The sequence below is a fragment of the Mesorhizobium sp. NFR06 genome (assembly GCF_900115245.1).
GTDB lineage: Bacteria > Pseudomonadota > Alphaproteobacteria > Rhizobiales > Rhizobiaceae > Mesorhizobium.
The window spans coordinates 39,316-96,986 of sequence record NZ_FOVT01000019.1 but is presented as its reverse complement, the minus strand read 5'-3'; the positions used below and the strand labels follow the sequence as shown (position 1 = coordinate 96,986).

Annotated in this window: 41 protein-coding genes and 2 pseudogenes (1 of these 43 running past the window's edge); 26 read left to right on the top strand and 17 right to left on the bottom strand. The window is 61.1% G+C overall.

Annotated features, from left to right (window positions below; genetic code table 11):
- The 7 genes in view from F3H96_RS25950 to F3H96_RS25920 are tightly spaced (at most 44 nt apart) and all read left to right on the top strand, a layout consistent with a single transcriptional unit that may run on beyond the window.
- Window positions 1–1,046, top strand: partial view of a CocE/NonD family hydrolase gene (locus tag F3H96_RS25950; RefSeq protein ID WP_149804513.1) — the 3' portion only. 964 nt of this gene lie to the left of the window's left edge; the window shows 1,046 of its 2,010 coding nt (coding positions 965–2,010); the start codon falls outside the window, past its left edge; the stop codon is at window positions 1,044–1,046.
- A gap of 16 nt (window positions 1,047–1,062) precedes the next feature.
- Window positions 1,063–2,013 carry an ABC transporter permease gene (locus tag F3H96_RS25945; RefSeq protein WP_149804512.1) on the top strand — a complete coding sequence of 317 codons (951 nt, stop codon included), beginning with the start codon at window positions 1,063–1,065 and terminating at the stop codon, window positions 2,011–2,013.
- The gene (locus tag F3H96_RS25940) at window positions 1,997–2,884 is read left to right on the top strand and encodes an ABC transporter permease (RefSeq protein ID WP_149804511.1); all 888 of its coding nucleotides are present in this window, start codon (window positions 1,997–1,999) and stop codon (window positions 2,882–2,884) included. The genes F3H96_RS25945 and F3H96_RS25940 overlap by 17 nt, the downstream gene beginning before the upstream one ends.
- A complete protein-coding gene (locus tag F3H96_RS25935) occupies window positions 2,881–3,846 on the top strand; it encodes an ABC transporter ATP-binding protein (protein ID WP_149804510.1) in 966 nt (321 codons plus the stop codon). Before F3H96_RS25940 ends, F3H96_RS25935 begins: the two co-directional genes overlap by 4 nt.
- Entirely contained in the window at window positions 3,843–4,871 is a 1,029-nt protein-coding gene (locus tag F3H96_RS25930; RefSeq protein ID WP_149804509.1) for an ABC transporter ATP-binding protein, read from the top strand. The genes F3H96_RS25935 and F3H96_RS25930 overlap by 4 nt, the downstream gene beginning before the upstream one ends.
- 1 nt (window position 4,872) lies before the next feature.
- Complete coding sequence (locus tag F3H96_RS25925; RefSeq protein ID WP_149804508.1) at window positions 4,873–6,435, top strand: ABC transporter substrate-binding protein; 1,563 nt, start codon at window positions 4,873–4,875, stop codon at window positions 6,433–6,435.
- Between the two features lie 44 nt (window positions 6,436–6,479).
- Window positions 6,480–7,160: a TetR family transcriptional regulator C-terminal domain-containing protein gene (locus F3H96_RS25920; protein ID WP_149804507.1), complete on the top strand. Its 681-nt coding sequence runs from the start codon at window positions 6,480–6,482 to the stop codon at window positions 7,158–7,160.
- Between the two features lie 66 nt (window positions 7,161–7,226).
- Here F3H96_RS25920 and F3H96_RS25915 read toward each other — a convergent pair whose 3' ends face one another.
- Complete coding sequence (locus tag F3H96_RS25915) at window positions 7,227–8,072, bottom strand: LysR family transcriptional regulator (protein WP_149804506.1); 846 nt, start codon at window positions 8,070–8,072, stop codon at window positions 7,227–7,229.
- 173 nt (window positions 8,073–8,245) lie between these two features.
- Here F3H96_RS25915 and F3H96_RS25910 point away from each other — a divergent pair, with 173 nt between their 5' ends.
- The 3 genes and pseudogenes from F3H96_RS25910 to F3H96_RS25900 all read left to right on the top strand — a co-directional run.
- Window positions 8,246–9,331 (top strand): amidohydrolase family protein, encoded by a 1,086-nt coding sequence (locus tag F3H96_RS25910; protein ID WP_149804505.1) that lies wholly within the window; start codon window positions 8,246–8,248, stop codon window positions 9,329–9,331.
- Window positions 9,331–9,708 (top strand): Rieske (2Fe-2S) protein, encoded by a 378-nt coding sequence (locus tag F3H96_RS25905; RefSeq protein ID WP_149804504.1) that lies wholly within the window; start codon window positions 9,331–9,333, stop codon window positions 9,706–9,708. The genes F3H96_RS25910 and F3H96_RS25905 overlap by 1 nt, the downstream gene beginning before the upstream one ends.
- Window positions 9,709–9,728: 20 nt before the next feature.
- A pseudogene (locus tag F3H96_RS25900) lies at window positions 9,729–10,319 on the top strand (HD domain-containing protein); the annotation flags it as partial.
- A 113-nt stretch (window positions 10,320–10,432) separates the two neighbouring features.
- On the opposite strand, the gene F3H96_RS25895 reads toward F3H96_RS25900, so the two are convergent.
- The 4 genes from F3H96_RS25895 to F3H96_RS25880 all read right to left on the bottom strand — a co-directional run bounded on the left by F3H96_RS25895 (window position 10,433) and on the right by F3H96_RS25880 (window position 16,365).
- Window positions 10,433–11,971, bottom strand: a complete 1,539-nt coding sequence (locus tag F3H96_RS25895; RefSeq protein ID WP_149804503.1) for a trimethylamine methyltransferase family protein — start codon at window positions 11,969–11,971, stop codon at window positions 10,433–10,435.
- Window positions 11,887–14,034: an FAD-dependent oxidoreductase gene (locus F3H96_RS25890; protein ID WP_149804502.1), complete on the bottom strand. Its 2,148-nt coding sequence runs from the start codon at window positions 14,032–14,034 to the stop codon at window positions 11,887–11,889. The genes F3H96_RS25895 and F3H96_RS25890 overlap by 85 nt, the downstream gene beginning before the upstream one ends.
- A gap of 243 nt (window positions 14,035–14,277) precedes the next feature.
- The gene (locus F3H96_RS25885) at window positions 14,278–14,943 is read right to left on the bottom strand and encodes a hypothetical protein (protein WP_149804501.1); all 666 of its coding nucleotides are present in this window, start codon (window positions 14,941–14,943) and stop codon (window positions 14,278–14,280) included.
- Window positions 14,944–14,967: 24 nt separating this feature from the next.
- Complete coding sequence (locus tag F3H96_RS25880) at window positions 14,968–16,365, bottom strand: selenium-binding protein SBP56-related protein (protein WP_149804500.1); 1,398 nt, start codon at window positions 16,363–16,365, stop codon at window positions 14,968–14,970.
- Window positions 16,366–16,604: 239 nt separating this feature from the next.
- Here F3H96_RS25880 and F3H96_RS30725 point away from each other — a divergent pair, with 239 nt between their 5' ends.
- Window positions 16,605–16,892, top strand: a complete 288-nt coding sequence (locus F3H96_RS30725; protein WP_188131535.1) for a hypothetical protein — start codon at window positions 16,605–16,607, stop codon at window positions 16,890–16,892.
- A 151-nt stretch (window positions 16,893–17,043) separates the two neighbouring features.
- Here F3H96_RS30725 and F3H96_RS31335 read toward each other — a convergent pair whose 3' ends face one another.
- Entirely contained in the window at window positions 17,044–17,493 is a 450-nt protein-coding gene (locus F3H96_RS31335; protein ID WP_244620157.1) for an ATP-binding protein, read from the bottom strand.
- Window positions 17,494–18,276: 783 nt separating this feature from the next.
- On the opposite strand from F3H96_RS31335, the gene F3H96_RS25865 reads away from it, so the two are divergent.
- The 7 genes from F3H96_RS25865 to F3H96_RS25835 all read left to right on the top strand — a co-directional run bounded on the left by F3H96_RS25865 (window position 18,277) and on the right by F3H96_RS25835 (window position 24,621).
- Window positions 18,277–19,044 carry an alpha/beta hydrolase gene (locus F3H96_RS25865; protein ID WP_210248173.1) on the top strand — a complete coding sequence of 256 codons (768 nt, stop codon included), beginning with the start codon at window positions 18,277–18,279 and terminating at the stop codon, window positions 19,042–19,044.
- Between the two features lie 70 nt (window positions 19,045–19,114).
- Window positions 19,115–19,873 (top strand): SDR family oxidoreductase, encoded by a 759-nt coding sequence (locus F3H96_RS25860; protein ID WP_149804497.1) that lies wholly within the window; start codon window positions 19,115–19,117, stop codon window positions 19,871–19,873.
- Window positions 19,874–19,938: 65 nt separating this feature from the next.
- On the top strand, window positions 19,939–20,931 hold the full coding sequence (locus tag F3H96_RS25855) for an alpha/beta fold hydrolase (RefSeq protein WP_149804496.1): 993 nt from the start codon (window positions 19,939–19,941) through the stop codon (window positions 20,929–20,931).
- A gap of 103 nt (window positions 20,932–21,034) precedes the next feature.
- The gene (locus F3H96_RS25850) at window positions 21,035–21,448 is read left to right on the top strand and encodes a cupin domain-containing protein (protein ID WP_149804495.1); all 414 of its coding nucleotides are present in this window, start codon (window positions 21,035–21,037) and stop codon (window positions 21,446–21,448) included.
- 637 nt (window positions 21,449–22,085) lie between these two features.
- The gene (locus tag F3H96_RS25845) at window positions 22,086–23,003 is read left to right on the top strand and encodes an MBL fold metallo-hydrolase (protein WP_188131534.1); all 918 of its coding nucleotides are present in this window, start codon (window positions 22,086–22,088) and stop codon (window positions 23,001–23,003) included.
- A gap of 109 nt (window positions 23,004–23,112) precedes the next feature.
- A complete protein-coding gene (locus tag F3H96_RS25840; protein WP_244620156.1) occupies window positions 23,113–23,940 on the top strand; it encodes an SDR family oxidoreductase in 828 nt (275 codons plus the stop codon).
- Between the two features lie 105 nt (window positions 23,941–24,045).
- Window positions 24,046–24,621: an HD domain-containing protein gene (locus tag F3H96_RS25835; RefSeq protein ID WP_244620155.1), complete on the top strand. Its 576-nt coding sequence runs from the start codon at window positions 24,046–24,048 to the stop codon at window positions 24,619–24,621.
- A gap of 192 nt (window positions 24,622–24,813) precedes the next feature.
- Here F3H96_RS25835 and F3H96_RS25830 read toward each other — a convergent pair whose 3' ends face one another.
- The 5 genes from F3H96_RS25830 to F3H96_RS25805 form a co-directional block, all read right to left on the bottom strand.
- A complete protein-coding gene (locus F3H96_RS25830) occupies window positions 24,814–25,497 on the bottom strand; it encodes a response regulator transcription factor (RefSeq protein WP_149804493.1) in 684 nt (227 codons plus the stop codon).
- Window positions 25,487–25,876, bottom strand: a complete 390-nt coding sequence (locus F3H96_RS25825; protein ID WP_149804492.1) for a response regulator — start codon at window positions 25,874–25,876, stop codon at window positions 25,487–25,489. Before F3H96_RS25825 ends, F3H96_RS25830 begins: the two co-directional genes overlap by 11 nt.
- 2 nt (window positions 25,877–25,878) lie before the next feature.
- On the bottom strand, window positions 25,879–26,520 hold the full coding sequence (locus tag F3H96_RS25820) for a response regulator (protein WP_149804491.1): 642 nt from the start codon (window positions 26,518–26,520) through the stop codon (window positions 25,879–25,881).
- On the bottom strand, window positions 26,507–30,313 hold the full coding sequence (locus tag F3H96_RS25815) for a PAS domain-containing protein (protein WP_149804490.1): 3,807 nt from the start codon (window positions 30,311–30,313) through the stop codon (window positions 26,507–26,509). Before F3H96_RS25815 ends, F3H96_RS25820 begins: the two co-directional genes overlap by 14 nt.
- Window positions 30,314–31,153: 840 nt before the next feature.
- On the bottom strand, window positions 31,154–31,717 hold the full coding sequence (locus F3H96_RS25805; protein ID WP_149804531.1) for a class I SAM-dependent methyltransferase: 564 nt from the start codon (window positions 31,715–31,717) through the stop codon (window positions 31,154–31,156).
- Window positions 31,718–32,035: 318 nt separating this feature from the next.
- On the opposite strand from F3H96_RS25805, the pseudogene F3H96_RS25800 reads away from it, so the two are divergent.
- Window positions 32,036–32,448, top strand: a pseudogene (locus F3H96_RS25800) (AhpC/TSA family protein); the annotation flags it as partial.
- 223 nt (window positions 32,449–32,671) lie between these two features.
- Here the strand turns inward: F3H96_RS25800 and F3H96_RS25795 are convergent.
- The 3 genes from F3H96_RS25795 to F3H96_RS25785 all read right to left on the bottom strand — a co-directional run bounded on the left by F3H96_RS25795 (window position 32,672) and on the right by F3H96_RS25785 (window position 36,461).
- On the bottom strand, window positions 32,672–33,472 hold the full coding sequence (locus F3H96_RS25795; RefSeq protein ID WP_149804488.1) for a hypothetical protein: 801 nt from the start codon (window positions 33,470–33,472) through the stop codon (window positions 32,672–32,674).
- 193 nt (window positions 33,473–33,665) lie between these two features.
- Window positions 33,666–34,442, bottom strand: coding sequence for a hypothetical protein (locus F3H96_RS25790; RefSeq protein ID WP_149804487.1), 777 nt, complete (start codon window positions 34,440–34,442; stop codon window positions 33,666–33,668).
- A gap of 21 nt (window positions 34,443–34,463) precedes the next feature.
- Window positions 34,464–36,461, bottom strand: a complete 1,998-nt coding sequence (locus tag F3H96_RS25785; RefSeq protein ID WP_149804486.1) for an adenylate/guanylate cyclase domain-containing protein — start codon at window positions 36,459–36,461, stop codon at window positions 34,464–34,466.
- 179 nt (window positions 36,462–36,640) lie between these two features.
- Here F3H96_RS25785 and F3H96_RS25780 point away from each other — a divergent pair, with 179 nt between their 5' ends.
- The 3 genes from F3H96_RS25780 (at window position 36,641) to F3H96_RS25770 (ending at window position 43,649) form a co-directional block, all read left to right on the top strand.
- Window positions 36,641–38,287 carry a caspase domain-containing protein gene (locus F3H96_RS25780; RefSeq protein WP_149804485.1) on the top strand — a complete coding sequence of 549 codons (1,647 nt, stop codon included), beginning with the start codon at window positions 36,641–36,643 and terminating at the stop codon, window positions 38,285–38,287.
- 1,058 nt (window positions 38,288–39,345) lie between these two features.
- Window positions 39,346–40,449, top strand: coding sequence for an efflux RND transporter periplasmic adaptor subunit (locus tag F3H96_RS25775; RefSeq protein ID WP_188131541.1), 1,104 nt, complete (start codon window positions 39,346–39,348; stop codon window positions 40,447–40,449).
- Complete coding sequence (locus F3H96_RS25770) at window positions 40,446–43,649, top strand: multidrug efflux RND transporter permease subunit (protein WP_149804484.1); 3,204 nt, start codon at window positions 40,446–40,448, stop codon at window positions 43,647–43,649. Before F3H96_RS25775 ends, F3H96_RS25770 begins: the two co-directional genes overlap by 4 nt.
- A 646-nt stretch (window positions 43,650–44,295) precedes the next feature.
- Here the strand turns inward: F3H96_RS25770 and F3H96_RS25765 are convergent.
- The gene (locus F3H96_RS25765; protein WP_244620153.1) at window positions 44,296–45,237 is read right to left on the bottom strand and encodes a hypothetical protein; all 942 of its coding nucleotides are present in this window, start codon (window positions 45,235–45,237) and stop codon (window positions 44,296–44,298) included.
- 37 nt (window positions 45,238–45,274) lie between these two features.
- Between F3H96_RS25765 and F3H96_RS25760 the strand changes: the two genes are divergently transcribed.
- Both F3H96_RS25760 and F3H96_RS25755 read left to right on the top strand, forming a co-directional pair.
- Window positions 45,275–46,480 (top strand): FkbM family methyltransferase, encoded by a 1,206-nt coding sequence (locus tag F3H96_RS25760; protein ID WP_149804483.1) that lies wholly within the window; start codon window positions 45,275–45,277, stop codon window positions 46,478–46,480.
- A 107-nt stretch (window positions 46,481–46,587) separates the two neighbouring features.
- Window positions 46,588–47,316, top strand: a complete 729-nt coding sequence (locus tag F3H96_RS25755) for a glycosyltransferase family 25 protein (RefSeq protein ID WP_149804482.1) — start codon at window positions 46,588–46,590, stop codon at window positions 47,314–47,316.
- Window positions 47,317–47,383: 67 nt separating this feature from the next.
- Here the strand turns inward: F3H96_RS25755 and F3H96_RS25750 are convergent, their stop codons facing one another.
- Together F3H96_RS25750 and F3H96_RS25745 are read right to left on the bottom strand one after the other, a co-directional pair.
- Window positions 47,384–50,737: an FkbM family methyltransferase gene (locus F3H96_RS25750; RefSeq protein WP_188131533.1), complete on the bottom strand. Its 3,354-nt coding sequence runs from the start codon at window positions 50,735–50,737 to the stop codon at window positions 47,384–47,386.
- 14 nt (window positions 50,738–50,751) lie between these two features.
- Window positions 50,752–54,549, bottom strand: a complete 3,798-nt coding sequence (locus F3H96_RS25745) for a glycosyltransferase (protein WP_149804480.1) — start codon at window positions 54,547–54,549, stop codon at window positions 50,752–50,754.
- Between the two features lie 1,153 nt (window positions 54,550–55,702).
- Here F3H96_RS25745 and F3H96_RS25740 point away from each other — a divergent pair.
- Both F3H96_RS25740 and F3H96_RS30720 read left to right on the top strand, forming a co-directional pair.
- Entirely contained in the window at window positions 55,703–56,017 is a 315-nt protein-coding gene (locus tag F3H96_RS25740; RefSeq protein WP_149804479.1) for a hypothetical protein, read from the top strand.
- Between the two features lie 91 nt (window positions 56,018–56,108).
- Window positions 56,109–57,671, top strand: a 1,563-nt coding sequence (locus F3H96_RS30720) for a DUF4347 domain-containing protein (RefSeq protein WP_188131540.1), incomplete at its 3' end; no start/stop codon positions are given.

The following is a 57,671-nucleotide window of genomic DNA, read 5'->3' as shown; positions in this document are numbered from 1 at the left end:
ATCTGCCTGATCATGCCGGCAGCTGGGCCGCCGAGGATCAGTGGCCGTCGCCCCGCATCGAGCGCCGCGCTCTGTATCTGAACGCCGCCGGGCTGGGCAACGAGCCGGAACCGGGCGCCCTGCTTTCGGTATGCTCCCCCGCCACCGCCGGCCGCGACTGCGGCCGCTGGGGCGGCTATGGCGGCTCCTGTCCCGATATGCCCATCGACCAGCGCCGCGAGGACGGCATGGCGCTGTGCTTCGACACTTTGCCACTCGACGATGACCTGGCCTTCCTTGGCGCACCAGAGCTCGATCTGCTCGTCACCGTCGACCAGCCGCATGTCAATCTCGCCGCACGGCTCTGCGATGTTTATTCGGATGGCACTTCGGCCCTGATGACCTATGGCGTGCTCAATCTCAGCCACCGCGACAGTCATGAACATCCCACGCCGTGTCCGGTCGGAACGCCTTTCCATGTACGGCTGAGGCTTAACGATTTCGCCCGCACTGTACCCAAGGGACACCGCATCCGGCTGGCGCTGGCCAACCAGCACTGGCCGATCCTGTGGCCGCAGCCGAAACTGTCGACGCTATCGGTCGCGAGCGGCGACAGCACGGTAATGCTTCCGGTTCGCCCTTCTTCGCCGCGCGACCGCGACGTCCGCTTCGGGCCCGCCGAAACCGCGCCGCCGATCCCCACCACGATCTTGAACGAGGGCTTCGACAGCCGCATCGTCACCGACGACGTCGGCTCAGGCGCGCAGACCATCGCGCTGACCTCCGACCATGGAAGCCGGCACTATGACGATCGCGCCATCACCGTCTCCTCGGCCAACAGCGACACGATGAGCATTCACGCCGCCGACCCGCTGTCGGCGAAACTCGTCACCGAATATCGCTGGGCGATTGCCAGTGGCGATGCCGACACCGAAGCGACGGCGGTGACCGAACTGACATCGGATGAAACCCATTTCAATCTGAGTTGGCGTCTGGAGGCCCGGGAACGGGGCACGCTTGTCCACAGCGCCTCGGCAACCCGGCGCATCAGGCGCGATTTCGCCTGAGGAGAGAGGCAGACCAATGCTTGCATATGCGGTGAAGCGCATCGGTCTCGGCCTCCTGATCCTCATCCTCGTCATGGTCGCCATGTATGCGGCCGTCTTCCTGGTTCCGGGCGATCCGGCGACCGTGGCACTCGGTCCGCGCGCCACGCCGGAACTGAAGCGGCTGCTGATCGAGCGCATGGGGCTCGACCAGCCAGTCTGGTGGCAGATCGTCGAATTCTTCCGCAATGCTCTGACCGGCAATCTCGGTTACGACGTCTGGTCGAACCGGCCCGTTTCCACTTTGGTCCTGGAGGCGCTGCCGAACACGCTCATCCTCGGCCTGACCGCGCTTGCCGTCGCGCTCCTGATCGGCGTGCCGCTCGGCTGCCTGTCGGTGATGCGGCGCGGCACGGCGGCCGATGCCGTCATCGGCGTGCTCTCGGTCGGTGTCATCGCCGTGCCGTCCTTCGTCGTCGCCATCTATTCGCTGCTGGTCTTTGCCGTCACGCTGCGCTGGCTGCCGGCCATCGGAGCCGGCGAGGCGGGCGACTTCATCAGCCAGGTCAAGGCGCTGGTCATGCCGGCCGCGGCGATCGCGCTCGGCTGGATCGGCTACATCGCCCGCATGGTGCGCGCCTCGATGATGGAGGTGATGGGCGAGCCGCACATCCGCACCGCGCGCTCCTTCGGCCTGCCGGAGTGGAAGATCGTCTCCAAATACGCCCTGCGCATCGCCATCATCCCGACCATCTCGCTGGTCGCCGTCGGCCTGGGCAGCATCCTGTCCAGCGCCGTCTTCGTCGAGGCGGTGTTTGCTCGACCCGGCATCGGCAAGCTGATCACCGACGCCGTCAACACGCGCAACTATCCGGTGGTCATGGGCACGGTGCTGATCATGACCGCCATCTACGTCTCCATCACCATAGCCGCCGATCTGTTGATCGCGCGGCTTGATCCAAGGGTGCGCGATGTCTTCCGTGGCTGAGGCGTCTTTACCCACGCATGATCGACAACGGCTTGTCCTGCTGCGTGCGCTGCTTGCTGATCCGTTCACCCGCGTGGCGCTGATCCTGGTCGCTGGCTTCCTCGTCACCGCGATCTTCGCGCCGTTGCTGGCACCCTATTCGCCGGTCAAGATCGACGTGCTGCACAAGCTGCAGCCGCCATCGGCAGACCACTGGTTCGGCACCGATCATCTCGGCCGCGATCTTCTGTCGCGCGTCATCTACGGCGCGCGCACGGCGCTCACCATCGCCATGGTGTCGGTGGCCATCGCCGGCGTCATCGGGTTGTTGCTCGGGCTGATCGCCGGCTACGGTCCGCGCTGGCTCGACGCCATTCTGGTGCTGAGCTTCGACAGCCTCAACTCGCTGCCGATGATCATGTTCGCGCTCGCCATCATCACCGTGCTCGGCGCCGGAACCGGCACGCTGATCATCGTCATCGCGGCGACCTCCTTTCCGAGCTATGCCAGGCTGATCCGGGCCCAGACGCTGGCGCTGAAGAACAGCGACTACATCCTTGCCGAGCGCCTGCTCGACGCGAGTGCTTCGCGCATCATCTTCATCCATCTTCTGCCCAACGTCGTCGGCCCGCTGATCATCCTTTTGTCGATGGACATCCCGGTCGTCATCATGGTCGAGGCTGGCCTGAGTTTCCTTGGCTTTGGCGTGCGTCCGCCGACGCCGTCCTGGGGTTCGATACTCTATGACGGCTACACCTCGATCCGCTCCGCGCCCTTTATGGTCATCTTCGGTGGCCTGCCGCTGGTGCTGGCCACGCTCGGCTTCACCTTCCTTGGCGAGGGTCTGCGCGACTATCTCGATCCGCGCCTGCAACTGCGGAGGCCGGCATGACAGGTTCGCTAGCGGCCAGCGATCTCAGCGTCCGCTATGAGACGCCGCATGGCACCGTGCACGCCCTGCGCCATGTCGACATCGAGGCGCATCCCGGCGAGGTGATCGGCATTGTCGGCGAGAGCGGCTGTGGCAAGTCCACGCTCGTCACCGCACTGGCCAATCTTCTACCGGCCAACGCCCGCATCGACGGATCGATCCGCTACGACGGGGTCGATCTGGCGAAGCTCGACGCCCACTGCCAGCGCCTGCTGCGCGGCGACGAGATCGCGTTGGTCGGCCAGGACCCGATGACGGCGTTCAACCCGGTGCTGACCATCGGCGACCAGCTCGTCGACTTCCAGCACCACCGCAAGGATCTTGGCCGGGCGCAGAAGCGGGCGCGCATTGCCGCCATGCTTGGCCGCGTCGGCATCGCCGATGCCGAACGGCGGATGCAGAGCTACCCGCATGAACTGTCCGGCGGTATGCGCCAGCGCGTCGCCATCGCAGCCGCCTTGCTGACCGATCCGGGCCTGCTCATCGCCGACGAACCGACGACGGCGCTCGATGTCACCACGGAGGCGCAGATCATCCATCTGCTGCGCGAACTCCGACGCGAATACAGCGGCATCATCATAGTCATCTCTCACCATCTCGGCGTCATCGCGGAGCTCTGCGACCGGGTCTATGTCATGTATGCCGGCGAGGTGGTCGAGGGCGGCGAAGTCGACGCGATCTTCCACGATGCGCGCCATCCCTATACCCAAGCGCTGCTCGCCTGCGATCCCGCCCGCTTCCATGAAAGGCTGGACAGGCTGCCGACCATTCCTGGCTCGCTGCCGAGCCTGACCCAGCCGCCGCAGGGATGTGTTTATGCCCCGCGCTGCGACCGCGCCTTCGCGCCATGCACGACGATCGCGCCGCCGCTGGTGAAACTCGCGACCGCCCACGTCGCGCGCTGCCATGCGGTGATGCCATGAGTCCGCTGCTTGCCGTCGAAGATCTGTCGGTCAGCTTCGTTCGCGGCGGCTTGCTCGACCGCTTGATCAATCCGTTTCCTCTGCCGAGCGTCAACATCATAGACGGCGTGACGCTGTCGCTGATGCCAGGGGAGACGCTCGGGCTGGTGGGCGAATCCGGTTCCGGCAAGACGACGCTGGCTCGAACCATCCTCGGACTGATGCGCGCGGCTGCCGGCCGTATCGTCTTCGAAGGCAGCGATATCGCAACGGCGGCCGATTTCCGCGCCATGCGCCGGCGCTCGGCGATGGTGTTCCAGGATCCCGTGGCGTCGCTTAGCCCGCGTCTGCGCGTCGGCACGCTGCTCACCGAACCGCTAATCATTCAAGGGCTGCCGATGTCGGACCGCCGCGCAGCAGCCCGGACACTGCTGGCACAGGTCGGTCTGCCCTCGTCCTTCGTCGACCGCTTTCCGCATGAGCTGTCGGGCGGACAGGCACGCCGCGTCGGCGTTGCGCGTGCCCTCGCGATGAAGCCGCATCTCCTGCTTGCCGACGAACCGACCGCCGGGCTCGATGTGTCTGTACAGGGCGACGTGCTGAACCTCATCGGCGAGCTCAAGCGCGAGCTCGGCTTCGCTGCCATGATCGTCACCCACAATCTGGCAATGATCCGCCACGTCAGCGACCGGCTCGCCATCATGTATCTCGGCCGGCTGGTCGAGACCGGGCCGACGCAAGCTGTGTTTTCCGCGCCGATGCATCCCTACACCGCGACACTGATCCAGTCCGAGCCGATACCCGATCCGCGCCGACGCAGCCAGAACCCGGCCGTCAGCGGCGAGATTCCGAGCGTATTTCGCCGGCCCTCGGGCTGCGAGTTCCACACGCGCTGCCCAGTCGCGCAGGGTCGCTGCAGGATCGAGCGACCGGCCTATAAGCCGATGGGCGCCGGCCGGATGGTGCGCTGCCATTTCCCGCTGACATCAGGCGGGCAAGAGCGGGAAGCCTTCTCACGCGTTTCCGCAAACCAAAGGGGAAACTGACATGACGCAATGGACCATGGACAGACGCGCATTCCTGAAAACGGCCGGGGTTCTGGGAGCCGGCCTTGCGATGACGCCAGGCTTTGCCTGGTCGGCCGCCGGCGACATGCTGCGCATCCGCATGGAAGGCGACCTTCAGTGCCTCGACCCCGCCTTCATGAACGGTGGCATTGAGGATGTCATGATGCGCGGCATCTATGTCTCGCTGAACCATTTCGGCGATATCAGGCAAGGGTCGCCCTGGCAGTTGTGGGGCGCGGAAAAGCTCGAGCAGAAGGACGCCAAGACCATTTCTTTCACCTTGATCGACGGGCTGAAATGGTCCGGCGGCTTCGGCCCGGTCACCGCGGACGACGTCAAGTTCTCGTTCGAGCGCATCGCCGACAAGAGCCTTTCATCTCCGTGGGCCTACCAGTTCGAGAAGCTCGATCGTGTCGAGGTTGTCGATGCCAGGTCCGGCATCATCCACCTGAAGGAACCCTTCCAGCCGATCTTCGTCACCAGCTTGCCCTATTACGGCGGCCACATCATCAGCCGCGCCGGCACCGAGAAAGCGGGCGGTAAGTTCACCACCCAGCCGCCGGCGACATGCGGGCCCTATCTCTTCAGTGACTGGCAGCAGAAGCAGAAGGTGACGCTGATCGCCAACCCGGACTGGCGGGGACCAAAGCCGGATTTCGGCAAGGTCGAAATCTATGTCGTCACCGACGACCAGGCGGCCCAGCTCGCTTACGAAGCGGACGCCTTCGACTACACCAAGATCGCCATATCGGCGACCAAGGCCGTCAAGGCGAAGCCGCCCGCGGGCACAAACCTGATCGAAGCCCAGTCGACCCGTTACGTCTGGCTGACCATCAACATGCTGAGCCCGCGCCTCAAGGACCTGAAAGTCCGCCAGGCCGTGCAGTATGGCGTTGACGTCGGCCAGATCCTGACCGGCGTCTACGACGATCTCACTAAGCGCTCCACCGGCGTCGTCCAGCCCGGCACCAAATTCGCGCGCGCCAGCAATCTGATCGCGGCACCCGACTATGAGAAATCGGCCGCGCTGCTTGCCGACGCCGGCGTCAGCGACCTGTCGCTGACCCTGACTGTGATGAACGACTCCATCCGCAGCGCGACAGCTCAGATCATCCAGGCCAGTCTTGCGCAGGCCGGCATCAAGGTCGAGATCCAGCCCTACGATGAAGCCGCCTTCTGGGGTGTCGGCGACAAGACGCAAGGCGATGGCTACAAGAACATCGACCTGGCGCTGATGGACTTCGCCGGCGGCATCGATCCATCAGAGAACCTGGTCTGGTTCCGTCCCGAGCAGATCGGCGCCTACAACTGGTCCGGCTTCGACAGTCCCGAATTCGAGACGAGCTACCAGCAACTGGTGGCGGAAAGCGACGAGGCCAAGCGTATCGCCTTGTCCAACCGCATGGAGGACCTGATGGAGCAGTCCGGCGGATTCGTCTTCATTTGCCACCAGCCGCTGGTGGCCATCCACAAGGCTGACTTCGAGCCGGTCATCTATCCCGACGGCCATCCCAATCCGGTGCTGTTCAGGAAGAAGGCCTGAACGCTGCCGTGGACAGCAAGGGCACAATCGATTAGCTGGGCTCCATGACGGAAGCCCAGCCGGAAGGCGCAAAAAGAAAAGGCGGTGCAAAGAAGGCTCCGCCGCGCTTCAGCCGCGAACAGGCGGACGTACGCCGCTCCATGCTGATCGAGGCTGCGGCGCGCTGCCTATCGGTCGGCGGCATCGGCGCCTTCACCATCGACAGAATCTGCAAGGAGGCCGGCGTCTCGCGCGGCCTCATCAACCATCACTTCGAAAGCCTCGATGGATTGCTGGTCGAGGTCTACAAATCCTCGCTCTACGCCAGCGTCAACAACCAGATCGCCGAAGCCAAACGCCGCCGCGCCGAGACATCCGACTGGCCCCCTGAGGCCGCGCTGGCTGCCCTGGTGCAGTCCAACTTCGCGCCGGAGTACTTCAGCCGCGAGAACCTGCTGATCTGGCTGTCCTTGTGGGGTGAGATCGCTGTCAACCCGCGGCTCAAGGAGGCGCATCGCGAGCTCTACGACGCCTACCGCGCGGAACTTGCCGAGGATATCGCGGCGGTTGCCGTGCAGCGCGACAAGCAGGTCGACGCTCCCGCGCTGGCGCGCAATTTCATCGCCCTGGTCGACGGGCTGTGGCTCGAATGGTGCCTCGATGAAAGCGTGGTGACGCCGCAGGCGGCGGAGGCGGCGGGGTTCGAGATGCTCGAAGCGCAGGTCGGACCGCTGCGGGACAGTTGAATGCGAGGGCAGCGCTGCTTCGCACCTTGCCGAGTAAGGCTGCCTTTCTTGCTTCTTGGACAGCGGCTATGCGGTCATCTGCTTGAGCGCCTTGAGCAGGCGAACATGGGTGTGGGAATGATGGTGCCTGACATGAACGGCCGAATAGATGGGATGTGAAATCTTCGGCGCATCGGCGACGAACTCCGCCACACCCTCCTGCCGCAATCTGGTCGCCACCGTCTCGGTGACGAAAGCGGTCCCGCCCCGGCTCCGCAGCAGATAGGCGACAGCGCCGCCATTTCCGGTCGAGACCGGGGTGTTCTCAAGCTCCGGCAGCATCTGCCTGTGGGCCCGGTTGAAGAAGGCCGAGTAGTTGGCCCGGATATAGTCGGCCGGCGTGACCGCGCCGAAGCTAAGGCCGCGCGTCGATACCATGACGAAATTCTCCTCGGCGATCTGCTCGTAATGCATGTCCGGCAGGTGCTGCGGCGAATAGAGCACCGCCAGATCGAGACTGCCGGTGGTGAGATCGAGGATCATCTGGTTGGAGTAGTCGATCTCGACGTAGATCGCCAGTTTGGGCATCGTCGCCCGCACCCATTCCAGCCATCCTTCCAGCACGCGTTCGTAAAGCTCGAACTGGATGCCGATGCGGATCAGCCGGTCGAACTGGCCGACCGCCTGGATTTCGCGGCGAGCGTCGAGCCAGCGCAGCCTGACCGCGCGCGCATGCTCCTCGAACCTCAGGCCGGCGACGGTCGGCTCCGTGCCGCTCTTGCCGCGGATGAAGAGCTGCTTGTCCAGCAGTGTCTCGAGCGTGCGGATGCGGCTCGAAACGGTTGACTGGGTGATGCCAAGGCGCTCCGCCGTCCTGTTGAAGTTGCGGGTTTCGATCAGGTCCAGGAACGTGTCCAAGAGTTCGATCTGCATGTCGGCCATCCAGCGCCAGCAATTCTCTCATGGTTAACGCTTCTCGGGCCGGTCCGACAACGGGTAATCGGATTCTTCGATTAACGTCCCGCCGCTGGCTGCGTTGCCGGCCCTGCCTTGGAAGCGCACGTTTGCCGTAACTTTCATCCCACCCAATGGCAGGCAAGACATCCATGTTCATCGTCGACACCGACGTTCACAATTACTGGTCCAGCGCCGAGGTGCTGCTGCCCTATCTCGAACCCTACTGGCGCGATTTCCTGGTGCGCGGCGAGAAGCCCGGGCCGAGGGGAAGCTTCCCGCATGGTCACCGTCCGTGGCTGCACCCGGAAGGGTTCTCGCGGCACGACATCCGCCCGGAGAGCGAGGACGACAATTACCTGATCATGAAGGAGAAGCACCTCGATCTCTATGACATCGATGTGGCGATCCTCACCGCGGACGAGCCGTTGGAAGCCTCGACGCTGGCCAACTACCACTACGCCAACGCGCTGGTGAAAGCCTACAACGACTACATGATCGACTGGTGGCTGCCGAAGGATAGCCGCTTCAAGGGATCGATCATCATTTCGCCGACCGATCCCCATGGCGCCGCGGCCGAGATCCGGCGCCTCGGCAGCCACAAGGACATCGTCCAGGTTCTGGCGAGCCACGGCTCGCAGCGCCCCTATGGCGATCCGTTCTACAATCCGATCCACGAAGCCTGCGCCGACGTCGGACTGCCCTTCGCCATCCATTTCGGCGGCCAGGGCGGCGTCAACCACAACGCGGTCGCCAGCGGCCCGACCGCCTACTATTGGGAGACGCACGCCTTGCTCAGCCAGCCGGCGATGACCCATGTGGTCAGCATGATCTCCAACGGCGTGTTCGAAAAATATCCCGACCTCTATTTCGTCGTCATCGAGTGCGGCGTGTCGTGGGTGCCTTCGCTGATGTGGCGGCTCGATGCCAACTTCAAGGCGCTGCGCAAGGAGACGCCGTGGCTGAAGATGCTGCCGTCGGAATATTGCCGCCGCAACATCCGCTTCAGCACCCAGCCGTTGGAGCAACCCCAGAACGTCAGGCATCTGTGGGAAACGCTGGAGCACATGGACGGCCAGAACACGCTGCTTTTCGCCTCCGACTATCCGCACTGGGACTTCGACGCGCCGACTAACCTGCACATCCCACCGGCATGGCGCGACAAGGTGATGGGGCTGAATGCGCTGGAGGTCTACAAGCGCATCGAGGCTCCGGCGGCGGCCGCGAGGGTCGCCTGATGAGCGCCGCCGCAACCGCTCCGGCGCTGACCTTTGCCTGCAAGGCCGCGGAGGTCGCTGTCGGCAAGCCCAGGATCGTCACCATCGGCCGCATCCGCGTCGGCATATTCCAGCTTGAGGATGGCTATGCCGCGCTGCTCAACATCTGCCCACATCGGGCAGGCCATCTATGCGAGGGGCCGGTGTCGGGCACCAATCGCCAAACGGACAAGACAGAATTCGTCTATGAGCGCGCCGGAGAGCTCATTCGCTGCGCCTGGCACGGATGGGAGTTCGACATCCGGTCCGGCAAATGCCTTGTCGACGAGAAGCTCAGGGCGCGCACCTTTCCCGTTCATGTCGACGGCGACGACATCTATCTCGAAATGCGCCGCTGACCGATTTTGGAGTTTCGACAATGGAAACCGTGAAGTTCACCCAGATGAAGGATGGCGACCGCGAGGACTATGCCTTCCTGACCGAACATGAGACCGAATATGCGGCCGGCACGGCCGACCGGCTGCTGGCGGCGATGATCGAACTCGACAAATCGCTATCGGGCTACAAGGTGACGCGGCTCGGCCATTCGCTGCAGGCCGCCACGCGCGCCTGGAATGCCGGTGCCGACATCGACTGGGTGGTGTCGGCGCTGCTGCATGACATCGGCGACATCTACGCGCCCTACAATCACGACGAATACGCGGCCGCCATCCTGCGTCCCTTCGTGCGCGAGCAATGCGCCTGGGTGGTGGAAAAGCATGGCGATTTCCAGCTGATCTACTATGGCGAGCATGTCGGTGCGAACCCGCACAAGCGGGATGCGTTCAGGGACAACGCCTATTTCGACGACTGCGCCGAGTTCTGCGAGAAATGGGACCAGTCGAGCTTCGATCCGGATTATCCGACACGGCCACTGAACTTCTTCGCGCCGCTGGTGCGGGAAGTGTTCGCCCGCAAGAGCCACGATCCCGCCGTCGTCAGGCCCGGCATGCGCATTGCGATGTCGGATACGCGGCCGCCGCCGAGCGGTCGGGCATGTAGCGACTGGCGACGAGGCTGGGATATTTTCCAGGGGATTGCCCCCGGCCAGTCCCGCCCGCTTGTTCTTCGAAGGTTGCCCCCTCAGTTCAACGGGCAACCGCCTTCGCGTTTCCGCCGTTCCATATAGTCGCGCAGCGCCTCGTCGATGCCGGGATCGATCGGCGGCTGCTCATATTCGGCGACCATGCGCTTCCAGATCACATTGGCGCGTTCGCGCGCGGTGACCTGGCCGCGCTCGATCCAGGTGTCGTAGTTGTCCCAATTCGACACCAGCGGCGAATAGAAGGCGCGTTCGTAACGCTGCATGGTGTGTGCCGCACCGAAGAAATGCCCGGCCGGGCCGACCTCGCGCACCGCCTCCAGCGCCAGCGTGTCGATGTCGACGACCGGCGGGTCGAAATAGGCCGACATCATCTGCAGCATCTCGGCGTCGATGACCAATTTCTCGAACGATGCGGTCAGCCCGCCGCCGAGCCAGCCGGCCGCGTGCAGCACCAGATTGGCGCCGCCCATCAGGCAACCCCACAAGGACATGGCGCTCTCATAGGCGGCCTGCGCATCGACGGAATTGGCGGCGGTGACGTTGCTGGAGCGGAACGGCACGCCGATCAGCCGGCAGAGCTGGCCGGTGATCTGCGCGGCCTGCGTGTATTCGGGCGTGCCGAAGGCCGGCGCGCCGGTCTTCATGTCGACATTGGAGGTGAAGCCGCCATACATCACCGGCACGCCGGGACGAACGATCTGCGTCAGCACGATGCCGGCCAGCGCCTCGGCGTGCTGCTGCGACAACGCGCCGGCAAGTGTAACCGGGCTCATCGCGCCAGCGAGCGTAAAGGGTGTGATGACATTAACCTGGCCGTGCTCGGCCAGCGCGATCAGCCCTTCGACCATCGGCTCGTCGAGCTGCAGCGGTGAATTGGTGTTGATGATGCCGGTGAACACCGGCGTCTCCCGCGCCAGATTTTCGCGCGTCGTGCCGAGCGAAATCGCCACCATCTCCATCGCGTCGATGGCGCGTCCATGACCGAGCGCCTGCGGCTGCCAGTTTTTGTCGAGCAGAGTGATCTCGGCATAGTAGAGGTCGAGGTGGCGGGTGTTCTGGTGCAGGTCGAGCGGCTCGAATGGCCCGCCGCCTTCCTGATGCAGCACGTTGAACGACTGGATGAGCTTCAGGTAGTCGCACATCTCGGCATAGGTGCCGGGGCGGCGGCCGCGATCATTGTCCATGACATAGGCCGGCCCGCCGACCGACGACAGGATGCAGTGCCGCCCGCCGACCTTGACGTTCTTCTCGGGGTTTCGGGCGCGCAGTTCGAATGATGACGGCGCCATGGCGACTCGCTCCATCACCATGGCGCGGTCGAAGCGCACCCGCATCTCGCTCTCATCGACCTCGGCGCCGGCGGCGCGATAGAGCTGGCGCGCCCGCGGCTGCAGCACCCGCATGCCGATCTCCTCGAGGATGGTGAGGCCCATTTCGTGGATCGACTGCACCTGGTCGGCCGAGAGGATCTCGATCGGCGCGTAGGGCCGCGTCAACTGTTGCCAAGGGCGCTGCGCGATGCCGCCGATTTCGCGCTGGGGACGACCGGGTCTGCGACGTGCTGCAATGCGTTCCATGGTTTGGCTCCTGTCGAATAGAACGGTCGCTCGCGCAGCGGCATCGTTGCCTCTGTCGGCTGATCGAGACACCGCGCGAATTTGTGGCCGGAATGCACTGCGTCGGCGATCGAGGACGGAGCGAGGCAGTCGCCGATGCGCGTGATCGAGGGGAAGCTTTCTCCCGAGCCCGTCGTTGCGCAAAGCGCGTCGAACAGTGCCTGATCGGCGATACGCCCGGTCACCAGCACAAGCGTGCCGAACTCGCGCCACGTGACGCGGCCGGTGTAGGCGCAGGCAAATTCGGCGATGCCGTCAGTGGCCGAGGTCAGGCTGTGCGACAAAAGCAGATCGATGCCGACCTCCATCAGCTGCTTCTGCACAAAAAACTGCTCGTCGGTCATCTGTGTCCAGCTCGACACCACCGGCAGCGGTGTCACGATGGTCACTTTGTGGCCGGCAAGACGAAGCTTTTCCGCAAGCGCTCCGCCCATGAAATAATGCTCGTCGTCATAGACAAGTACCGGGCCGATGACCGCGGCGCCGGCGAAAATGTCGTCGGGCGTCAGGATCGACGGGGACGCTGGAAAATCGACTGGCATCTCGATGCTCGCGCCGACGCCGTCACGGCGCCACGAACTGCCGGTCGCCAAGACGACATGGTCCACGCCGAGTGACAACACATCTTCGGCGCCAAGCCGGCTGCCCGGATATATCTCGACCCGCGCTTGCTTGGTGAGCATATGCAGGCGATGGTCGCGCACCCGTGCCCACGCCCCCAGCCCGGGTAGTGTTGCTTCCCGCGAGACGCGACCGCCGAGCGTGTTGGCCGCTTCGGCGAGCATCACCCCATAACCGCGCCGCCCGAGCGTCAAGGCGCATTCGAGCCCGGCCGGGCCAGCACCGACCACCAGCACGCGCGCTTCCGAGCGCTTGGCATCGACCTGTTCGGGATGCCAGCCGCGCCGCCACTCCTCGCCGACCGTCGGGTTCTGGGTGCAGCGCAGTGGGACACTTTCATTGTTGGCCGCGCGGCAGATGTTGCAGCCGATGCATTCGCGGATTTCGTCCTCACGTCCCTCGAACACCTTCTTCGGCAGGAAGGGGTCGGCGATCGACGGCCTAGCGGCGCCAATAAAATCCTGGACGCCGCGCCGGATCTGGTCGGCCATCGTGTCCGGCGAAGTGAAGCGGCCCACGCTGACCACCGGTTTGGTCGTCAGCCGCTTGACGAAGCCGACATAATCTTCTTGAAAACCTTCCGAGCTGAAGCGCGACGATTTTGAATCATTGCCGAGCGAACCGGCAATATTGACGTCCCAGAGGTCGGGTACTTCGGCCAGCATTTCGACGACATCTCGGCCTTCGCCTTCATGGGTGATGCCGTGCGGCCCGTGCAGTTCGTCGACCGCCAGTCGCACCGCCACTGCGCATGAGTCCCCGACGGCCTCTTTGGTGTCCTCGATCATCTCACGCAATAGTCGCACGCGGTTTTCGAGTGTGCCTCCATACTCGTCGGTGCGGCGATTGGTGCGCCGCGACAGGAACTGGAACGGCAGGTAGTCGTGTCCGGCATAGCAATAGACGATGTCGAATCCGGCCCGGCGCGCGCGGATAGCCGCTTGGCGCTGCCAGCGGCGGAAATCGTTGATGTCCTGTCGGTCCATGGCGCGGGCGCCACCGGGCTGGACGAATTTCGCAGGCTGCGCCGAAGGCGCGAGCAACTGCTCTCGCGTCAGCCGGTTATTGGTATGGGCGCCGCCATGCCACAGTTCGACCGCCGCCAGGCTGCCATGCGCGTGGATGGCGTCGGCGGTGCGCGCCAGATCGCGGACATCGTCCTCGTCCCACAACGTCAGGAAGCCGAACGGCGAATCGTCTGAACTAGGATGAATCGAGCAATACTCGGTCGAAACCACGCCCCAGCCGCCCTCGGCCTTGATGCCGCGCAAGGCGGCACCGCTCTGGGGCTTCTGATGGCCCATGCCGGTGGCATGTGGCGTCTGATAGAACCGGTTCGGCGCGGTGACAGGGCCGATCCTGACCGGTTCAAATAGGATTTCGTAACGTGGATTGCAGCGCATTTGGACTTCGCGAATATGCTTGTTGAACGATCGTACAACAAGCATATTCGCAGGATTGGCAGAACGCAATGCCCCTCGGGGGTAGCGCTGGTTTTTCAGCTAATTGGCCACCAAAGCGAAGTATGGCCCCGAGGCGATGTGCAGCGAGAAAAGCCGTGAAAACTGCACCCGGCGCTTACCCAGCGAGCGGCCCTTACCAGGCATTCGCGGAAAGCGAGAGTTGCATTGCCGAATGGGCACATCTCACGGGTCGTATCCGGTACTCGCGATCCCGATTCCGCCGACCAGGACCAGGCTTAGCGCCCACACAATGTCGAGATTGAACCAGCTTTGTGAGATGAACTTGGGCCCGAGCCATCGATAGACGGCAATGGCGATAACGCCACCGCTGACAATCATGGCCGCCGTATGGACGACGGAGACGGCGGTTGCGGTGATCAGGTTGCCGGTCACGAGCGCGGCAGCCGCCTGGTGTCCAACATCGAGGTCGCCTGCCTGACACAGGCCCAGATAAATCGGCACCAGCATCAGCCCGGCGCCATGCGCTGTGGCGGCCGCGAAGGACCACAAGGCCAGTTGCGCCGGCGGGATCCGGGCAAGAACACGCGGGTGGCGCCGGTTGACCAGGAGATAGATCCCGGCGGCGATCACGATCAACCCCGCGGCGATGCGGATCTGTCGTTGCCAGACCATCAGCGTCAGCATCGCGCCGAAGGGCAGCAGGACAGCGATCATTGCTACAAAGTGTCCCGTCGCCAGAAGGCCGAGCGCCCGGAACAAGTCGCCGGCACGTCTGGCAAACAGCCCGGCCGAGACGGCCAACGGCCAGCCCATGCCGGGACTGACACCGTGATAAATGCCACTGGCAATGACGGCCAGCCAGAGGCCGGCCGTCGTCCACTCGTTCATCGCTTCATCGGCCCGGGCAGTCGACTACACCGACGGGTAGCAGAATGAATCCGTCGAGCAATCGCCACCCTCCAGACGAATCTGGTGCGAGCGATAGCCCTTGGGGAACTCGACATAGAAGTCCTTGTCCAGCGTGATCCCGCCGTTCTCGCCGACATCGGCCTTGACCATGGCTGCCGGGATGCCATCGGGATAGAACTGGCCGTCCCAGGTCGAATAGAGCGAGTTGGTCCAGTAGACGCGCTTGCCGTCGCGGCTGATCTCGACCATCTGCGGTCCGCCCCTGTAGTCGCCACCCGGATGCCTGGTCTTGCGCGTGATGCCGCCAATATGGACGGACCCTGCAAGCCTGGGCCTCATCGGATCGCTCACATCATATTGGCGCATCTCGCCAGTGCCCCAGCAGGACACGTAGAGGAAGCGGTCATCGAGCGACAGGTCGATGTCGGTTACCAGCGGCGGGACTGCCTCGAAGCCCTGCAGCAGCGGCGGCAGGTCATCCTTGGCGGCTGCCTCGGGCGGGATGGTCGCCGTCTTTTCGCAATGGAATTTGCCGCCCTCGCGCCACCATGTCCAGATCGATCCCTCGAGGTTTGTCGTGTCGACGACCACTCCGATGAAACCGTATTCCTTGACCGGGTCATGGGCGGGGCGGACTTCCAGCGCCATCTGGTGGTTGGCGCCCAGATCGATGGTCTGCACGTTCCTGCGTTCGCGCAAATTCCAGAAATGCACCCGGTGTCCGTATTTGTTCGACAGGAGGTCTTCAGGCACGATGCCCTGCTCGAACTGGGGCGGAAGGGCCCACTCGCTCGACACCATGTAGTCGCGCGGCAGGTTCCACCAGAAATCATACTGCTTATCCTGCGGCCCGCGATCGATCTCGTAGCGCCCGATGACATCGAACGTCTGGCAATCCATGACAAAGATGCCGGGAGGTCCGTCGGTGCCGTCAGGGCCGCCGCCTCCGAGCGTCGAGACATAGATACCTTCCGGACCGCAGTGGATCGTATGCGGCCTGGAATAGCCCGTCTTGGCGAACACCTCCTCCGGCTCGATGATCTTGTGGATCTTGGCCTTGGTCGGTCCGCCCTTGGTGTCAATGACGTAGATGCGCGAAGATCGCATGCCGGGAATGATCAGGAAGCGGCGCTCGAGAAACGGGTGGCCGTTCAGCGGCGAAAGCGCCGAAGAGCAGGCGTTCCAGCCGAAATGGTGAAACTCGTCGCCCTTGTTCGGCATGATCACGCTATGGACGATCTTGCCGTAGTCCTTCGACTTCGGGTTTACGTCGACGATGGCTAGTCCATCAGGCTGAGAGAAGTCACCACTCAACATCAAAGTGTAGGCAAAGCTTTCGACAGGCGCCTGCATTGCGAGTTTTGCAGTCGCGTGAAAAGTCGGATCTGGCCTTACAGTCATGTCTTCCTCCCTGGGGGATTGAGCAACCCGTCCGACAATCAGGGGCAGACCTGTGATGCGCTTGGATGCCCGCCGAAATCGTCGGGGCGCCTTGTTCTTCGCACGCTATTTCCGTGCGGCTTTCGAAGAATCTCACGGATTCGGGAGGACCGCAATCTGGTTTCAGCGCGTGCCTCCGCGAGCGACAAGCGCGCTGCAGATTTCTTCCTCGAACGCTCCGAGGTTACCTAGGAAGGGAATTGCAAGCCGAAGCCGAGAAGCCTGGTGAATTTCTGGTGGTCGCCCGGCCGCGAGATGATGACGTCTCGACAGGTCGTGCTGCAGTTTGCGGATCTGATTGGGATTGTGCCCTCGGTGGAGCAAAAGCGCGGCCAAACGAGAACCAAATGTCCCACTCTTTGACAGGGTGGAAGGAGGTGGGACGAAAAGGCCAGAAAACGCAGTTAAATCAATGGCGGCAGGAGCCAATGGTGGGCCCGGAGGATGCGTTCAAGTTATTGAATTCATTGATTATTTCGTGGGCTTGAATCAGAAATCTTCCCGCATCGTTCCGTATGGTTCCGCGACCCCGGCGCCACTATTCCGCAGGTGCCGTCTGGCTTGGTTTCCCGAAAATACGTCCTGGAGCCGGATGACCGATCTTGCGACGCAGTTCCGGACCGATCCCTCGATGACGGGCTACCAGACATGGCCCGTCAAAGGTCTGTCGCTTACCAAGGAGCATCGGGACGGCGGCGACCCGGTCTTGACCGGGGTCGGCGATGGGGCAGGTTGATCGTTTTGCCCGGCATCGATTCCCGACGGTGCTGCCGGCAACCGCAAGATCACGATCGTACCCGACCCCAGCGTGCTTTCAATCTCGACATGCCCGCCATGTGCCTCGGCGAAATGCTTTACCATTGGCAAGCCGACACCGCCCAGGCCTTTGCCTTTCGTGGTGAAAAATGGCTCGAAGGCACGGGCCACCGTCTCCTGCGTCATTCCGATACCGCTGTCTTCAACGCGGAACTCGATAAGAGCGGCATGGCTTTGAACTGCGGCGGCGGCACCTATCGAGATCAAACCGCCATCCGGCATTGCATCGCGCGCGTTGAACACGAGATTCAAGACGGTATTCTGCAGGCTCATATGATCGCATTTCGCGGGAGGCAGGCTGGGTTCGAGGCGGACCTGCAGCCGGATGTGCGGCTCGCATGCGCATCGAACGAGTGTCGCGACTTCAGCCAGGCAGGTGCCCACGTCGGTAGGCCCAATTTCGTGACGCAGTTCACGAACTCTGCCGATAGTCTCTCGGACAAGCACGCCGGCTCGCTGCAGGGCCGTCCTGGCGCTGGCGATCACGGGCTCGATCGCCGGAGCCCCCGAAACGGCAGGGTCCCGTGCGATGCGGTTCGACGCGGACGCGATCTGGATGAGATTGCCAGGTCGTGGACGATGCCGGCTGCCGGCCGCTCCGTCGGGCGGCCGTAGCGGGTTGCTTCGGCATATGAGTCACGAGCGGACTCGCTCGCGGAATCAGCTTTCGTCTCCGCTCGCAGCATTTTTAACCTCGTCTGTTCGGCAGCGGCCCTTGTCTCTAAGGACGTTATATCGAGAGGCATTTGCTATCGATTGGATCGAGAGCGAGGGCCGACCATACCAGCCGGAATAGTCTTTGCCATCCACTTGGCGCTTCGCAATTTGGTCATGCGCCGGCGCCTTTGATTTTATCCTCATCGTCCGACCGATCGATGCTTGGCGCGCGGATCCTTGCTGGCGAGTTCCCGGCCTCCGGATGCATCCGACCTAGACCTTCGCATCAGATGACCGATGCCCCCGTAGAATAGTTCGGCGCGCCGGCCCGGGGCATCCTCTGCCGCAACTGGTCACATCCCATTGCAGAGGAGAAGGCAAGTGCAACGGATTACGAGAATTCTGATGCTCTCTGCGGCGATTGCCGTACCGGGCAACGCCATGGCGCAGCCCGCGAGACAGCAGGTCAAGCCGATTATCGTCCTGGTACATGGCGCCTTCGCAGAGTCGTCGAGCTGGAACGCGGTCATCGCCGACCTCAACAAGGACGGCTACACGGCCATCGCAGCTGCCAATCCGCTTCGCAGCGTTTCCGGCGATGCTGCGGCGGTTTCGGCCGTCGTCCGGTCGATCTCAGGGCCGGTCGTGCTGGTCGGCCATTCCTATGGCGGGCCGGTCATCACTGAGGCTGCCAGCGGCAATTCGAACGTGAAGGCGCTGGTCTATGTGGCCGGCTTCGCGCCGGATACCGGCGAATCCAGCCTCTCGCTTTCGGGCAAGTTCCCGGGCAGCACGCTGGGCAACGCTCTTCTGCCTGTGGCTCAGCCTAACGGAGGACAGGATCTCTACATCCGGTCGGAAAAGTTTCACGAGCAGTTCGCGGCCGACGTGCCGGCGGCAGACGCGAACCTGATGGCGGCGACCCAGCGCCCGGTGGCGAAAGCCGCACTGGCTGAGCCGTCCGGCACCGCCTCCTGGAAGGCAATTCCGTCCTACGCGATCTATGGCTCGGCCGATCGAAATATCCCGCCGGCGGTCATGAAATTCATGGCTGAACGCGCGCATGCCGCGAAGACCGTGGTCATTAAGGGTGCGTCCCACGCCCTGATGGTTTCGCATCCCCATGAGGTCACCGCGCTCATCGAAGACGCCGCCTCGGTCCGGTGAAGAGCCGGCTGCCCTGAGCAGCCGGCGTTCCGTCCAGCAACGCAATTCAGCACAAGACAGGAGATTGGAGATGAAGATTGTCGTCATAGGCGGCACCGGCCTTATCGGCTCGAAGACAGTGGAGCGGCTGCGCAACAAGGGTCATGAAGTGCTCCCGGCTTCACCGAACAGCGGTGTCAACACCATTACGGGTGAAGGGCTGACCGATGCTCTGGCCGGAGCTCAGGTAGTCATCGACCTGGCAAATTCGCCGTCGTTTGAAGACAAGGCCGTTCTCGAGTTCTTCGAAACCTCAGGTCGCAACCTCCTCGCCGCCGGAAAGGCGGCCGGAGTGAAACATCATATCGCGCTCTCGATCGTAGGTGCCGAGCGCCTGCCCGATAGCGGCTACCTGCGCGCCAAGATGGCGCAGGAGAGGCTGATCCGGGAATCCGGAATTGCCTACACCATCGTTCACTCGACGCAATTCTTCGAATTCCTGGGTGGCATCGCACAATCAGCGACGGTCGGGGATACCGTGACCTTGCCGTCCGCCTATTTTCAGCCGATCGCATCGGACGACGTCGCCGACATCATGACCGACGTGGCGCTCTCCGCCCCGGTCAACGGCGTCATCGAGATCGCCGGGCCGGAGCCGGTCCGCATGAGCGATCTTGTCGCCCGGTTCCTGAAGGCGACGAACGATCCCCGCAAGGTGATCGGGGACCCTCACGCTCGCTACTTCGGCACGGAATTGGACGACCGGTCGCTTGTCCCCGGTGACCATCCGCGCATCGGTGCCATCCGCTTCGAGGACTGGTTCAGCCACGCCTCGCGCCCGCAACACTGATCCGCCGCGGCCGCGTATCGTCGATGAAGCGCGGCCACAGCGCTCAAATGCGAAAGAGCGAACCGATGAAAGACGACTTACCTTCCTCCGCAGGCGCATCGCGCCGAGACGTCTTGCTGGGCGCGCTGGTCGCCACCGTTGCGACCGGCCTGTCCACAGCCGTGCCCGCGCAAGCGGAGCGGTCGAAAAACCTTCCCCCTACCGGACCAGGCAAAGGACCAAAGACCATGAGCACGATCACAACCAAGGACGGCACCGAAATCTTCTACAAGGACTGGGGTCCTAGGGATGCTCAACCGATCGTCTTCCATCATGGATGGCCGCTGAGCGCCGACGATTGGGACGCGCAGATGCTCTTCTTCGTCAACAAGGGCTACCGCACCATAGCTCATGACCGGCGTGGCCACGGCCGTTCCGCGCAGGTGAGCGATGGTCACGACATGGACCACTACGCCGCCGACGCGGCCGCGGTGGTCGAACATCTCGGGCTCAGGGACAGCATCCATGTCGGACACTCCACGGGAGGAGGAGAAGCTGCCCGCTACGTCGCTCGCCATGGCAAAGGACGCGCTGCGAAGCTGGTTCTTATCGGAGCGGTGCCGCCGATCATGGTAAAGACGCCTGGCATTCCCGGCGGACTTCCGATCGAGGTCTTCGATGGACTGCGTACGTCACTCGCCGGCAATCGTGCTCAGTTTTACATCGATTTCCCTTCGGGTCCTTTCTACGGATTCAACCGGCCGGGCGCAAAACCCATACCTGGCGTTATCCAGAATTGGTGGAGGCAGGGAATGACGGGCAGCGTCAAGGCACATTACGAGGGCATCAAGGCATTCTCGGAAACCGATTTTACCGAAGACCTCAAGATGATCGACGTGCCGACTCTCGTCATGCACGGCACCGATGATCAGATCGTGCCGTTTGCGGATTCCGCGCCGCTGTCGGCAAAACTACTAAAGAACGGCCTGCTCAAGACTTATGAGAACCTGCCGCACGGCATGTGCACCACGCATGCCGAATTGGTGAACACCGACCTGCTCGCATTCATCAGATCATAGGCTCGAGCTGCATCCCCCAGGCAAGAGCCCGATCGCCGGCCGCCCTCCCGCTTCGGCCGGCGATCACCCCATCCATCATCAACCCGCAAACTGGAGCAAGATAATGATCAGGTCCATTCTACGCGCCGCCGTTCTCACCGGTATCGTTGCGACCGGTGCGTTCGCCGGCGATTCGCATGGTGACAAAGTCACTCTGGTCTACGACCATCCTCTTCCCAACGTGCCGGGCAAAAGCATGCGTGCCGTGCTTGTCGAGTATGAGCCCGGCGGCACATCCTCGGCACATACGCACCCCAGTTCGGCCTTCATCTATGCGTCGGTCCTCGAAGGCGCGATCCGCAGCAAGGTCAACGATGGGCCGGTGACGACCTATCACGCCGGCCAAGGCTTTACCGAACTTCCCGGCGACCGTCATGGCGTCAGCGAAAATGCCAGCGCAACCGAACCTGCCAAGCTCCTCGCCGTGTTCGTCGTCGACACCGACGAGACGGAACTGACGACGCCCTACGACAAATGAAGTCGAGGACTTCTGAATCGGGTTTGAACAGGGACAGAGCCGTGCCGCCGGAGCATTCGAAAGGCTCGGCGGCATGATCGATTAGACGAGGGCGCCGCAATGCTGATCGACAGACTGCATCCTTTGACGTCGTCACGTCTTGCCGTGATCGACTTCAATGCCACCGTGCGAGCGGCAGCCCTTTCGCTGTCTAGGGCCTGGCATCGGCCCTCGTCGTAATGTGTAATGCCAGCGGAGGCGCGGAAGGTGTCCGCTGCAATCTCGGGCGCCACCTCACCAGTCCGACGTCGTCAGCGCCACCGGTGTCCGCCCTGATGCGCAGATCCATCTTCCGCTACTCGGCCGCACCGACGAGGTGATCGAGTAGAACTTTGCAATCGCGCGATGGTGCAGGCAGCAACAGAGCCGGCACCATCCCAGCCACGACATCCGGCGCTTCGATGGCTTGAGAAGCGGCTACCGCTCGGCGAGCTGGGTCATGACGAGTTCGTCGGCTATTCGACTCTCCGCAACCTGAATGACGGGACCTATACCGTGGTATGGCTCGCCCTCTCCCTCGACCCAATCGACCGCAAACACGCCTCAAAGTAGCGTCGTCGATGCCGTGTGTAAGGCGGCGGATCAGCAGGAGACGAATATGGGCCTACATAACACCTCACACCCCGGTAAGGCGGGGCTCGAAGAGTTGGTTCCATCGCGCTACGCGGTGCGGATCGGCGAGATTGACGTGCTGGTGGTCAGCGACGGAGTGCTGCCACTCCCAACTGAAATGCTGGGACACAACGCCGACCCAGCCGCTCGGGCCGCCTGGCTGGGCGACATGTTCTTGCCAGCGGATGCTTTCGATTGGTCGCTGAATGTCGTCCTGGTACGCAGCGGCGATCGGACGATACTGATCGACGCTGGGCTGGGGCTGGACCCGAATTTGAACTTGCCGCGGGCCGGACAGCTGGTCAAGCGACTGGACTCAGCCGGCATCGATCTTGCGTCGGTGACCGACGTGGTGCTTACCCACTTGCACATGGACCACATCGGCGGTCTCCTCGTCGACGGTGTGAAAGACCGGCTGCGGCCGGACCTGCAGATCCACGTGTCGGCCGCCGAGGTCAAATTTTGGGAGTCGCCCGACTTCACCCACGTCCACATGCCGCAGGGCTTCCCGGACGCGCTTAAGGCAACCGCAAAGCGTTTCATGGAAGAGTACCGGAGCCATCTGCGGCAGTTCGATGAGCAATACGAAGTGGCACCAGGAGTGGTCGTCCGTCGCACCGGCGGCCACACTCCGGGGCACAGCGTCGTCCGTCTGGCGTCAGGCGGCGATCGCCTGACATTCGCCGGCGACGCCGTGTTCGCGGTCGGGTTCGATCACCCCGACTGGTACAACGGCTTCGAGCACGACCCCGAAGAGGCAGCTCGCGTTCGTGTCCGCCTTCTTACGGAGCTGGCGGCGACCGGCGAACAGCTTGTGGCCACTCATCTGCCGTTCCCGTCCGTCGGCCGGGTGGCGGTCGACGGCGACGTCTTTCGTTGGGTGCCGGCCTTCTGGGATTACTGACCGCTTTTGGGTTCATCGCGGAACCAGGGCGCGGACTCATTGCGATAATGAGTCCGCGTGTCCTAGTTGCCGCAACTGACCTTCCCGGCGAGCGATCCGGTCGCCGCGTTTGTTCCTGAACGTTCGCCGAAAGCCCATCAACCAGAAAATCTATCCAGCGAAGAAGCTGACCAGGAGCAAGATCATGTCCGCATTGGATAACAAAGTCGTCATCGTCACCGGGGGAAGCTCCGGTATCGGCCGCGCAGCCGCGCTCGGCCTTGCCAGGCAAGGCGCGAAAGTCATCATCACAGGACGCCGCTTGGCACCGCTGGAGCAAACAACCGCTGCGCACCCAAACGTCGTCAGCCTCGTCGCCGACGCTGCGATGCCCGAAGATGCCGCGCGCACCGTTGCGCAGGCAATCGGCACATGGGGCCGCCTCGATGTTCTCGTCAACAACGCCGGCGCTGGCGCTCTCATGCCTATAGGCGATGTTACTGCTGAGAAGATAATGAACATCTTTGCCGTGAATGTCTTCGGCCCAAGCCTGCTGGCAGCGGCAGCGCTTCCGCATCTGACAGCGGCGAAGGGAGCGATCATCAACGTGTCGAGCACGTTCGGTCACAAGCCCGGGGCTGGTCTCTCGCACTACGCCGCCAGCAAGGCGGCGCTGGAGCATCTGACCCGCTGCTGGGCGCTCGAGCTCGCGCCTCTGGGCGTGCGCGTCAACGCCCTCGCTGCCGGGCCGACCGAATCGGGAGCGCTGACGGGCATGATGGGACTCTCGCCCGAGCATGCTGCGGTCATCGAGGAAGCGGAGCGCGAGCAGATACCGCTCAAACGACGCGGCACGCCGGACGACGTCGCCAGATGGATCGTCCAACTGGCCGATCCGGCGTCCGAGTGGGTGACCGGGCAGGTGATCGCCGTCGACGGAGGCCTGGGCCTCACATGACCGCTTGTTTCACATTCTTCAACGATTGTTAGGGGGTCGCTGGACGGATAATGAGCCCCGCACTCCTGAAACAACTACTCGAAACTCATTGAGGAGATCGGGGCGATGAACGGCACCGGCAGTCGGATACTTGCAGGAGTTTTGGTTCCCGATACGCCGCTCGTACAGCAGGCTCTCTATCGTGCCCTCCGGGAAAGCGAGCCCTATCTTTTCAATCACGTCGTCCGTTCCTGGTTGTTTGCTGCACAGATCGGACAGCTTCGCAACATCGATCATGACGCGGAAGTCGTCGCCGTCGGTGCGCTGTTGCACGACCTTACGCTCAATCAGCGCTTCAACGGTCCGCGCCGGTTCGAAATTGAAAGCGCCGATCTGGCTCGGGCCTTCGCGAGGCAAGGCGGTGTCGACGAGCGCCGCGCCCAGTTGATCTGGGACAGCGTCGCTCTCAACTCGACACCATCGATCGGTCTCTACAAGGAAGCGCAGGTGGCGCTCTGCACTACCGGGATCTGCCTGGATGTCGTGGGCCTGCAATATGAGATCATTCCAGCTGCGGAGATCGCAAGTATCGTCAGGGAGTTCCTGCGGCTCGACATGAAGCGGCGCATGACACGGTGCTTCTGCCACATCGCCGAGACAAGGCCCGAAACGACCTATGACATTCGTCCGCGATTTCGGTGAACGCTATATCCCCGGATACCGAGCTTCCTCTTCCGTCGATTTCGTAGAGCGTGCGTCCTTCGACGAATAGGCGGCAAGCAAAACAGGTCGCTTGATTTTATCGCCTGACGAGTTCGCCTTTCAGCCAGTCGCCGTTAGTCGTCAACGTTGCAATCCCGGCGCGCTGAAATCCCGTTGACGGCTGCTACCCCATCAGGCCGAGGTCTCACGCAGGGGCATGGGCAGTGTCTCCCAGGCCCGGATCAGTTCGCCGATGGAGGCCACCTCCATCTTGCGCATGACGTTGCCGCGATGCAGCTTCACCGTCACTTCGCTGATGCCGAAGTCGAAGGCAATCTGCTTGTTGAGGCGGCCGCGCGCCACGTGATGCAGGACCTCACGCTCACGTGGCGTCAATGTCCGAAGTCGTTCGACATTTCGCTTGACCACCTCTGCTTTCGCCCGCCGCGAGGCGTCCATCGCTATGGCCGCGATTACAGCATCGAGCAATGTTTGGTCTCGTACCGGTTTGGTAAGAAAATCCACTGCACCAGCCTTCATCGCCTGGACCGTCATCGGTATATCGCCATGACCAGTGAGAAAGATGATTGGCTTCGGGTTGCCATTCTGCGCCAGATGATACTGCAGATCGAGACCGCTCGCCCCCGGCATGCGCACGTCGAGGATCAGGCAGCCGGGTTTGTGCAATACGTCGGCGTGGAGCAATTCGCGCGTCGAGGCAAAGCAGATCGGCTGGAAACCCGCCGACAGGATCAGTTCCGACAGTGCCTCCCGAACCGCTGCATCGTCATCGACAATGATCACGACCGGCTGTTCCGCTTCGCTTCTGTGCGATGACGGTGCCGATCTCTGTTGGAGTGGCTGGTCAACTCTCATCATTACCCTCCATTTCTCGACCGTTTAAGGCGTTGGCGACGGCAGCCAGCAGGGCTTGACCGTCGAAGGGCTTGCGGAAGAAACCGCTGATGCCTTGGGCGCGGACCTGATCGGCTATCTCGTGGCGGCCGGTGATAAGGAACACCGGCAATTCGGGGCGGGCCTTCTTCACGAGGTCGCGAAGTTCAAGGCCGCTCGTGCCAGGCATCCCGATGTCAGTGATGAGCACGTCCACGTCCAACAGCCCGGATGCGAGCAGCGATCCCGCCGACGGGAAGCTGCAAGCGACATAGCCCGCGGATTCCAGCAGGTCCTCCAGCGATTCAAGGACTCTTGGATCGTCGTCGACTACCGCCACGACGGGTTTTGCCTTGCTCACGCTCAGTTCCCTCCCGTTCGTCGCGAGTGGGTGATCGGTATCTCCAATCGTTCCGCCATGCGCACGAGATCGGCGAGCGACGCCGCCATCATTTTCTGCATCACATTCCTTCTGTGGATTTGCAGCGTAACTTCGCTGATCCCCAACTCAGCTGCGGCCTGTTTGTTGAGAAGACCGCTCACCACGAGCGGCAGCACGTCGCGCTCGCGTGGCGTCAATTCGAGGTAGCGCTGCCTCAACACGCCGAGCTCGGCGCGTTCTGATCGCTTCTCCCGATCTTGAACGATCGCTGCCTGGATTGCGGCCATGAGATCCGCATCGCTGAAAGGTTTGGTCAGGAAGTCCACGGCGCCATGCTTGATCGCGCGGACGGATGACGGGATGTCGCCATGCCCCGTTATGAAAACGATCGGCGGATGATCGCCTTCAGCGATCTGCCTCTGCAGATCCAAACCGTTGATGTCCGGCAACTCGACATCGAGGATGAGGCAGGCACAGACATCAGGCTTGTTCGCGCTGATGTAATCGCCCGCCGATCCAAAGGCGATGGCGCGCATGCCGTGTGACGCCAGCAGCTCATCAAGCGCCTCCCGGATTCGCGCATCGTCATCGACGATGAAGACAACATGATCATCCGTCGTCATGGTCTGCTTTCGCCTCAACCGGCAGTGTGAAGACGAACGTTGCTCCACGCGGCTCGTTCTTCTCCGCCCATAACCGTCCGCCGTGCGACTCGACAATCGAGCGACAGATCGCCAGCCCCATGCCCATGCCGTGCTCTTTCGTGGTGAAGAACGGCTCGAATATCCGGTCAGGAAGCTCGATGCCCGGGCCGCGATCGCTGATTTCGATCTGGATCGCATCTCCTATCCGGCGCACGCGAAGTCCAAGAACCCTGTCGCCCGCAACAGAGTCCATCGCATCCATGCCATTGCGGATGAGGTTCACCAGAACCTGCTGGATCTGCACCCGATCGAGCGCGACAAAAGGAAGGTCGCCTTCAACATCGACGTCCATACGAACACGACGCCGCACCGCCTCTTCGGCAATGAGGTCGCGCGCCTCCGCGACGACGCTGCCGAGCGTTGTGTAGGCCATAGCGTCTGCAGACTGCTTGAACAAGGCGCGGATGCGGCTGACGACATCCGCCGCCGAATTGGCATCCCGGATAATGCGCTCCACCGTCTTCTGCGCTCGATCGATATTTGGCGGTTCGGCCATGAGCCAGCGCTGGCAGGCGTGCGAATTGGCGACAACAGCCGCCAGAGGCTGGTTCACCTCATGCGCAATAGAGGCCGAAAGCTCGGCAAGGCTCGCCGCCTGGCTCGCACGCGCAAGTCTCTCTTGCGCCAGACGCAGCTCTTCTTGCGCTCGAACTTCACCATCGATGTCCAGGCAGACGACGTTCCACTGAACAATCGCCCCTTCGGCATTGCGCATCGGTGCTGCGCGCGTATCGACCCAGCAATATGCGCCATCGAAGCGCCGCAGACGGTGCCTCCGCGCATATGGTTCGCCAGTGGCCAACGAATGAGCATAGTTCGCTTTGACGCCCGCCAGATCGTCAGGATGAACACCTTCGTCGAGTGTCCTGGACAGGCGGGATTTTCCCTTACCGTCCAATGATTCCAGCTCATATCCGAGGAATTCGCGGAGCTGACGGCTGCGATATATCGGCTCGCCATTCGGCGCGGCGCAATCGATCATCACCGGCAGCGTTTCAACCAGCTGCCACAGCGAACGTTCTCTCTCGCGCAGCGCCACCTGTGCGCGCATCTCATCGTCGATGTCGATGGAAACCTGGTACCAGTGCACGATCGTTCCGTCCCGATCGCGCAGAGGCTCGCAACGCCCCTCTATCCAGCGATAATTGCCGTCTTTCCAACGCCGGCGATAGCGCATGATGAAGGAGTCGCCTGTTTTGAGACAATTGGCTGACCTATGGAGCACCTCGGGAGCATCTTCGGGATGGATCAGCTCTTGCGCCACCCTGGTGAAATCTTCGAAGTTCGCCCCGGAGATGCCGAGATCCTCCAAAGACCGCTTGTTGACGTAAGCAAGCTTGCCATCGGGCGTCCAGCTCCAGATGTGGACCGGCAAGGCATCGACAAGCTGCTGAAGCTCGCGCTCTCTTTCGCGCAATGCCTCTTGCGCTCGCATCTCGTCTTCGATGTCGATTGAAGCCATATACCATTGCACGATCGCGCCATCGGCATCCCGTAACGGTTGCGCTCGCGCTTCGATCCAGCGGTAGACGCCATCCTTCTCGCGCCGACGAAACCGATTCACGAAAGGCTCGCCGGTCGCAAAGCCATTCGATGCCCTTCGGAACATTGTCGGAAAGTCTTCAGGGTGGGCCAGGTCCCGGGCCAGGGCATCGAAGTCCTCGATGTGCGTCGGCGGTGAACCAACCTTGTCAAGGTATCGCTTGCTGGCGTAGGTGATCCTGCCCGAAGGGGCGAAGCTCAGGATATTCACCGGCACGGCGTCAATCATTTGCTCAAGCTGCCGCTTGCTCTTCCGCAGCGCTTCCTCGGCCTTCACCTGGTCATCGATGTCGTGCGAAAGACCGTACCATTGGACGACGGCTCCATCCTCGTTTCGCATCGGTTCAGCACGACCCGACATCCAGCGAAAGACACCGTCAGCGCGACGCAGCCGGTAGTTCAGGGAGAAGCTCTCGCCGGTGACGATGGAGTGATTGAGCGCAGCTTCCAGCTTGGCCGCGTCGTCGGGATGGGCGACCGCCGCTATGGCGGCTGTCAGACCGTTTCCTCCCGCACTCTCGTATTCTCCTACGTCGAGACCGAGAAACTCGACCATTCGCTTGCTGAAGAAGACCGGCTCGCCCGACGCAGACAGGCGCCAGAGGAAGCTCGGCACCATGTCGACAAGTTGCGAGAGCTCCCGCTCCCGGTCGCGCAACGCTTCCTGCGCGCGCATCTCGTCGTCGATGTCGATGGAGATTGCATACCACTGCACGATCGCGCCGCTGTGATCACGCAGCGGCTCACCGCGCCCATCCACCCAGCGGTACGCGCCGTCCGCCCGGCGCATGCGATACTTCATGGAATATGGCTCGCCGGTAGCCAGGGAGTGGCGGACGGTCTCCAGGAGGCGCGCCGCATCTTCGGGATGGACGAGAGACTGTATCGCCGCCGTCAGCCGGCTCATCGCCGGTTTGTCCAAATCCGCCACGCCGTCCAAACCGAAGAAGTCAAGCAAGCGTTTATTGAAGAAGGTCGGCTCGCCCTCAGGCGTCAAACGCCGGATCTGGACTGGGACCATGTCGACGAGCTGAGAAAGTTCCCGCTCCCGACCGCGCAGCGCCGCCACGGTTTTCTTGTAGACGTCGTTGTCGAGTGCGATGCCGTACCATCCTATGATACGACCCTGGCTGTCGCGTGCTGGCCGCGCAGAGGTTCGGGCCCATACGTAGACGCCGTTCGCGCGCCGGAAGCGGAACTCGACATTGAAGTGATCGCCAGTCGTCAGGCAGTGGCGCCAGGTGGCTGCGATCTGCTCATAGTCGTCCGGGTGCAGCAAACGCTTCCAGGCGGTATGCCCGTCTCTCAAGGGAGCGTTCAGGTCTTCCAGCGTCACCCCGAGGGAGTTCAGTGCAAACGGATGCAGGTAAATCCATCTGCCGGCCGCGTCGAACGCCCACCCGTTGCCGAATATGCTTTCAACGACCTTCGCCGATCGAATGGGTTCGGCGTCGTTTTCAACCAGGGGGTCCAGCCCTGCCTTGGCGAGCGCCTCCCTGTCGGTTACCAGATCATCGATGTCCACACTGACACTGTAGCCGGGCTCCGACCGGGTCTCGTTCCAGCGATAACTTCCATCGGTCTGGAGTTGCCTGTGTCTCGTGACCTGGGGGACACCCGTCCAGAAGGCGCGGGCGGCTGCGTGAGCCGCCGCCGTCCGGTCATTAGGGTGGACCAGGCTCAGTGAATGCGGAGCGTCGGGAGCGGCCTTCCTTTCGAGCGCTGCACTGATGACGTCAGCGAACCGCTCTCTGGCCCCGGACGGCGCATCGCCGTCAATCACCGTGCCGTACCATGCAACGATACGACCTGCACTATCGCGCAGCGGCTGTCTGGAGCTTCGGCTCCAACCGTAAGCACCGCTCGCGCGCAACATGCGGTGCTCCACATTGTAGTGCTCACCTGTCTCAAGGCAGCGACGCCACACGGCGACAGCCCGGTCATAGTCGTCTGGATGAATTAGCCGCTTCCAACCCGCGGAGCCGTCTTCCGACGGAGTGTTGAGTTCCTCCAGTGTCGTGCCGAGATCCGACAACGTGGTGGGAGTAATGTAGCTGAACCGTCCGGCAGCGTCTGTCGCCCACGCATTGCCGACTACGCTCTCGATGATCAGAGCCGCTCGCAATGCTTCTGCATCGGGTTCGCCAAGTGAGTTGAGCGCTGTCGTCATTGCCTTCTCCTACCGGACAATGAAAGCCGGAGACTGTCAGCGCCTTGTTTAACACTCATCCTTGAACATCTGGGCTGCCGAATTGGTCTTCCATCCTAACCGGGCCACGCGTGAGCCGCATCTCATGGAAATCCATGAGCTGCGGCTCACCTAGCCTTGCGGAAGATGCCACCTAGACGTCCCGAGTGAGGCTGCAGCCCCCTCGCACGATGGCACGGCTCGGTGCGTCCCGGCATGGTTTCCAGGCGATCAACTTCAACTGTCGCCAAGGAGATATCGATGTACATGGCCACCTATGGCGTGCAAGTGCGGTTAGGGGCCATGCAGTTGCACCGGCCGCGGCAACGGTGCGCCTTCTGTCGGGGGCTTTGCCAACAGCGAACGTCTTTGGGTGGGAGCTTGCCCTCAATGGCAGCAATCCAGGTTTCGACGGCGGCGTTCCAATTCTCGCCGCCGTTTTGAACCATCTGTGATCGCTGTTGCTCAGTCCAAACTCGCCAGTGGGCCGGGTGGACATCTTCTTCGGTCCGCTCACAGGGAACTATGAGCGAGTGCGCGCCCTCACCGTCAGGAACCGCCAGTTCTGGCAAACGGGAATACGGCGCACCGACGATCTGTAGGCACATGCCGGTAGGGTGCCAGATTCCTATGCCGGCTTTGATTTCAGTCAGTTTTGCAGGCGCGGGTCGTCAGCCGCCAATTAGTCGATTGGGGCCAGACCTACAAGCAGGTAAAAATCTGTGGCAGGTTCGACCATAACGCGAGCGTAGGCCGAACGACAATCCGTACGTCGCACTTGGCGCCTGCAAGCGATGGAAGGCGCGACGGCGAGCCGCGGCCTCACGGACGGGCGCGGCCCTCAAACATGAAGGTCATTGGCTTCAGGCCCCTCGCATAGCCCGTGTCGATCCGGTCTATGCTAAACCCGGCGATTTCAATCAGTGACTTGATGGGCCGGTTGAGATGACAGCCGCCGCCGATGCGCTTCCAGATCGGCGTCAACCGGTCCTGCCACTTGCGGACGTTTGTTTCGGGCGACAGACCATGCTCCACGAACAGCAACTGCCCGGCAGGCTTGAGCACCCGGCGCATCTCCTCGAGTGCCTGGACGGCTCCCGGTATGGAGCAGAGCGTCCACGTCGTCACCACCGTATCGATGCTGCCATCGTCGAGCGGGATCGCCTCAGCAGACCCTTCTGTGAACGTCACTGGTACCGAAGAACCGCCTGCGGCGCGTCGGGCCATGTCTATCAGCCGCGGTGATGGATCGAGGCCGAGGACTTCGCTCGCGTGAGAGGAATAGAATGGCAGATTGAAGCCGGAACCGATGCCTATCTCCAGCACGCGGCCTTCGGCGGCAGAGAGGACGCGCTCGCGATAAGGTACGAGTTCGCGATTGCGCATCGCCAGATTGATGAGATGCGGCAGGATGCGCTCCTGTCTCCTTCCGTGCCACAATCTATTTTCGAACTGCTATCCACGCTCAGATATTTGATCAGCGCCCGAGAACGAGCGCTAGGAGCGTCAGGACCCAGATCAGCGCCGTGCCCATCATCCAGCCCATGCCGGCGCCATTCATCATATCGTACGTCATTCACCAGTCGCCTTGTTTCCTTGCAGCCGACCACCGCACGCTCCTCTGAGCTAGGCAGGCCGAGCTCGTTGCGATGGTCGAAGGATACGCCATGCCGGCCTCACAGATGACGGCGCCGAGTACCTGCGTACCATCCGATGCTCGGCCTGCTCGCGGCATCCGATCCGGAGCGGACTTCACACCGCGCCTTTGGATTGCCGAATATGCAGATCACCGAAGACGAGAGCGCATGGCCGCAAAAGGTTTCGATGAGCGATGTGAAGTCGATGCGGGTCGACTTGCCGGGCGAGATGCCGGAACCGATGGACCCGTTTGCGGCGCTCGAATATCTGAACAAGAAGGACAGCTACGATATCACGGAAGCGGATCAACAGATGATGGCCACCGGCATTGGGCAGCTCGTCGGTCAGTTCTTGCTGGACCGCGATGGCGTCTTTCGCTGGACTTCCAACGAGGTAGTCAATGGCGGCCTATTCGGCGCCCCGACACTCAGGAGCTGATGACGGCAGCGTCACGAATTGGAAGGCGAGGCGGTACTTAGGTAGTGGGCTAGGCGAAGGATCACGCCTAGTTGCCGGCCATCCCCTGATCGAGGAAAGCGAACGGCCCACACCAAGCGACGAAAAGGACGGCAGCGGGCCGGAAGGTAAGTTGGGCATCGGGCCAATTGCGGGTTCGCGCGGCGATCTGCGCGACACTGAAGGAGGGGGCGTCGGGGCGCTCATTCCAAATCACCGGGCACATAATCGCCAACCGAAACCTGGTTACGGCTTGGCTCCTTTCTTTACCAAGATGTTGCGCATCTTGATAGTGATGCCCTCAGGCTGGATCGCAGTGAACTGTGAGGCGAGCCCGTACTTCTCCCACTCGGGCCCGAAGCCCGCCATCACCGGGCCGAGGCAAAAGGTAAACCGCTTTGGATTCTTGACGACGCCAGGCTCGCACTGATTGGTGATGTAGCAATGTGGTGCCTGGTTGGTGGCGAGATTGCTGGCGGTATAGATCAACTTGTCGTCGCAGGCGATCCTGATCCAGCCCGTCTTGTCGGCCGCCCATCGGACCTTCATGGAAAAGGCCACCCAAGAACCGAAGCGCGCCGGCGCCTGGCATTCTTTGCCGAGGAAGGTAACACCTTTGGTTGCGTCAACTTTCAGCATATAAAGAAAGTTGTGAATAAACGGCCCCTCCCAACTGGCGATACGAAGGCGGCTGTCCAATGCGCCCGGCAGGAAGCCTATAGCATGGTCGTTGTAGAAGCCGGGGTAGTTGAACGATGGATCGATCCACAGGTCGAAGCGATACTCCATGCTTTCGCCTATCCTGCCGTCCGGGCCTATCAATGTGGCGCGTACGTTGCCATTGTGGCAGTCGTTCTCGCCACGGCCGTCGCCGTAGTCCACGCTGCTGCATTTCCGATCGATTATCTGGAATGTGGTGACGCCGCCCTTCGTCGCCGGCCTCAATGGCCCGTTCAGGCCATTGTTCTTAAATCCGGCAGGGAACTGGTCGGCCAGCGCGGAACTTGAAAGAAGCGCCCCTACCAACGTCACAAACAGGAGTTTCATGCTCCCCTCCCCCAATACTGACAAGCAAGGCTATCAGCGAGGTGTCGGCCAGGCAATCAAGCCCGCTGAACAGACGCGCCCAAACCCCAGTCCTTCCAGTTTACCTAATACCCGGTATGGCGACTCTGAGGATGGCGCCACTATGCCGTTAGTCAGTCGCTCCATCATTCGCGGCGCGGCTCCTGGCTGACAGCTATTGCTGTTTTGTTACAAGCTGACGGACTAAGGCCAACGCTTGGCGTTTGCAGCCGCTGCTCACCATCCATCCAAGAACCTCCAAAGGATTTTCGAGAACGGCGTTCTTCGGAAACACTTTGATTTCGATCAACGTCGATGTCTTGTTGGTCTCGACGACTAAAGATTTTACGTTGGTGGGAATAAGGCCCGGAAGAGAGTAGGTGGGCTTGCCGGCGCTCCAGACCAAGCCGTTCAGCGGCTCTCCATCGCCGAGGCGAACCGAGAACACCGCACTCTCACCCATCCCCTGACGCGCCAGAACCACTTCGCCATTGCGGATGCAGCCAGGAGCGGATTCGTCGATGGAAATCGCCCAGGGATCGTCAAGTCCACTCGATTTGGACCGGTCAATGATGGTGCGTGCGCTGCCGATGGACTCGGTTCTCTGACGCTCGTTTGCCAAAAAGCTCGCTATCAGGGCTAGGTTTGAAGGTCCTGCCTGTTTGTCGGCGGCCCGCTGTGAACTGTCAGGCATCAGGGCATCCTCAGTGACCACGAAGGCTGCAGGACCTGAAATGGGATTCACGCTTCCGTCCTCGCCGAGCAGGGTAACGACCGTACCGGCTGGAACGTTGATGATGTCGCTTGGCGTAAAGAGCTTGCCTGGCGGCAATTCATCCACCACTGGCTCAGATGACAGGACCACGTACTGTGTGCCGGCCACCGCGCGTTGCGCCGTCACAAGTATGGCCGCGACCAGAGTCAGAGAGGCGATTTGCGAAATCGGACGCATTAGGCTCATGTCATGATGGCCCTATTTGTCGGCCAGATGAATGTCTGCTCGGAAGCACCCGCTTGCAAGACGGCTATGGTGAAAGGCGATCAGGGCGTCTTGCGGGTAGTTTGTGACCAAGGTCTCAAATGCCGCTTTTGCGAGCCGATCGTCGGCGGCAAGCAGGGCGTACGCCTTCGCATATTCCTGGCAAAGTATCGTGTTTTCCGACGTACGGCTCATTGCCTCGAAAGCCTCGATGCCTTGGTTCTTGCCCTTAAGGTACAGAACTCCCACAGGGCGCAGCAAGAAGCGCGCTGCTTGTTTCGCGACTTCCGAGCTTATACAATTTTTTGTCCCGATGTACTTGTTTGCGCCCTCCAGTCTGGCCGCGGTGTTTACCGTGTCTCCAATGGCGGTGTAGTTGAAGAATCGATTTCCCCCGAAATTGCCGACGATTGCCGGCCCGCTATGAATACCTATGCGGGTGCTGGCGAACGAATAGCCTCCTCCCGCCGATCTTTCTCGCAGCCGCTGCCCGAGGTCCTGCACAGCCAGTGCCAGAGATACGGCCCGCTCGGCCTGGTCATCTTGCACCGCCGGAGCCCCGAAGAAGCCGACCACCGCATCGCCGACGACCTTGTCGATGGTGGCACCATGCTCGATGAACAACTCGCAGAGCGCGTCCAGATATTCGTTCAATACGTCAGCGAGCACCTCAGGCTCGAGTTTCTCGCTGAGTGAGGTGAATCCCTCGACATCCGTGAATACACAGGTGACCTCACGCCTCTCGCCACCGAGATGGAGAGCGTCGGGATCCACGACGATCGCTGCAACGACGGCCGGACTGACATATTTCGAGAACGCGTTTTGAATGAAGTGGCGAGCGTTCGCGTCCCGTCTCCAAGCCAGGAAGCCAGCGAATGCCGACAGACCCAGCACAAGCATTGCAGGGGCGACCATCGGAAAGAGGATAGCGAACCTGTCGAAGGCCCACGCCTCACCTATCCACACCAAGAGCACCGCACCGCCGACAGCGACAGGTTTGAAGACCACCGGGATCGGCCGCGAAGCGATCCACAAGCAGAATAGCCCAACAAGAAGCATCGGCGCGTAACCCACCGCAGCCCAAGGGATCGTTATTCTGTCTCCGGACAAGAGCCTGGCTAGCGAGTGGGCCTGGATGGCAACGCCAGGGAGAACACCGTTTTCCGCGCCGCTCCATAGTGCGAACGGCGTCTGATGATGGTCTGTCTGCTGTAGGTCTACTCCAATAAGAACATATTTCCCCTCGAACCAGTTAAGGGGTGCCAGCGGAACGGCCTGCGCCGGGTAGGTCGGAAAGGTAAACGGCAAGCCGTTTGCCGTGCGGTAGTAGACCATTTCCTCGGGCCAGTGGCCGCGACGAATGCCGGTTGCTGCTGCGATCGCAGCAGCAAAGCTTGGCGTCCATCCCGCTTCCGCTTCTCGACCGGGAAAGGCTCCACGGACCACGCCGTCGAGACTGTCATGCGACAATGCCGCAAGCCCTCGCCTTGCCGACGGAGCGAACGCGTTGAGATAGTCGAACTGCCTCGGGGTGAGGCCGTCAGTGTGCGACGCCGAGGCGATCACCACAGGCACACTGGCGGTTTCGATAACAGTTTCGAGCCGGGCATCCTTTTGCGGCTCTGTCGGCTGGTCGAACAAAAGGTCGATACCGATGACAAGAGGGTGGGCCGACTCGATCCGGGCCACGATGTCGGCCAGGAAGCCGCGGTCCAGCGGTGAGCGGTATGGATATTTCGCCAGGGTTTGTTCTGTTATTGCGACCACGACGATGTTGGGCGGAGCGCGAGTGAATGGCGAGATCGAGACCATCATTACATCGCGCAGAACATTCTCCAACGGCGGTGACACGAGAGCGGTCGAGATGCACAGCAGAACCAGATAGGCGAGCGAAGCGGCGATGCCACCTCGCCGGAGGCTGACGATCCCTCTAGGTATTCGCACTCCGAAATAGCCCCCTAAGCCAGTGGAAGGCCTACCTGCCGCCAGCATACCCGTTCGGCCTTGTCAGGCAAATTGTCACCCATTTGCGTGGGAATGCACCGCTTGGCACCGACGGTGTCCGCCGAAAGCCACCTCGCGGCGCAGGCCATTCGTCCGCAGCCCGGGGGCATAGCTCTTTTCGGTTGCATTAGCCTCTGCTACATTTCAATTGGGGAGCCGTCTCTGCCATGCGCAGCGCTTTCATCCTGTTGGTTTTATTGTTTGTTGCTGTTGCAGGACAGGCAGCCGCCGAGAAACGGGTGGCGCTGGTAATTGGCAATTCGGCCTACCAACATGCCGTCCAACTCGCCAATCCGGAGAACGATTCGGCCGACATGAATGCCAAGCTTCAAAGCCTTGGCTTCGAGGTCGTCAGCGGCCAGGATCTCGACCTCGCGGGAATGCGTCGTACGGTGCGCCAGTTCCTGGACAAGCTCGACGGCGCCGACATGGCGCTGTTCTTCTATGCCGGGCATGGACTGCAGGTGAACGGCAACAACTACATGGTGCCGGTCGATGCCAAGTTATCCAGCTATAATGACCTCGACTTTGAGGCCCTTCCGATGGACCTCGTACTTTCAGCGATGGAGCGCAGCACCAAAGTCAACCTCATCTTCCTCGATGCCTGTCGGGACAATCCGTTCACCGAGAAGCTTTCCCGCTCGATGGGCACGCGCTCCGGTACCGTGAGTCGGGGGCTGGCCAGGCTCGGCAGCGGAGTCGGCTCGCTCATAGCGTTCGCAACGCAACCGGGCAATGTCGCCATGGACGGAGCGGGGAGGAATTCTCCATTCACGACTGCACTGGTCGCTCACCTAGGCACGCCGGGGCAGGACATCATGCGCGACCTCATCGATGTGCGCCGCGATGTGCTGGCTGCGACAGATGGCGGGCAAGTGCCGTGGGAGAACTCTTCGCTCACGGGCGAGGTCGTGTTGAAGCCTCTCGCAACGGAACCGAAGGCGGTGCCTGCCCCCGCTCAGCAGTCGACGTCGCCGGACAATGCGGTCGAACTTGCGTATTGGGCGACTATCAAGGACTCGACCGACAAGAGCTTTTTCGAGGCGTACTTGCAGCAATTTCCCGGCGGCGCTTTTGCACCCCTTGCGAGATTGAAGATCGACGCGATCGACAAGCGCATGGGAGCGGAACGGCAGGCGCACCTGCCTGAGACGGAGCGCGCCACTAGTGCAACCGACGATGCCAAGGGGACGGATGTCGCGAGCCTCGAACACCCCGATCCGCTGACGCAGTTATCGGCACCTATCATAGACCCGAGCGAACTTGCCCACGCCACTCAAACGGAACTTTCCCGCATAGGATGCCTTGAAGGCCAGGCTGACGGGAAATGGGGGGCCGGCAGCCGCAAAGCGCTTCAGGACTTTGCTGATCGGCAAGGTGTCAAGCTTGCATCGCTGGAACCGACAGCGGCACTTCTGGAAAGACTAAGGGCGATTGGAGCACGTATCTGCCCGCTTACCTGTGAACACGGAATGGTGGTGGAACGCGATCATTGCGTGCCTCGGCCGAGCGGGCTAAGCGCCTTTAATGGCACATGGAGATTGGTCAGACGAGCCACAACGAACTGCGGCGATTGGCGAGAACTCTCATCGTCCGTCGTCATAAGTGAAGGCAGAGTATCATCTGACTCCGGTTTTACGGGAAGTATTTCTGACAGCGGCGCTGTCAATATGAAAATGACCTTTGTTTATAAAGGAAGAACAGGCGGGAACACCCTGACCGGCGTCATAAGGGGTGACAACGGAACGGGTAAATTCAAAGGGACCGGAGCTGGCAGCGGGTGTTCAGGAAAAATTATCATGGAGAGGATGTAAAAAAACGGAGTCGGCCGTCGCCGCATTTATGTTGAAAGGCCGATGCTACGAGGACAGCAGTGGAAAGAGCTACATAGGCGAGAGAAGAGCCGATCGGAAAGATGAACGGCGATCGTATCGTAAAGCTCATGGGACTTGTGCTACTGGAGCTCGCCAACGGCGTGATGCAATCAACCCTCCGCGCCAGAACGCGGAATCCCCTGCGTAAAAAGCGCTAGGGTCCGTCGGCGGCGGCGCCGGAATGGTCGCCCGTCCGCATGTCCGCCAATGTAAGACGGCAAGGATTGGCTGCCCCGACAGTGACTGCTTTCAGGATTCACAGACGTGATCACTTCGACTGAAGTGCGGCGCATTAACAGCCCGGCACCACGGGGCCGCTAGGGGTCCGGTTCTGGGCCGACCTAGCCAGAAGGTGCCATTCCGCTGGTGCCCCATCTTGGCCGCAACGACATTGCTTGCCGTTGCCTGAAAACAGCTGCGCCGCCGCGTTGGCCGCCTTGCGCCAGCACCTGCCTCTTGACGCTTCCGGCCGTGATACTCTCCTACCAATCGGTCATCATGCGTATGGCAGAAGGCGGGTGACGAGCGTGGCGAGTTCCGCTTGTGTGCGTTGGTTTTGGCGAATGTCGCTTTGAGCTGGTGCGCGCTGCTTCGCGGCTGACGCCGAGTACAATTGCCGCCGCATTGATGCCATAAGGCGCGCGGCCAGCCTGGCCTCGGCTGGTGTCAAGTCAAATGCAGCGCGCAAGCGCAGTGCGTCCGGGCGCTCCGGAGACCTCAGGTCGGTCAGGAGGAGGACGGATGGCGGGGCAGCCACACGGTGGACATTTCAGCCAACATGGAAAATGATCATGTTGCCATCCACAACACTGCAGTGCTCTGATCTTAACGAGATGCCTGAGCGTAGAAGCGGATCAACCGACCTCCGGGTCCAGCGAGCGAGGACGCAAATGGACGCCCCAGGGAATGGGCAATTGCATCGCGACGCAGGCGGGCGACCCCGCCGATCGGCCGGCTGGCTTGCCCGCGCCGCCGTATCGGCTGCATTCCTGCTCGGCATGGCTTTCAGCACTGCGTTTGCGCAAGACCAGCAGCTACCCGTGGTGACGGCGGCCAGGCCGGTGGTCCGTGAAATCGTCGAAGACGACGAGTTCGTCGGGCGCTTCGAAGCCGTCGACCAGGTCGCCATTCGTTCGCGCGTCAGCGGCTATCTGGACAAAGTCAGCTTCCAGGATGGCGCACTGGTCAACAAGGGCGACCTGCTCTTCACCATCGACCAGCGCCCGTACCAGGCGGCCTATGATGCCGCCAAATCGCAAGTGGACGTCGCCAAGAGTCTGCTCGAATTCTCCAAGATGCAGCTGGATCGCGCCAACGAACTCGCCAAGACCGGCAATATCTCACCCGCGACCGTCGACGACCGCCGGCGGGAATACCTTTCGGCGCAGGCGCAGATGCAGGGCGCGACGGCTGCGCTGACGACGGCCAGCCTGAACATGGAATTCACCGAGATCAAGGCGCCCTTGTCCGGCCGCATCGACCGCCGGCTGGTGTCGGTCGGCAACCTCGTGCAGCCGGATTCCACCCTGCTGACGACCATCGTTACGCGCGATCCGATCGACTTCTATTTCGACGTCGATGAGCGCCTGTATTTCAGCTACGCCCGCGACGCGAAGGCGCGCGGCGGCAGCATGCAGGAAGGCGCCGGCGGGCTCGAGGTGGTGGTTCACGTGGCCGACCGCGCGGAGGCGGTATTCAAAGGCAAGCTCGATTTTGCCGAGAACCGGATCGACAACGCAACCGGCACCATACGGGTGCGTGCAACGTTTCCTAACGCCGACGGCGTTCTCCAGCCGGGCATGTTCGGGCGCATCAACGTGCCGGGGTCGCTACCGCATAGCGGCGTGCTGGTGCCCGACGAGGCGATCGGCGCCGATCAGGATCGCCGCATCGTGTTCCTGGTGGATGAGGCCGGGATGGTGTCGGCGAAGCCCGTGCGCACCGGCCCGCTTCTCGACGGCTACCGGGTAATCCGCGCGGGCCTGACCGGCGACGAGACGATAATCGTCAACGGGCTGATGCACGCCAGGCCCGGCACCAAGGTGAAGGTCGAGATGGTGACGTTGCCGCCCAAGGCCGAAACCGCCGGGTTGCAGCAATGAGGTTCGCACATTTCTTCGTCGACCGTCCGATCTTCGCATCGGTCGTTTCGATCGTCCTGCTGATCCTCGGCGGGATTGCTTATACCCAGCTCCCGGTCGCACAATATCCCGAGATCGCGCCGCCGACCATCGTCGTTCGCGCGCAGTATCCGGGCGCCGACGCCGAGACGGTCGCAGCGACGGTGGCCACGCCGATCGAGCAGGAGATCAACGGCGTCGAGGGCATGCTCTACATGTCGTCCTATTCATCGGGCGACGGGGCGATGGCGCTGACCATCACCTTCAAGCTGGGCACCGATCTCGACCAGGCGCAGGTGCTGGTGCAGAACCGCGTGTCGGTCGCCGAGCCGCGCCTGCCCGAAGAAGTCCGCCGTCTCGGCATCACCACCATCAAGAGCTCGCCCGACCTGATGATGGTCGTGCACATGCTGTCGCCCGACAACACCTACGACCAGCTCTACGTCTCGAACTACGCCCGCTCGCGGGTGCGCGACATACTGCTCAGGTTAGACGGCGTCGGCGACCTCATCATCTTCGGCGAACGCGAATATTCGCTGCGCATCTGGCTCGATCCGGAAAAGCTGTCCGCCCTGGGGATGACCTCGGGCGATGTGGTGCAGGCGCTGCGCGACCAGAACGTCCAGGTGTCGGGCGGCTCGATCGGCGCGCCGCCGACCAGCACCGGCACGGCGTTCCAGTACACGGTCACCACGCAAGGCCGCTTCAACGACGCACGCGACTTCCGATACGTGATCGTCAAATCGACCGACGACGGCCGCCTGATCTCACTGCAGGACGTGGCGCGCATCGAGCTCGGCGCCAAGGATTACGTCACCAACTCCTATCTCAACGGCAAACCGGCGGTGGCGCTCGCCATCTTCCAGCGGCCGGGCACCAATGCACTCGCCGCGGCTGCGGAGATCCAGGACAAGATGAAGGAGCTTTCAGGCGACTTCCCGAAGGGGTTGAGCTACGACATCGTCTACAATCCGACCGAGTTCGTCGCCGAGTCGATCCAGGAGGTCTACAAGACGATCCTCGAGGCGATGGTGCTGGTCATCATCGTCATCATCGTCTTCCTGCAATCTTGGCGCATGGCGATCGTGCCGATCGTGGCGATACCCGTGTCGCTGATCGGCACGCTGGCGGTGCTTTACGCCGCCGGGTTTTCGCTCAACATGCTGACGCTGTTCGGCCTCGTTCTGGCAATCGGCATCGTCGTCGACGATGCGATCGTCGTGGTCGAAAACGTCGAGCGCAATATCGCCAGTGGGCTGGCGCCCAATCCGGCGTCGCACCTGACCATGAACGAAGTCGGGACGGCCATCATCGCGATCTCGCTGGTGCTGATAGCCGTGTTCGTACCGACAGCCTTCGTCCCAGGCATTTCTGGGCAGTTCTACCTGCAGTTTGCTATCACCATCGCGGTGTCGACGGCGATCTCGGCATTCAACTCGCTGACGCTTTCGCCCGCGCTGGCCGCACTGCTGTTCAAGCCGCACCACGCCGCGGCGGCGCCGCCGCGCTTTTTCCTGGCGCGGTTCGGACGGGTGCTCGCCGACGGCTTCAATCGCGGCTTCGACAGGGTCGCCCACTGGTATTCGAGCATCGTGCGCCTGCTGGTCGGCTCGTGGATAACGATCGCAGCCCTGCTGGCCGTTTTCGCGGCCCTTATCTACGCCACGGTCTACATGGTGCAGGCGGTGCCACGCGGTTTCATTCCGTCGCTTGACCAGGGCTATGCGATCGTCGTTGTCCAGTTGCCGGACGGCGCCTCGCTGTCGAGGACCGATGCGGTCGTCCAGCAGGCGTCGCAGATCATACAGAAAACGCCAGGCGTCGACTATGCAGTCGCCTTCGCTGGCTTCTCCGGCGCGACCTTCACCAACGCCAGCAACCAGGGCGTGATCTTCGCCAGGTTCAAGCCGTTTGACGAGCGACTGAAAGCCGGCCAGTCGGCGACCCAGGTCATCGGCAATCTATTCGGCAGCCTGCAAAGCATCAAGGAAGCCTTCATTATCGCACTGCCGCCGCCGCCGATCCGCGGCGTCGGCAATGCAGGCGGCTTCAAGCTGCAGATCCAGGAGCGCAACAGCGCCGACATGCGGCAGATCCTGGCGCTTGCCTACGAAATCGCCGGCAAGGCCAACAAGACGTCGGGACTGACGGGCGTGTTCACCACGTTCTCCGCGTCGAGCCCGCAATTCTTCCTGGCGATCGATCGCGACAAGGCGCGCATCCTGAACGTGCCGATCCCCAACATCTTCGAGACGCTGTCGATCAATTTGGGCACCGCCTACGTCAACGACTTCAACGCTTTCGGGCGCGTCTACCAGGTGCGGGCGCAGGCCGACCAGGCGTTCCGCCTCGATCGCGCCGACATCCTGAAACTGAAGGTGCGCTCGGCGACCGGCGCGCTGGTTCCGCTCGGCACGTTGATCGAGATCCGCGACGTCACCGGCCCGGCGCTGGTCCAGCGCTATAACATGTACGTCTCGGTGCCGCTGCAGGGCAACGCCGCGCCCGGCGTTTCCACGGGCGACGCGCTGGCATTGATGGAAGGGATCACAGCAAAGACGCTGCCGGCCGGTACCTCCTATGAATGGACCGAGCTCGCCTATCAGGAGCGCAACACCGGCAATGCCGCTGTCTATATCTTCGGACTGTCGGTGCTGTTCGTATTCCTGGCGCTGGCGGCGCAATACGAAAGCTGGGTGCTGCCGTTCGCCATTGTGTTGGTGGTGCCGCTCGGCGTGCTCGCGGCGTTGCTCGGCGTGTCTTTGCGAGGGCTGGACAACAACATCCTAGTGCAGATCGGCCTCATCGTGCTGATCGGGCTTGCCGCCAAGAACGCGATTCTGATCGTCGAATTCGCGCGGCAGGCGCAGGAACGCGGCCTGTCGGCCGCCGAGGCTGCCGTCGAAGCCTGCCGGCTCAGGCTGCGGCCGATCCTGATGACCGCCTTCTCGTTCATCCTCGGCGTCGTGCCGCTGATGATCGCAACGGGCCCGGGGGCAGAAATGCGCCAGTCGCTCGGCACAGCGGTGTTCTCCGGCATGCTCGGCGTCACCTTCGTCGGCCTGTTCCTGACGCCGGTGTTCTACGTCACGCTCAGGTCGCTGTTTTCACGGCGCAAGCCCCGTGCCGAGGCCGAGCCTTCGGGGCCGACAGAGGTGCCATCGGAGACGGCCGCCGAGTAGGGTTACGAATTCGCCGCGTGGGGCGCCGCTTGTCACTCCAGAAAATCGCCGCGGCGCTGCAACGGCCACGATCTGCGCGACCTCGGCGACGAGGTGCGGCGAAGACTCCGCTCGGTGTGGTCTAGCCAACAGCCGCATCCAGTTCAGCGAGACGATGGGGGCGGCGAGGCCAATGCGATCTTCTATCTGGTCGACCAGACGGGGCTTGAGGGCGCAACCGCGACGTCCGGAGTCCTCGCTTGCGTTGTCTGCTTTCAGGACGCGGAGAAGCTGATCTCTACGGCCGAGATGAGGGCGCGAAGCAGACGTCTGGCAGTGGAACCGCGAACGTCGTTCTCGAGTCAGCAGCGCTGGTAGCGGTGAATGTCGGCTGTCGGGCAGAGAAATGGATCGACAAGGGCCGCTCAGGTCATGATCTCCGGTTCGGCAGAAGTATGGCAAATCGTCCCGGATCGTGCCGTACAGTTGGCAGGCTGTCCGCTTCTTCGATACAGCCAGAAACAGAGCGTCGACCTAAACCTCAGTGCTCATGCTCGAAAGACGGATAAGATGGGTGGCTTACGCAAGTATGCTAGTGCCAGCGCTGCGGCGGCTTTGCCTTCCACTACACTTGGTGATTCCGGACGATCCGCTCGCTTGCAAATGGTCAGGCGATCCGCAAAAGCTCGCGCAGACGCACCGGCAGTCGGGGCGAGGCTTGCAGTTCGGCACAGCTCTCTTCCCATCGCTTCAGATACTCGGCGATCGGGATGCCGCTGCGGCCTGGCCAACGGTTAAGCGCACCCAGCGCCTCGACGGAGTCCGGTGCGCGGTCGTATTCGGCAAGGATGGTTACCGACATTGCCTGGGCGAATGGATTGAGGCCCGGTATTTCGATCTCGCGGCGATGATCGATGAACCACGCTGCGGCGTCGCGGGTGAACCCCTGGCTGTCGCCGAGCGCGGTATAGCCTGTGATGATAGCGTTACGATATTCGGCAATGGCATCGCCGAAAGCATTGTCGCCGGCGAAGGGCGGATTCTCTTTCCAACCCTTGGCCAGGCGGCCCAGGCCACGCAGAGAGAAGGCCTCGACCATCGCTTCCTCGAGCCATTGGCAGGGCGGCGCCGGCTTGGCGTCGGCCTGCCAGCTGTTTGCCATCACGTGGCCGAGCTCGTGCCCGAACTGGTAGGCGAGCTTCGACCAGTCGCGCTCGCCTATGTCGACAATGATCCACGCCATGCTGCTGCCGTCAGGGTGTAGCCAAACAGCTGGCGAACCGGAGGTATGCTCGTCGACGCGCAGCCGCGTCGGCTGGCGATCGGAGACCAGGCGCACGCCATCCAGGCAAGCGTGCCGCATGCGCTCGACGACCTGATCGGCCGCGCGCGGAAGCATGTGACCCCAGTCGCCGGCAAGTTCGATCGGCACGGAGAGAACGGTTTGCGGCGGAGTGGTCGGTGGCATCGTGGCAGCGTAGCTCTTTCTCGAAGCGCCCCGGCCGGTCAATGCAGCCGGAATCAAGCTGCCGATGGCTGAACCAACAAATAGCATAACGAAATTTCGCCGTCGCACTTTCGATTCCTGATGTCCGCCATCCGGAAACAAAATAACATGCTAATGTGCACGGCCGAAGGCTCTGAAAATGGATGAGGTTATCGGAATGGGCGAGGCCATCTTTTCGCAAACCTACAGCGGCGATGATTTTTCAAGCTGGCAGGTGGCGCACGAGATGTCCATTCGCCTTGAAGACGGAGCTCTTGTTGTCTCAGATACCGAACGGCACAGCTGGCATCTCTTGCGCCTATACGATTCAGCCGTTCTCTTCAGAATTGTTAGAATGAAATGCCGTCTCAAATTCTGCAGGACAGCTACCGCTAATTTCTACATCCATCACTATGGTTCTCTGGACGTAGCAGAAATCTCCGCAGACGGCACCATAGTCGACGACGGTATTAGTAATAACGTCTCTGTCAACAAAATCTCCGACGGCCTGTTCGATGTCGAGGTGACGTATCTGTGCCGCCATCCAACACTGTCAATTGGCTGCTCAAATAACCGCCAGCCTGTCTATTCTGGCAGCGGACACGAGCAATTTGTCCTCATAAGCGTGCTGGTTGAGACGTTTGATGCATATACTGAATTGTCTCGCACGCCAGCGGAGGAGCGCATTACGCTGGTCGATGTCGGAGGCCAAGGGGGCCTGCAACTCAAGTGGATGCTAAGAGCCGATCAGATTAAGCCGGTGGTTTTCGAACCCATACCGTCGGAGGCGGCAGCGATAAGGCAAACCCTCGGCCGAATTCCTGGCTCTCAGGTAATAGAAAAAGCATTGGCGCATACAGCTGGCGTTCAAAAGCTCTATATTACAGCGGACACGAGCTGCTCCTCATTGCGAGAACCAAATTTTGAAGTGTTGCAACAGTATTCCATAGCACCAATTTTTTCTGTGGTTGGCACACAAGAAACCGACTGCGTTCGATATGACGATTTGTTCAGAATGCAGACCGCTCCATTGCCGGACGTGATTAAGATCGATGTTCAAGGTTTTGAATATGAAGTTCTTCTGGGGTTTGGGCATCTTCTTGAAAATTGCATGGCAATTGAGTTGGAGACACACGTGGTTCCAATATATAAAAACCAGAAGCTACTCTGTGATGTTATAGATATACTTAGGTATTTTGGATTTTCTTTGCGACAGATCAGCAAGACACCGAATTTCGATGGCGACGCTGTCGAGTTTGACGCTCTCTTTACGAAGAGACGCAATAGCGTTAGCGCTTTTTCCGAACCAGCCAAGCGTAAGTTTGCTAGAATTACCGACGTGTTGGGACTTGATTCATACTTTTGACAGGTATGCCTACGCGTTCAGTAGAACAAATTCTGATTTCGCAGCGTCAGTTCCCAGCATGTAAGTGCGAGCCATACGGTAGGTGAAAGAGAAGGTCTCTCGTAGTGATGACAGAAATTCACGTCATTAATCTCGATCGTAGCGTAGAGCGGCTGGAGATATTCCGACAGCGCAACGCCCATCTCAAAAATGTTCACAGATATCCGGGAATAGACGGTCGAACGCTAAATCGCGATCGACTTATCGAGGAAAATATTATTGCGCCGGACCTTGATTACACAGCGGGCAGCTTGGGTTGTGCACTCTCGCACGTCGCGCTTTGGAAGGAAGCCGCCGACCGGAATGAGTGTATGACCGTGGCCGAAGACGATGCGATCTTCTCTCATCACTTTGAGTCGCACATGCGCTCGTTGTTATCAAATGTTCGAACCGATTGGGACTTTATCCTATGGAGCGCAAGCCTACCCTGTTACGCTTGGCTGGATGCGCTTCCAGGTGGAACCGGTGCCAGACTCCAGTTCTTCACAGGCGAAGTCATGACTCATATTGATGAGTTTCAAGGTGCAGAAACCGAGCCCGCTCTGCTTCGAGCGCGCCATCTCCTGGGTCTTCAGTGCTATTCGATTTCGCCAAAGGGGGCGCGGGCGCTGCTTGACTGGTGTCTTCCTATAAGGCCGATGCTCATAGATTTTACGGGCTTTGGGTTGAGGCTCAACAACACAGGCATTGACTGTATTACAAACGGATTGATGCCGTCACTCAAAGCGTATACTTGCCTGCCACCCCTGGCAATTACTGACGACAGACCTGAAGACTCTGTGCGCGTCAATACATAAGACACAGACTGAAACCGTCTCGCTCTTTCGTTGAAAAACAAGACTTACGCATGACTAATGAGACCATTCAACCGTTCTGCACGATTGCCTTCCACTTAGATCGACTTGCTTCGCAGACTTGGTCACTGGCGCACCTATGCGATTCAACCTCAAGTAACGCACTACGCACTTCGTCAGCGCTTACGATAGCGAGCGCAGGCTCACGATCGTCGGTACCGAAGCTGATGATCAAATGTGTACCTGCGACGTTCCATGCTAAGCCGGCGGCGAACTCGCTAGCCACTCTCTTGAGAAAAAAGCGGAGGGTTAGTCGGGCAAGGCGGTGGTTTGCGTCTAGCCAAATAAACCGATGGAAATAGTTTCGTCGCGATCCTGAAAGTTCCCATTCGTGGATCAGCATCAGCCAGCCGTCATCGAAGGGGATTGTTTGAGTTCCTCCTCTGAAATTCTCAGCTGCAATCGCGGCCTTCTCTTCAAATACCGTTTCGCCCCTTTCGGTTATGATCCGAGTTGGGTCCACGGAGTAGATGAACCGCAGATCGTCACCGAGCACCTGCGGCATCCAATTCTTCTCCCACTGCGGGGACGTTCCCGATGGTAGCACCTGCCAGTCTGACAGCACATATTCGCTTGCGGACGTCGCGTCTATGCGCGCAAGCACCATCTCCGCTCTCCCCTCCGTGTTAAGCTGGCGTACCGACGAGAGGCACCAGAGCTGGTTACGCCAGACAACAGGCCGCGGATCCTCGAAGCCGAGCGAATCGAGATGAAGCGGTTGAGGCATATCCTCGGGAGCAAGCACTTCACTTGAGGAAGTGACATTGAACCGCTCATCAAGACGCAACAACAAAGTGCGTTGTCGGAACGAAGTGTCCCCGTGGCGATCAAAATAGCCGCTCTCTAAATGGTCATAGTTAACCGCACGAACCAAAATCACAAATCCGGCGCCGTCGCGCGCCACAGAAACATTTCCCGGTTTGTAACCTTCTGGAGCGATAACAAGCAACTCATGGAAGAAAATAGAAGGGAAGTATCTATCTGCACGTTCCGTGTACCACTTGTAATTAAATCGGGAAAGATTTCTTACTGAAGCGGGAATCGCTGGATCCATTGAGAGCCAATTGCAGACCCGCCTTCCACGCTCTTTCTGAGCAGGGTCGTTTGAGTATGTAGCAGCAATTGTAAACGTTTCTTTCAAACCAGTTAAATAGATTTCAGCCTCAACGCCAACACTGTCGGACTCGGGGATCCCGAGACAAAGACCTGCTTCCGCGTACTCGACGGCGATGTCTCCTCGTGACTGGCGTAGATAGTGGCGCGCCAAAGTGTAAAGTGGCTCCGCACGGTAAGGCCGGGCGCGAAACGCCTCCAGCGTTCTCTTCACGAACTGATCCTCATCGTCAACGTGAAGGCAGTTTGCCATTTGCCAACGGGCGTACCACCTCTCTTCATCCGAGGTCGTCATTCGCGCCCATCGGCAAAACATCACTGCCGCTTGAAGTCCCCGGCCACTATCGCGATATCGCTGCGCTAATTGGCGCCAAGAGGCTGCGTCTCCGGACACTTTACCTTCGAGCAACGAACAAAACTCATGCTCAAGTGAACCCGCCTTCGCCTCGGCCGCGATTTTTTCAATTGGCCTGACCAGGTAATTTTTGATAACAGTGTATCGTTTGTATTCCTCTACGACCAGGTATGAAGCTTTCTCGCACCATTCGATAAAATCATGTAGTCTACGATCCCAAATTTCGACAAAAATTACTGGGCGGCAATTCTCTATGGTCAATCGCAGCCCCGACAGTATATTAATTTCCATGCCTTCTACATCGAGCTTGATAAATCCGACTGATTCCCCAGAAAGCAATTCATCTCCAATGGCTGCCGAAGTCTCTCCAGAAGCGTCCACCGAATATATAGTATGTCCAATATTGTTAGAATGAGGCGTTGATTTTCTGAGGCGCGACACCTCATCGGACAATGCAATACCTAAGAATGATGTGTCTACATTGCTACACCTATTAATAATAACATTCCTTTTGAGGATTTCAAAAGCGACGATATTTGGCTCTATCGGAATTACGCGCTTCGCTTCCAAAATCTTTGATGCAAATATCGTGTGATTACCTACGTTTGCACCAATATCAACAAATGCTTTACTGTTATTGTCAAAGTATCTTTTAATAATTTCGAGATCCTCTTTTTCATAGAATTCTCCATTGTAATGAAATTGCATTATTTCATCATCTTTGTTTGTTACGAAGAACTTTATTTCCTTTCCATCTATTGTAGTCGAAACCGTGACGCCATTTGGCCCGACCTCGCGGAGCGGGCCTGGGGCTGTCAACTGCCCAGCAAGCTCAGCGCGCAGATTCCTGAAGAAGCTGAGGTTGTTGTTTAGCCTCTCATTGCGCGGGTCGAGGTCGAGCGCGTTTTGTCCCCATTCGACAGCGCGATCCATTGCGTTGAGGTGCCAGGACGCAATTGCGCCTAGGTCGAATAGCCGAAAACCCCAGCAGTTGGCGTCGTCCAGATAGCTCCCGGTGCGGTGAGTCTTCTCAATCCCGTTGGTGCAGGCCCAAAAGAGGTTCAGCCAGTCGGCCTTGCCGTGGAACTCCTCGGCCAGGTCGAGCCAGATTTCACGCCGGTGCGGAGCTTCCGTCCGAGCCTTATCCAGCCAGGACAATCTCTGCTCCGGCAGTATGCGCGCGAGGTAGCGCATCGCCTCGGAGCGCTCCTCCGCCCATTTGCTTGTCGGCAATGCAAGGTACCGTTCAAGCAGCGGAACCGCCCGCTCGTGTTGGTTTGCCCACATCAAATCACGCCCAAGCCAGAAGCAGATCTGCGCGTCGTCGGGATCTTCCCTGTGCGCCACCTCCATCAGCGGCAAGTAGCTGCTCCTTGTTGGTTTGGCGAGGTCCTGCACCTCGAACATGACGATGTCGCTGCTGTTCGCGGTGACTTCCCTTTCTCCCGTGAAGACCAGGGCCTCATGGACAGGTCGCTTGAACCGATAGCCCCATCGATGGTGAAAATTCTTCGCCGGCCAGCTGCGCAGGGGCGTCGGGTCATCGACACTCGCTTTGTAAACCGTCTGGCAGTAGAGGGCAGTCGTCTCGGAGGTCCAGGCGGCCTCGAGCTTCGCCCGCCAACCTGGCTCGAGAAACCGGTCCATGTCCATCGTGCAGCATACATCGACGTCGGCGGGGAGAAGTGCCATGGCGGCGTTGCGTGCGTCGTCGAAACGCCATGGGCGGATCGCTATCTTGTGCACCGTAACGCCCGCCACGGTAAGCCGCTCCACCGTGTCGTCGGTGCTGCCAGTGTCGGCGACAATGCGATAGTCGGCGTCGACAGCCGAATTGGCCCAGCGCTCAGCGTTTGCGGCTTCGTTCAAGGCTATGGTGTAGACGGCGACTTTCACTGTTCTCTGCTCGCTCACGGGGTGGGGGCAAGACCTGGCCTGACGGACATGCCCGACGCGCGCTTGCGGATAGCTACCAGGCCGCCCATCAGCTTTGCCCGGTTCAACTCGTAGTGGCTGTCGAAGAACAGGATCTCGGCGAACTGATCGACAAGCGCGCTCACTCCCAGCGGATCGACCGAGCGCGCGCTGCCGTGCTGCTGGATCTCCCGCAGGAGGGTCTTGGTCAGCGTGATCTTGCCGAGGTCCTCGCCGGGAGGCTGCCAGTCGAGGTCTTCCAGGAAATACCATCCGCCCTCTGCGAGCAGCGGGAAGAACTCGCGGAGGGTCAACTGTTCGTCGAACGAGGCGTGGCTGCCGTCGTCGATGATCACATCGAACGACTGCGGCTCGAGGTTTGCAGCGACCCCACGCAAATCGTCCAACTTGGATTGGTCACCGACAAACGATTTGAACCGTTCATTGTTGAGCCGCGAAAAATCCGTCAGGTCGACGCCGACCACCTGGCAAAACGGGAAATAGCTCTGCCACAGCGCGACCGAAGGCGTTTCGCTCTGGTTGTCCGCCAACCTGCGGCAAAGCCCGATTTCCATTAACCGCCGCATGGCCAGCCGTCGGCTCGACAGCAGGCGATCGTAGATCCGGGCATAGGCGTGTCTGTTCCCAGTGTGCCGGTTCTTATCAGTGTTGAAGCGGTCGGCGAGATTTGTGAGTGTGGGAAAGCTCTCAAGCGGATTGACCAATAGCGAGATCAGCGCCGCCCCTTCGCCGCCCGGCCGGGCGTCGTTGCGCGCCGTCCACAAATGGATCCCGACTACGCGCTCGTCGTTCAGATAGTCGCTCAATTCCGCTATCGGCTTCTCGAACCGATCGATCTCATTCCAATCGATCGCGTTGAAGAACATCGGGCTGAACACCGATTCTCGCAGCTCGGCCCCCGCATCGGAGCCTATGTAGTCGGACAGCAGCTTGGGGCCGATATCTCCAAACTCCCTGCCGCCGCCATCATGGAAGCGTTCGATCGAAATTTCGTACAGGGCCCTGAGATGCCGGCTGTAGGGCCGGGCATAGATGACGTTGCCGCAAACAAAATGACCTTTGTGAGATCCGCGCCACTGCAGATTGAAGAAGTATTCGCCGCGGAACGGGAAGGCTCGCAACAGGATGACGTCGGAATCCATCCATAGCCCGCCATGCTCGTAGAGCAGGGCGTAGCGGAAGATATCGCTGAAATACCTGATCTCGGAGCCGGCGACGATACGCTCGAACAAGACCCGCGGCATGACGTCGTCGGCATTGCGGACTTCGATCCCGTGGGGCACGAGGAAAGCGAGCTTCTCGGGCTCGTAGCTCCATACCCGCACCGGATGGCCTGCCGCTCGCATCGACGTTGTGGCTGCGATCAACGTACGATGCTCGGCCTTGTCAGACATCACCTGGTAGAAGCAGTTGATTTGCGGGAGCGCGGTATCGTCGCCGCCAAGCCGGGGAACAATCCGCTCGTCGAACTGGCGCGATCGTTCCCGTCGATCCAGCGGCGAGTCGACGTCGCGCAGAAACGGCGCAAGCTCATGAAAGATTTCGTCTGTCGACTTCATGCCGCCGGCGCCAAGGTCCTTGCCTTCCGGCGGCGTCTGGCTTGCGTCACCGATGGCTCCCTCGTCAGTAGGGTCAGGCTTGATCCCTGCTTTCGTTGGCGGAGCGCCATGGCCAGAACAATCCGATTGGTCGCGCGCGGACGGCGAGGACGGCGTCAGCCTAGACGCTGTATCAGCCGCACCCGATGGCAGGTTATCCACATCCTCCAGAAGCGACCTCACTTCGGCCTCGTCGACGGTCGCGATCCAGGACTCGCTGTCGGTGACGCTGTAGGAAATCAGCAGACGCCGTTCGTCCGGGTGCCATGCCAGCCCGGCAGAGAATTCAACGCCCTTTTTGTTGAAGAAGAATGGTCGGCTCACCTTTCGCAGGATGTTCGCTTCGTCGAACCAGACAAACCGATGCAGATAGTAACGCCGCTTCTCCGCAGCCCGCCATTGCACTTCATGAATCAATGCGAGCCACCCGCCGGTAAATGATATCAGCTGGGTTCCACCCCTGAACCGTTGGGCGGCAATCGCGGGATGTGTTTCGGCGAGAGTCGCGCCTCGCTCGTCCACGATCCGGGTGGGATCGCAGAGATAGATGAACTGCAGGGTCTCAGCGCCTGCCTCCGCCGTGGCAGGCTTGACCTGTGGCATCCAGTTCTTCTCGTGCACCCGAGGACCTGCCGGGCGGAGCACGCGCCAGTCGGTCAACCGGCAGGATCTGCTCTCGTCGATCCGTGCGAGCACCTGCTCACACCACGCTTCCGGAGTAAATTCGCGGACACACGCCGATCCCCAGAGATCGCCATTCCATGCAAATAGACGCAGATCCTCGAAGCCAAGCACACCTTTGTAAACAGGTTCCGGCATATCGACCGGCGGCAAAATCTCGCTTGCGGACTGGATGCCGAGATCATCGCTCAGCCGGAGCAGGAAGTTGCGCGTGTGAACAGGCGCTCCATCCGGCGTGTCGTATTGGAGGTTGTTTTCGGCCAGAGTATAGTTCACCGTCCGCTGCAAGAGCACGATCTGGCCGCCCAATCGAGCCACTGACGGGTTTGACGACCGGTAGCCATCGGGCGCCTCGAAGCCGACCGGATGCGCACTGAAGGATGGCATCATGGTCTTGGCGGGCTGGACATAGAAGAACAGGTTGGACCACGCCAGTTCCCTGGGGCCATCGCCGATGGCCCGGTTCAACGCCAGCCAGTTGCACGCAGCGAAGCCGCGGTCCTTGCGCACGGGATCGCGGGCGTAGTTCGCGGCGATCGCAAACTCTTCCAGCAGGCCCGTCGTGTAGACGTCGTCCTCGATAAACAGGATGTCCTGCTCGGGTCGCTTGATCGCCAGCCCCGCTTCCGAAAACACCACGCTGGCGTCGTTCATCCCCTTGTCGCGGTAGAACCGAGCCAGGTCGTAAAGCGGCTCGGCGCGTTGCGGGCGTTGATTGAAAGCGGCAAGCGCCTGGCCGACAAAGCCAGGCTCGTCACCGAGTTTGCGCAGGCAGCGCGCCTCCTGCAGGCGGGCGTTCCACGCCTCCTCGTCCCAGCCGCCCATGGCGGCGCGTTTGGCGTAGGCCACCGCCGCCTCCGCCGCCCGCCCGGCGTCGCGATAGGATTGCGCCAGGTAGAACCAGTAGCGCTGATTTTCCGGATCCTTCTCGAGGGCCTCCAGCAGAAGCCTGGCATCACGGTCGAACTTGTCGACCCGGTTCGAGCCGCTGGCGTGGTCCTTGTACCAGGCACCCCTCAGTTCCTGCACGCCACCGGGCACGTCCAGATATTCGTGGGTCACGCCATGGTAGCGTGCGCCGGCGTCGCGCCGGACAAGACGCGTGTTCCAATAGGCGAGGCCTGAATCTGAGCGCTGGAGCAGCCGGTAGCCCGGGCCGTCGAGCCTCTCGCGGAAGCCCGGATCCTCGACCATCAGCTCCATGTCGGCGTCGTCGAACAGCAGATAGTCGTAAGCGAGCGGCGAGGCGTAGGCATGATCGAGCGCGGCGTTGCGAGCCTGCTCGAAATTCAGGAACGGGAACTCGTGCAGTTCGCCTGGCAGATTACGGGCGGCGAAGAACGATTTGACGAAATCCTGTGTCCCATCAGTCGATCCCGTATCGCCGATGACCCAGCAGTCGATGTGGTTGGCGACCGCTCCGAGACAGCGCTGCAGGTTCGCCGTCTCGTTCTTGACGATCATGTTGAGGCAGAGGCGCTTGCCGCTTGTCATAGGCTGACTGTCGGCTCCCTGCATGCCTGCGGACTGAAGCGGCTATATTTGTGCCGCTTTGCCATCCGGGACAGCGATCCGCTTCGACGCGGAATTATCCGACCCTCATTCCCCATGCATATTACCTCCCGCCTCGGCCATTTGCATGACCTCCGTAGCAAAGGCTCGCTCGCACCCCGCTTTACAGACACGACCTCACCCTTGTTCATTGTTAGCCAGCACATCCCCCTGCGGCAAGGGTCTCGCGGTCGCCTTGACCAAAGGTTGCGAACAAGCGTTCCCGTCGGCTCAATCGCTCACTTCGCCGTGATGTCAGGGGAACGGCGCGAAAGCAGAGAGCGCCATTAAGCTTCGGATTTTTCAATGCGTTTGGCGGCTGCTTGCCATCTCAATGTTCGCCAAAAAAATAGTTGCTGATGGCCAGCAATTAACAAATTGTTAACTAGGTTATTTACAATCTGCCAATTTTATAATTTACTAATGTCTTGTGTGTGTGTGAGGGGTCCGGGGACCGGGCAGAAAGCATGTCTGCGTAGTCTGCGAAGCCAGGAGAGTATCTGGAGCAAGCCACTTCGTGCGTGAGGGCGCGGAGAGGCGTGCAGAGAAGACGCCGTACCGCCTTGAACTCAAGGCAAGCGTTTTCCGTAACTGATATTCCCTCGCAAGCAGTCGGTTCCCTCCCAAGTCGTCGTCGAGAAAATCGCGACACGTGTGGCGGGAGTTGGCTGTGGTTGGCGTGATACCGCTTACGAAACGATGCAGCCGCGACGCAGGCTTGCGCTTCGATCAACTCCTCAATTATCCGCACATGGCCGCCAGCACGGATTGCCCAGCGATTGATGGGTATTCCTCGGGTTCTTGCCGATCGCCGGCGCTTTCCGACTCCACACGCACCTTGGTGAAGGCCTGCGGGCACCGTTCGATCGAGCGGCGCGAAGAGGTCGTCAAGCCTTGCGCACGCGCCTCGTCGCCCTGCCCATCGCGGGTTGGCTCACGGGGCTACAGGCAGTTCAGTTCAAGATCCTACGCTCGCGCGGCTCGAGTGCCGGCTGCTACCGGCTTTGGCGAGCGCGGTCGATCGCCAGCGATTGAAACCTAAGGATACGAAACAAGAGAAGCAGCGGCGCAGCCGCTGCGGACCGAGGAGGACATGATGAGCTTCACAGCAGGTTTTGCGGTCATGGAAGTCACCGTTCGGGGCGTCTTGCCCATCGGCGACACGACCGAAAATGCAGCGTATTTTATTCTGGACACCGCCAGGAGCGCGATCGTCGGGCAGGTCAATCTGCCCAGGGCCGTCAAGCGAAGCATGGCTGTCGCGCTCACCGTCAAGGTCCCAAGCACCGCCGGTTCTCTCGCGATTGGGACGTTTGACGATGCCGGGAATTTCCAGGCTGCCAGCTTCCTGCGCGTGGAGACCCCAGCCGTAGAACGTCCCCACGGTGCTGTCGGGCCGTCCGGCACATGACGCCTCTCAAGCCCCTCGTCCCCAGCGCTCGCCGGCCAGGCCGGTGGGCGGTTTCCGTTTGAACTGAATTCGAAGCCAACAGGAGCCAGTCATGGCCCGCGCCTCTGAAATTCTTTTTGTCGATCCTTCAGTCTCCGACCTCCAGACGGTTCTCGGCAATGTGCGACCCGAAGTCCGCACTGTCGTGCTCGACGGCCGCCGACCGGTAGCGCAACAGATCGCCGCCGCATTGTCTGGACAGGAAGGGCTCGACGCGGTGCACGTCTTCGCGCACGGCGCGCCTGGCCGGGTTAGCTTCACCGCAGGAGAATGGTCGGCCGCCACACTGAAGGAAGACGCTGGGGATCTTGGGGCAATCGGCAAGGCGCTCGGGGCGGACGGCGAGTTGGTGCTGTGGAGCTGCGAGACGGCATTGGGGAATACTGGCGAGGCCTTCGTGGCGACGCTGGAACAGGCCGTCGGCGCGGACGTCTGCGCATCGAGCTCGCTGGTTGGTGCAGCGGCTTTGGGCGGCACCTGGGAACTGCCCCCACTGGCTGGAGCCTCCGCGCCTTTGCCGCCGCTGACTTCGCATGGTGTGGCAAGTTACACCGGGGTGCTCGCAACATCGGGCGATCTGACACTTGCTGGACTTACAGCTTCTGGTAGCGGAAACAATATTAACACGTACTATCTTGTCGACACAAATGGCACAGGCGTTACTACTGACGACACAGTCGTCGGTAGCTTTCAACTTCCATCCGCAGCCAACGCCAAGGCTCCAAACTTTTCGGTAACTGTTACAGTTCCAGACGTCACTCATACTTATCTCATTTACGACTCCGGCTTCCACCTATACGGTACACTTACTCCTGTCGACGCCGACCTCATTACTCCGGGCGTCCAGCCGACCGACCCCCCGACTTATTCTTTCGACACCACGCCTATCAACGAATTCGGGCCGGGCAATGATGGCAATCACTTTGCTGGTGGCACCATAACTGTCGCGGCTGCCGGCAGCCCCGGCCCGACTGGACCGACGGGCGCTACAGGCGCGACTGGCGCGACTGGAGCCACGGGTGCTTCAGGTGGAACCGGTGCCACAGGAGCGACGGGCGCCACTGGTGCAACGGGCGCAACTGGCGCGACTGGCTCGACTGGTGCAACCGGAGCCACAGGTGCGACCGGCGCCACGGGTGCCACAGGTTCGTCTGGCGCCACAGGTTCGACCGGAGCGACCGGAGCGAGTGGTGCAACTGGCTCTACCGGTGCTACCGGCTCTACTGGTGCGACCGGCGATACCGGAGCGACTGGCTCTACTGGTGGAACCGGAGCAACTGGTGCAACGGGAGCGACTGGTTCGACCGGAGCAACCGGTGCCACAGGTGCAACCGGAGCCACAGGTGCGACTGGCGATACTGGTTCGACTGGTGCGACAGGGTCGACCGGTGCGACGGGTTCGACCGGGGCAACCGGCGATACCGGTGCGACTGGATCCGCCGGTGCAACTGGCTCGACAGGTGCAACCGGAGCAACCGGTGCAACTGGTGACACTGGAGCGACGGGCTCTACTGGTGCGGCCGGCGATACCGGCGCCACAGGTTCGACCGGAGCTACCGGCTCTACTGGCGCGACCGGCGATACCGGAGGCACTGGCTCTACTGGTGCAACTGGT

Coding starts and splice junctions, on each gene's coding strand:
- F3H96_RS25945 (WP_149804512.1), top strand. CDS start 1,063: ATGCTTGCATATGCGGTGAAGCGCATCGGTCTCGGCCTCCTGATCCTC.
- F3H96_RS25940 (WP_149804511.1), top strand. CDS start 1,997: ATGTCTTCCGTGGCTGAGGCGTCTTTACCCACGCATGATCGACAACGG.
- F3H96_RS25935 (WP_149804510.1), top strand. CDS start 2,881: ATGACAGGTTCGCTAGCGGCCAGCGATCTCAGCGTCCGCTATGAGACG.
- F3H96_RS25930 (WP_149804509.1), top strand. CDS start 3,843: ATGAGTCCGCTGCTTGCCGTCGAAGATCTGTCGGTCAGCTTCGTTCGC.
- F3H96_RS25925 (WP_149804508.1), top strand. CDS start 4,873: ATGACGCAATGGACCATGGACAGACGCGCATTCCTGAAAACGGCCGGG.
- F3H96_RS25920 (WP_149804507.1), top strand. CDS start 6,480: ATGACGGAAGCCCAGCCGGAAGGCGCAAAAAGAAAAGGCGGTGCAAAG.
- F3H96_RS25915 (WP_149804506.1), bottom strand. CDS start 8,072: ATGCAGATCGAACTCTTGGACACGTTCCTGGACCTGATCGAAACCCGC.
- F3H96_RS25910 (WP_149804505.1), top strand. CDS start 8,246: ATGTTCATCGTCGACACCGACGTTCACAATTACTGGTCCAGCGCCGAG.
- F3H96_RS25905 (WP_149804504.1), top strand. CDS start 9,331: ATGAGCGCCGCCGCAACCGCTCCGGCGCTGACCTTTGCCTGCAAGGCC.
- F3H96_RS25895 (WP_149804503.1), bottom strand. CDS start 11,971: ATGGAACGCATTGCAGCACGTCGCAGACCCGGTCGTCCCCAGCGCGAA.
- F3H96_RS25890 (WP_149804502.1), bottom strand. CDS start 14,034: ATGCGCTGCAATCCACGTTACGAAATCCTATTTGAACCGGTCAGGATC.
- F3H96_RS25885 (WP_149804501.1), bottom strand. CDS start 14,943: ATGAACGAGTGGACGACGGCCGGCCTCTGGCTGGCCGTCATTGCCAGT.
- F3H96_RS25880 (WP_149804500.1), bottom strand. CDS start 16,365: ATGACTGTAAGGCCAGATCCGACTTTTCACGCGACTGCAAAACTCGCA.
- F3H96_RS31335 (WP_244620157.1), bottom strand. CDS start 17,493: ATGAGCCTGCAGAATACCGTCTTGAATCTCGTGTTCAACGCGCGCGAT.
- F3H96_RS25860 (WP_149804497.1), top strand. CDS start 19,115: ATGAAGATTGTCGTCATAGGCGGCACCGGCCTTATCGGCTCGAAGACA.
- F3H96_RS25855 (WP_149804496.1), top strand. CDS start 19,939: ATGAAAGACGACTTACCTTCCTCCGCAGGCGCATCGCGCCGAGACGTC.
- F3H96_RS25850 (WP_149804495.1), top strand. CDS start 21,035: ATGATCAGGTCCATTCTACGCGCCGCCGTTCTCACCGGTATCGTTGCG.
- F3H96_RS25845 (WP_188131534.1), top strand. CDS start 22,086: ATGGGCCTACATAACACCTCACACCCCGGTAAGGCGGGGCTCGAAGAG.
- F3H96_RS25835 (WP_244620155.1), top strand. CDS start 24,046: ATGAACGGCACCGGCAGTCGGATACTTGCAGGAGTTTTGGTTCCCGAT.
- F3H96_RS25830 (WP_149804493.1), bottom strand. CDS start 25,497: ATGAGAGTTGACCAGCCACTCCAACAGAGATCGGCACCGTCATCGCAC.
- F3H96_RS25820 (WP_149804491.1), bottom strand. CDS start 26,520: ATGACGACGGATGATCATGTTGTCTTCATCGTCGATGACGATGCGCGA.
- F3H96_RS25815 (WP_149804490.1), bottom strand. CDS start 30,313: ATGACGACAGCGCTCAACTCACTTGGCGAACCCGATGCAGAAGCATTG.
- F3H96_RS25805 (WP_149804531.1), bottom strand. CDS start 31,717: ATGCGCAATCGCGAACTCGTACCTTATCGCGAGCGCGTCCTCTCTGCC.
- F3H96_RS25795 (WP_149804488.1), bottom strand. CDS start 33,472: ATGAAACTCCTGTTTGTGACGTTGGTAGGGGCGCTTCTTTCAAGTTCC.
- F3H96_RS25790 (WP_149804487.1), bottom strand. CDS start 34,442: ATGCGTCCGATTTCGCAAATCGCCTCTCTGACTCTGGTCGCGGCCATA.
- F3H96_RS25785 (WP_149804486.1), bottom strand. CDS start 36,461: ATGCTGGCGGCAGGTAGGCCTTCCACTGGCTTAGGGGGCTATTTCGGA.
- F3H96_RS25780 (WP_149804485.1), top strand. CDS start 36,641: ATGCGCAGCGCTTTCATCCTGTTGGTTTTATTGTTTGTTGCTGTTGCA.
- F3H96_RS25775 (WP_188131541.1), top strand. CDS start 39,346: ATGGCTTTCAGCACTGCGTTTGCGCAAGACCAGCAGCTACCCGTGGTG.
- F3H96_RS25770 (WP_149804484.1), top strand. CDS start 40,446: ATGAGGTTCGCACATTTCTTCGTCGACCGTCCGATCTTCGCATCGGTC.
- F3H96_RS25760 (WP_149804483.1), top strand. CDS start 45,275: ATGGATGAGGTTATCGGAATGGGCGAGGCCATCTTTTCGCAAACCTAC.
- F3H96_RS25755 (WP_149804482.1), top strand. CDS start 46,588: ATGACAGAAATTCACGTCATTAATCTCGATCGTAGCGTAGAGCGGCTG.
- F3H96_RS25745 (WP_149804480.1), bottom strand. CDS start 54,549: ATGACAAGCGGCAAGCGCCTCTGCCTCAACATGATCGTCAAGAACGAG.
- F3H96_RS25740 (WP_149804479.1), top strand. CDS start 55,703: ATGAGCTTCACAGCAGGTTTTGCGGTCATGGAAGTCACCGTTCGGGGC.